Origin of the sequence: Mesorhizobium sp. B2-4-2 (assembly GCF_006442845.1) — a bacterium.
Classification (GTDB): domain Bacteria; phylum Pseudomonadota; class Alphaproteobacteria; order Rhizobiales; family Rhizobiaceae; genus Mesorhizobium.
In genome coordinates this window covers 109,827-164,511 of sequence record NZ_VFVM01000004.1, presented here as the reverse complement: position 1 = coordinate 164,511, position 54,685 = coordinate 109,827, and the positions used below count along the sequence as shown (strand labels likewise).

The window sequence follows — 54,685 nt, the reverse complement described above, 5'->3', positions numbered from 1 at the left end:
GCCGAGGACGCCAAGCCGGCGCAGCCCCCGGCCGCTCAATCCAAGCCGGCCGACGCCAATCCATGGGCGGTGAACTGTTCAAGCGGCGCGGCCAACAGCGAGCTTCAATGCCAGGTGTCGCAGAACCTGACCGAAGCCAAGACCGGACAGCGCGTGCTGACCGTGACCGTGCGCCGCGACAACGGCAACGGCTCCCTCGCCATGCTGCTCGCCCTGCCGCACGGGCTGTTCCTGCCCTCCGGCGCCAGCTACCAGATCGATCAAGGCCAGAAGACGACCATCGCCATCCAGACCAGCGACCAGAACGGCGCCTATGCCGCCACGCCGCTGCCGCCGGAACTGATCAAGGCGATGAAGTCGGGAACCAATCTCAACATCGGCATGGAATCGGTGACCCGCAAGCCGGTCACCATCCCGGTCTCGCTGGCCGGCTTCACCGCGGCAATCGCCAAGCTGGAATCGATCAAGTAGCGGGCTCGCCGCGCTCCCCCGCCGCCGTCGCCGGGCAATGCTCCAGGCCACGACAGGTTCCATCTTGTGGCGGAGACTACCGGCATCGTGCCGCTTGATTGTCCGCTTCCGCAATGCTCCGATGTCGCTTCAGCCATCCGGAGAGAACCATGACCGGCTTTGTCGACCGCCAGCGCGCGATGCAACTGATGCAACGCGCCGGCCTGCAGGCGCTGGTGCTCTCAGCGCCCGAGGCCTTCCACTATGCGACCGGCGTGTCGATCGGACCGGCGGGACTGTTCCGGCGTGCCGGCGCCGGCTTCGTCGTCATCCCGGCTCGGCAGGACCTGCCGATCGGCGTCGTCGTCGCGGATTTCAACGCGGCGCAGCTGCGGATCGCAGCGCCCGAAGCGGTGGTGCATTCGCACCCGATCTGGATCGAATTCGCGCCGGTCGAGACGGGAACCCGCGGCCCGTTGGCGGAGCGTATCGAGGCTGGCCTTGTCTCGCTTGGCCGCGCGCCGGATTTCGCGCGCCCCGCCACCTTCGATCTCGCCGGCTCGGTGCGCCAGCTGCAAGCCTTGCTTGCCGAATTCGGACTGGAGCGCGCAACGCTGGGCATCGATCTCGGCTTTGTTCCAGCCGCCGATTTTTCCGCCATGCAGGCGCTGCTGCCGCAGTGCCGGATGATCGACGGCTCGCCGGTGCTGGATCGGCTGCGGGCGATCAAGTCGCAACGCGAGATCGAGCTCTTGCAGCAAGGCATTATCCTGTCTGAAGCAGGGCTGGAGCGGCTGCAGGTCGATGCGATGGCAGGCATGCGCCAGGCCGATCTCGTCGCGCTCTACCGGCAAGGCGTGGCCGCGGCGGCGGCGGGCCTCTCCCATCCGGTCGCGACGGCGGAATATGTGACGCTCGGCGCCCGGGCCAAGGGTGCCGATGCCAAGGCAATGCCCGGCGATCCGCTGAAATGCGACATGGTCTGCACGGTCGGCGGGTATGCGTCCGACATGTCGCGCAACTTCACTTTCGGTCCCGCTTCCGCCGACCAGGTCGAACTGCACGCGATCGCCGAGCGCGCTTTCGAGGACGGGTTGGCGGCACTCGTGCCGGGAAATTCGATCGGCCATGTGCACCGCGTCGCCACCGACAGCCTGGCGCGGCAAGGCCTGCGCTCCTACCGCCGGGGGCATTTCGGCCACGGTGTCGGGCAGTCTGTGTTCTCGGAGCAATGGCCGTTCATTGCGGCCGACAGCGATGTCCTGGTCGAAGCCGGCATGGTGCTGGCCTTCGAGATCCCGCTCTACATCGACGGCCTCGCCAGCTTCAACCTGGAGGACCAGTTCCTGATCACGCCGGATGGGCCAGCCGCGATGAACCGGCTGCCAAGGCGGTTGGAGAGGATAGGATAGCGAGGGCGGGATCGTGACGGTGTCACTGTCAGCGCCCTACGGCGCCCCCCTCTGCCCTGCCGGGCATCTCCCCCTCAAGGGGGGAGATCGATTATCGCTCCCGCTTTCGCCAATTTTCAACGTTGCAAGAACAAGATGAGCCGGCGCCGAAACTTCCAATCTCCCCCCTTGAGGGGGAGATGTCCGGCAGGACAGAGGGGGGCGCCACAGAACTCGGCGATGGGTGCCCTGCCGCGAGCGATTAACCGCTCACCGGCGGCCGCCTGTCCCTCCACGGCATTTCCCGCTCGAGCTGCGCCGACGCGGCCAGCACCGCTGCCTCGTCGCCATAGCGGCCGACAAGCTGCACCCCGATCGGTACGCCGTCTTTCGACCAGCCGAGCGGCAGCGAGATGGCCGGCTGGCCTGAGATGTTGAAGGGGGAGGCGAACGCCGCATCCGTCCATTTGGCGTTGTAGCGGTCGATGTCGGTCTCCGACATATCGTAATAGCCGAACGGACGCGGCAGTTGCGTCAGCGTCGGGGTGATGAAGAGATCGTAGGGCGAAAGGTCGCCGACGATGTCGCGGCCGACCTGCCTGAGCTGCTCGACATCGGAAATGTGCCTGGTGCCGCTGGTCGCACGGCCGCGTTCGATGATCGCCCAGGTCACCGGTTCGACATCATCAGGCGTCACCGGCCGGCCGATCACCGTTTCATGATAGTCGAAGGTCGCCGCCGTCTGTACGCAGGTCATGTTGGTGTAGGTGGCCCACATGGCATCGGCATCGAGCGGCATGTCGTGTTCCTCGACGTCATGTCCCAGCCGCTCCAGCGCCGCCACGGTGGCCAGCACGGCCGCCTTCACTTCCGCATCGATGGCCGTGCCGTTGGGCGGGGTGACGGTGAAGCCGATGCGCAGCTTCTTCGGCGCCAGTGACGACAGGCTGAGCCAGGAGGCGTCGGGGATCGGCGGCGTATAGGGGTCGCCCGGCAAGGCGCCGGCCACCGCGTCGAGATAGGCCGCCGTGTCGCGCACGCTGCGCGAGCAGCACAGGAAGTAGGCGCCGCCATACCAATAGTCGCCGAACGGTGCCAGGCTGACGCGGCCGCGCGACGGCTTCAGCCCGACGATGCCGCAGCAGGAGGCCGGAATGCGGATCGAGCCGGCGCCGTCGCTGGCCTCGGCGATCGGCACCATGCGCGAAGCGACGGCCGCCGCCGCGCCGCCGCTCGAGCCACCTGGCGTGATGCCTTCCTTCCACGGGTTCTTCGTCGTGCCGTAGAGCTTCGGTTCCGTCGTGATCGACCAGCCGTTTTCGGGCGCGTTCGACTTGCCGACCAGCACCAGCCCGGCCGCCTTCATGCGGCGCACGACTTCGGTGTCGAAATCGGCGACGACATCTTTCAGGTAGAGGCAAGAGTTGGTGTTCGGCGCGCCGGTCCAGGACGAGGCCAGTTCCTTGAGCAGGAACGGCACGCCGGCGAAAGGTGCTGATCTGTCGACCGTCTGCGCCTGGGCGCGCGCCATGTCGTAGAGGCGATGGATGACCGCGTTCAGCGCCGGGTTGAGCTGCTCGACCAGCGTGATCGCCGCCTCGACCAGTTCCGCAGGTGAAATCTCGCCCCGATGCACCAAGTCAGCAAGATCCAGCGCATCGGAGTTCGCATAGGTTTTCAGCAGGCTGTCGGTGACCATGTCTCTCCTCCCAATCTTTGCCTCGCGCCGCGCCCGAGCTATCGCTTCGGGCCGACGTTGGCGCCGCCTCTCATCCGCCTGCCGGCACCTTCTCCCCGTGAGTGACGGGAGGATCTTCTCGGGGGCGCTGCGTGAGGGGCGGCGCCGATCTGAAGCTGTTGCCCCCGGCAGCGCGCTCTCACGCCAGCTCGACGGTGCGCCCCAATTCGATGCTCTGTTCGCCGGCGAGCACGATGCGCAGGCTGTTGACGGCGGCGTCCATCTGCTCGGTCAAATCGAGATCCTCGCGGATGGCACGCAGGAAGAAGGCCTGCTCGCGGTCGCAGAGCTCCTGGTGGCCGGGCTCGTCTTCCATGCTGACGATCTCGTCGGGTTTCGCAAAGTTCTTGTCGGCGTCGACCGCCGCGTAATGGATCTTCAGCGCGTCGGTCTTGGTGTGGCGGTCGATGTCGGCCGAGTTCGACACCTCCGCCGCTTCCGCTGCGCTGCTCGCCTGCTGGCCGGCGACGATCGACACCGCGCCCTTCGGCCCCACCACGTCCTTCACGAAATAGGCCGTCTCGCTCATCATCGGGCCCCAGCCTGCCTCGTACCAGCCGACCGAACCGTCATCGAAGGTGACGTGAAGATGGCCGTAATTCTGCTTGTCGGCTTCCGCCCAGAGCTTCGCGCCGATGCCGTGCACGCGCACCGGCCTGGCGCCCGTAAGCTGGCACATGACGTCGACATAGTGCACGCCGCAATCAACGATCGGGATCAGCGAATCGATCAGGTTCTTGTGCCAGTGCCAGGCGCTGCCGCTGCTCTGCTGGTTGAGGTTGAGGCGCATCACCAGCGGCTTGCCCAGCGTCTTGCCGACCTCGATGAATTTTATCCAGGACGGGTGGACGCGCAGGATGTAGCCAAGCACCAGCTTGCGGTTCTTCGCCCGCGCTGCCGCGACGACCTTTTCGGCATCCTCGATGTTGGTGGCGAGCGGCTTTTCCATGAACACGTGGCAGTTGGCCGCTATCGCCTTCAGCGCGTATTCGGCATGGGTGTTGGGCCAGCTGTTGATCGACACGGCGTCCGGCCTGGTCTCCGCAAGCGCCCGGTCGAAATCCTCGTAGAGCGGATAGCCGGCAAGTTCGGCGGGGATTTTCTTGTTGCTCTTGATCGAGCGGCTCATGATGCCGACGATCTCGAAGCCGTCCGAGCGGTGATAGGCGCTGGCATGCGGGGCGCCCATATTGCCGAGACCCACCACCAGCACTTTTATTTTGTCGGCCAATTCAGCCTCCCAATTTTTTGATAGGACCTGGCGAGCTGCTGCCGCGCCTGGGCATCCAGAACAATCACTTCAGGTTGGCGCCGCCCCTCATCCGCCTGCCCTTTCCTCTCCCCTGTCCGGAGGGAGAGGAAAGGAGCCAAGACAGGGCAATGAACGACCTCTTTTGCAGCCCTTACTTCACCGCCGAATCGAACAGATGCGCCTTGATCTTCTCGACATCGAGCGCGGCAAAGCCCTCCGTCAGCTTGACGCCGTCGGCATCGGCCTTGACCTTGGCCTTGTCGAAGTCGTTGGCGGCCGGGATCAGCTCGTTGGTGCAGACGTCCTCGGCCTTCACCGGATTGGTGATCTGGCCGATCTTGTGGATCTCGTCGAAGAAGCCTTGCCAGCTCGCCATGTCGTGCGAGCCCCAGCCGCCGCGCTTGTCCATGTCGCCGCGGAAAACGTTGATCTGCTGCAGGATCGAGGTGGTGCCGAGCTCGGGCCCAAGGTTCTTGGCAAGCGTGGGGAACTGCTCGAACACCGCTTCGACCGCCGCGCGCGGGTTCTGGTAGCCGAACTCCAGCCCCATCGCCCAGCCGCGCAGATATTTTTCCAGGAACGCCTTCTTGTCGGGATCTTCGAGATCGGCGGCGCGCACGACGAAGGTGTTGGCCGGCAGCTTGGAATTCTTCACGCCGAGCCAGTATTCGAAGTCGAGCCCCTTGGCGATCCATTCGGCGCGCAGCCCCTCCCACGACAAGGCAGCGTCGCCCTGGCCGCCGGCGAGCGCGGTGCCCCACGTCGGCCAGCCGGCCTCGACATACTTGACCTTCTTGATGTCGACGCCTTGCGCGGCGAGCAGCGGATCGGTGATCGACTGCCAGGCGGCGGAGCCGAGCAGGATGGTCTTGCCTTCCAGCTTCTTCAAGTCGTTCGTACCCTCGCCCTTGCGGAAGGCGATGGAGAACGTGTCGCGCGCGCCCATGTGGAACACCGACTTCAGCTTCATGCCGTTCTGGATGGCGAAGGAGAACACGCCGGGCGAGGGAAAGCCCATATCGGCCTGGCCGACATCGACGAACTTCACCGTCGCCGTGCCGTCTGACGGGCCTGGCTGCATGTCGGTACTGAGCCCATCGAAATAGCCTGCCTTCTTGGCTGCCCAATAAGGATAGTCGTCGAGCACTTCGAGCGTGCCGCGCGGCGAGATCCAGGTGAATTTCTCATAGGCCGCCGCCCTGGCCTTCAAGCCCGATGCACCGAGCGCGGTGGCGGTCACGACGCCGGCTGCCGTCACCTGCAGGAAGGTGCGGCGGCTGATGCCCGTTCTTGTCGCCGTCTGGAATGAGTTCTGGTCGGTCATGGCATTCCCCTTTTGTTGATTGACCTTCTTGTTGATCGATGGCCTTTCGCCCGCTCCTCGCCCACTCCGGGGCGTTCATGATCTCGTGCTCAAGCCTCCCAGCTCGCCCATTTCTTGCCGATCAGGAAGAACAGCACGTAGATCAGGATGCCGAGCGTCGACAGGATCAGCACCACGGCGAAGAATTGCGGCATCTGGATCATCGACGAATAGGTGGTGAGCCGGTTGCCGAGGCCGAAGCCGCCGCCGACCATCTCCGCGCCGACTGCGGTCAGCAGGCCGAAGATGGCGCCGATCATCAGCCCGACCAGGATCATAGGCAGCGCCATCGGCGCGCGGATCTTCCAGAATATCTGCAAGGTGCTGGCGCCATAGGAGCGCGCCAGCGCGATCTTGGCGCTGTCGACGCGGCGAAAGCCGGTGGCTGCGTTGATCATCACCATCGGCCCGGCGGCCAGCGCCACCGCGATGATGCGCGGCGTGTAGCCGAAACCGAAGCGAAGGATCAAAAGCGGCACCAGCGCCAGCATCGGCGTGGTGACGAGAAGCAGGATGTAGGGCGCGACGATCTTTTCGGCGAAGGGAAACTGGGTGATGACGGCGGCCAGCACCAGGCCGACGACGGCTCCGATGGCGAAGCCGGAAACCAGCTCGACCAGCGTATAGCCGAGATGCGGCGCAATCAGCGGGAACTCGTCGAACAGCGCGTAGGCGATCGAGCTTGGCGGCGGCATGATGTAGAGCGGCACATGGAACAGGCGCAGCGCCAATTCGATGCCGCCGATTATGATTACGGCGACAGCTATGATCGCCGCCACCTCCTTGCCCGACTTGATGCCGGGGCCGCTGGCGAAGGCCGAGAGATTGGTCAGGCTGACGTCCTGCCCATCGCCGGACTTGGCACCCGATTTGGATTTGGAGAATTCCGGGATGGCGTCGCTCACGGCCTGATCCTCACGATCTCGGCGCTGGCGCGTTCCTGTTCCGGTGCCTTGGGCCTGGCGCGCTCGCCGACGATGTCCATCTTGATCCGGTTGGTGAGGTCGAAAACCTCTTTCGTCGCCATGATCTCCAGCGAGCGCGGCCGCGCGAACGGCACGCGATACTCCCTGGCGACGCGGCCGGGCCGCGCGCTCAGCACCACCACGCGGTCGGAGAGAAAGATTGCTTCCTCAATGCTGTGGGTGATGAAGACGATGGTGGTCTTGGTGTCGAGCCAGATCTCCTCGACGAGACGGTTCATCTCCTCGCGGGTAAAACTGTCGAGCGCGCCGAACGGCTCGTCCATCAAAAGCACGGAGGGTTTTGGCGCCAGCGCCCGCACGATCGCGGCGCGCTGCTGCATGCCGCCCGAAAGCTCGCGCGGGAACTTGCCGCCGAAACCGTCGAGCCCGACGCGGTGGAGCAGATGCGCGATCCATGCGCGGTCTGGTTTCTCGCCCTTGATCTCGAAGGGAAAGCGGATGTTGGCATCGAGATTGCGCCAAGGCAGCAGGTTCGCTTCCTGGAACACGATGCCGATGTCGGGATGCGGCCCGGTGATCTTGACGCCGTCGAGCCGGATCTCGCCGCCGGTCAGGTTGTGCAAGCCCGACATCGACCACAAAAGCGTGGTCTTGCCGCAGCCGGACGGGCCGACGATCGAAACGATTTCATTGGCGTGGACGTCGAGGCTGCAGCGGTCCAGCGCCAGGAGGTCGCCGGATGCGGTGTGATAGATCTTGGTCGCTGCCTGCACACCAAGCTTCGGCGCTGTTGTTTCGCCCGCGTTCATCCGCCCCTCGGAGAGTGCGTCCAATCGACTGCCAAAGTCAGTGTGTAACTATCCTACTTTGGTGTCAAGCGAAGAGCGCGATCGTTCCGTCGTTGAGAGCCGCCTATTCCTCTACATACCTGCTTTCGCTGTCTTTTCTTTATCTTGAAATGCGTGTTGCTTTCCTACATACTCGGGAAAAGTGGCATAACAAGGCGGGCGTTGCAGATGGGCAAAGCCGGGTGACATGCCGCAACGGCACGCAGCAGTTGCAGCGGGGCCGTGCACATGGAACGACAGCGTGCAAGCATGGTAAGAGGTCGACAAGGGACCAGGGAAGGCCACTTCATGACCGAAGCTGACAGCCGGGAAAACCTGATGACGGATGGCGAGGCGGACGGGGGTGAGCCTGTGCGGCGCATTCCCGACATCATCTCGCTGGTCAAGGATACCTATGCCGAGCTGCGTCCGGCCGAGCGCCGCGTCGCCGATGTCGTGCTCGACGACGTCAAATACGCGGTCGATGCCTCCAACGCCGCCCTTGCCCAGCGTGCCGGCGTCAGCGAACCGACGGTGACCCGCTTCTGCCGCGCCATCGGCTGCGAGGGCGTGCGTGATTTCAAGCTGAAGCTGGCGCAGAGCCTCGTCGTCGGCGCGCTCTATCTGGACACTTCGCCAGCCAGGGAGAACGACACCGGCATGCCGTTCTGGAACGCGGTGTTCGGCGAAGCGCGGCGGGCGCTGCAGGAGGCCGAGCGGCAGCTCGATCCGGTCCAGCTGCAGAAGGCCGCCGAGCTGATCGCCAAGGCGCGCCAGGTTACGGTGTTCGGACTGGGCGGCAGTTCCTCGGCGCTGGCGCAGGAAACGCAATACCGGCTGTTTCGCTACGGCATATCGATCAGCGCGCAATGCGACCCTTATCTCATGCGCATGACCGCCTCGACCTTGAAGCCCGGCGACCTGGTGATCGCCATTTCGGCGACGGGGCGCACGCGCGAGGTGATCGAGGCGGTCGAACTCGCCAAGCACTACCGCGCCAATGCCATCTGCGTGACGGCGCCCGACACCGAGCTCGCGCGCGTCGGCGACGTCAGGCTGACCGTAGCGGTGCCGGAATATCCCGATACGCTGAAGCCGACGGCATCGCGCTTCGCCTTTTTGGCCATGATCGACCTCATGGCGGTGGCTGCCGCCTACAAGCTCGACGGCTCGGCCCGCGAGACGGTCCGCCGCATCAAATACAATGCCCAGATCCACCGCACCGGCAACGAGATGGAGCCGCTCGGGGATTAGGACGTTTTTTCCTTCTCCCCTTGTGGGAGAAGGTGGATCGGCGCGCAGCGCCGAGACGGTTGAGGGGTGGGTGACGGAGTGCCGGCCGTGCCGAGCTGGAGCACCCCTCATCCGACCTCGCTCCGCGAGGCCACCTTCTCCCACAAGGGGAGAAGGGAACACCGGACAGCGCCAACGCGAAAAAGAGGGAAACAAATGCTCGAAATAGCACCATCGCAACAGGCAGCCGCATGGCTCGGCGCTTTCGACAAGGCGCTCGAAGCCGGTGACATAGCGGCCGCGGCCAACCTGTTCGTCGACGATTGCTACTGGCGTGACCTCCTGACCTTCACCTGGAACGTCACCACGATGGAAGGGCGCGAGGCGATCGCCGACATGCTGAAGGCGACGCTGGCAGCGACGCGGCCGGCAAGATGGCAGCTCACCGGCGAAGCCACCTCGGACGAGGGGATAATCGAGGCCTGGTTCACCTTCGAGACCGCCGTGGCCTCGGGCCAGGGCATCATGCGCCTGCGCGACGGCCGCTGCCGGACATTGTTCACGGCAATGACCGACCTGAAAGGATTCGAGGAGCGCAAGGGCGCGACGCGGCCGCTGGGCGTGCGCCACAAGGCCGACCCGGAGCGCGAGACCTGGTCGGAGGCGCGCGCGCGCGAGACCCGCGAGCTCGGCGCTTCCGAGCAGCCCTATTGCCTGGTCATCGGCGGCGGCCAGGGCGGCATCATGCTGGGCGCGCGGCTCAGGCAGCTCGGCGTGCCCTCGATCGTCATCGAGAAGAATGCCCGGCCGGGCGATTCCTGGCGCAAGCGCTACCGCACCCTCGTGCTGCACGATCCGGTCTGGTACGACCATCTGCCTTACATTCCGTTTCCCGACAATTGGCCGGTCTTCACGCCCAAGGACAAGATGGGCGACTGGCTGGAAATGTACACGCGCGTCATGGAGCTCAACTATTGGGTCGCCACCAGATGCGTCAGCGCCAGCTATGACGAGGCCGAGAAGGTCTGGACCGTGGTCGTGGACCGCGTCGGCCAGCACATCACGCTGAAGCCCAAGCACATCGTCTTCGCCACCGGCGCCTACGGTCCGGCGCGGCCGATCGACCTGCCGGGCGCCGGTGACTTTAAGGGCGAGCTGCTGCATTCCAGCCAGTATTCCAGCGGCGAGAAGCTCCGCGGCAAAAAGACCGCGGTCATCGGCGCGGCGAGCTCCGGGCACGATGTCTGCGTCGATCTCTGGGAAAGCGGCGCCGAGGTCACCATGATCCAGCGTTCGCCGACGACCGTGGTCAAATCGGACACGCTGATGGAAGTCGGTTTCGAGATCTTTTCGGAGAACGCGCTGGCGCGCGGCATCACCACCGAAAAGGCCGACATGATCGTCGCCTCGACGCCCTTCGCGCTGGTGCCCAAGGGCCAGCGGGCGCTCTACGACGTCATCCGCGCACGCGACGCGGCTTTTTACGAGCGGCTTCGCGCCGCCGGGTTCGCCCTCGACTTCGGCGACGACGAGACCGGCCTGCTGATGAAGGCCTACCGCACCGGCTCCGGCTACTACATCGATGTCGGCGCCTCGGACCTGATCATCGACGGCAAGATCGGCATCCGCAGCGGCGTGGCGATCAAGTCGCTGACCGCGAAAGGCATTCTCTTCGAGGACGGCAGCGAGCTTGAAGCCGACGTCATCATCGCCTGCACCGGCTATCAGTCGATGAACGAAACCGTGGCGCAAATCGTCTCGCGCGAGGTCGCCGACAGGGTCGGCCCGTGCTGGGGCCTCGGCTCCGGCGTCAAGGGCGACCCCGGGCCATGGCAGGGCGAACTGCGCAACATGTGGAAACCGACGGCACAGGAAGCGCTGTGGTTCCACGGCGGCAATCTGGCGCTCTCGCGCTTCTATTCGAAATATGTGGCGCTGCAGATCAAGGCGCGGATGGAGGGGATTGATACGCCGGTTTATGGGGCGGTCAGCAACGCGCGACGGTGAAGCGGAAGCGTTGCTTCAAGGGAAGGTCGCCCCCACTCCGTCGAGCTTCGCTCGACACCTCTCCCCCGATCGACGGGGGAGAGGAAGGGCGCGAGCTTATGCCGGGAGGCTCCCTTCCTCTCCCTCCGGAGGGGGGAGAGGTGGCGCTGCGGAGCAGCGACGGAGTGGGGGAAGCCATTCGCCAAACTCGCAGCCGCGGCAAGACAGGCGGCGCAGTGCTACCGAGATCAATCAATCATGCCGGTGCCCAAAATGCCTGGCCGCGACCTCGACATGCGTATGCCCCACATGCGCCTCGAAACGCTCGGTGTCGCCGACATCGTTCATCGTCTCGTTCGGCCACCAGGCGCCGCCGATGGCGATGCCTTCGCAGACCAGCCGCTGGTCGGCGACCAGCGAGGCGCCGACCGCGTCGACAAAGGTGAAGCGGCCGGAGTGCTGCCGCAGCAGCGCGACGTCGCCGGCGGTTCCGACCTTGAGCGTGCCCAGATCAGGCCGCGCGATCGCCTGCGCCGGCGCTTGGGTGGCGGCGCGCAACACCTCGACCAGCGGCATGCCGAGCGCCAGCAGCTTCGACATGCACACCAGTATGTCGAAGGCAGGACCGTCGACGCAGTAGAGATGCACGTCGCTCGAGATGACGTCGGGCGCCAGCCCTTCGGCCAGCATGGCGCGAGCGACCTCGAAGTCGAACGAGCCCATGCCGTGGCCGAGATCGAAGATGACGCCACGCTCGCGCGCCAGCCGCATGTCGGGCCGCACCGCGCCGGAGGCGAAGACCGGCGCGTTCGGAAACGGTCGGAAGCAGTGGGTGAGAATGTCGCCCCTGCGCAGGCGCGGCAGCACTTCCGAGCGCCCGGGCGGCGGTTCGTCTATGTGCGCCATCAGCGGCAGACCGGATTTGTCGGCCGCCTCCAGCGCCAGATCGACCGGCGCGATGCCGCTGGTGCCGCCGGCATGCTTGCCGGAGCGGACCTTGACGCCGACGACGACGTCCGCGTGCTCGCGCACCGCCGCCACCACTTCGCGCGGTTCGCAGAGCCTGAGATCGCTGCACTCGCCGACCGAGACGGTCTGCGAGAAGCCGAAAATGCCGGCGAAGGAGATGTTGACATAACCCAGGATGCGCACCTTCGAGCGCTCCATGACATGGCGGCGGAAGCCGAGGAAATTGCCGGCGCCGGCACTGCCGGCATCAATGAAGGTGGTGGTGCCGCTCTTGGCCGCCAGCCGGTCGGCATCGACGCCGAGCGAGGTGCCGCCCCAATAGACGTGGCTGTGCAGGTCGACGAGGCCGGGCGCCACGATGCAGCCCTTGGCATCGATGACGCTGGCCGCGCGGTCGGCGGGAATGTCGGCGTCGATGGCGGCGACGCGGCCATTGGCGATGGCAAGATCGCGCGGCGCGTCGAGCCCGGCCGCCGGATCGATCAGCCGCCCGCCCTTGAACAGAAGATCAAATTGCATCGGGCGCGCCTCCGCTTCGTTCCATCCCCGCCGACGGCCGTCAGAGCGGCCGGTAGGCGACGGCTTCCACTTCGATCTTGATGTCGATCATCAGCCGCGATTCGACCGTGGTGCGGGCCGGCGGGTTCTTCGGGAAATGCCTCGCATAGACGGTGTTGAAAGCGCCGAAGTCGCGCGCGTCCTCAAGCCAGACGGTGGTCTTGACCACATCGTCCATGGTGCAGCCGGCCAGCGCCAGCGCCGCCTTGACGTTGGAAAGCACCTGCTCCGTCTGTTCGGATATGCCGCCCCTGACCACGATGCCGTCGCCGCCGACCGGCACCTGGCCCGAGATATAGACGAAGTCGCCGGCCCGCACCGCGGGGGACAGCGGGACATGCGACGTTCCAAAACATTGCTTGGGCAAGAGCGGACCTCCTCTGATGCTATGACGGGACACGATGGGAGCGCCCGCTTCGGCCGAGATTTACCCCGATCGAGGCGATCCCGATAGAGGTCTTGTTGGAAAGCAACATTCCTGGAAATCCATGTTGCTTTATTACAGAAGCGCTTGCATCGTGCGCGCTCGCCGGCCGGGCTTGAAACGGACGGGCGCATTTCCAGAGCGGAGAACCGAGAATGACCTTCGACAAAAACCCGTTTCCATCAGGTGATGCCGACCGCCACGCCCTCTGGGAGATGCTGGTGCGGCGCGACATCGATGCCTTCATCGGTCAGGACTGGTCCATGGTCGAGGACGATTTTGTCGCCGAAAGCTTCTTCGGCATGCACGCGCATTTTCTTGCCAACGCCGACGCCTGGCGGCTGCAGTTCCCGCGGCTGGAGATCTATCGCGACGAGTGGCTGCGCCAGGCCAAGGAAACGGCGGCGACCAAATTCGCGGAGCCGCTGCGCGAGGCGCTGTTCCGCGTCACCAACCTGCGCGACATCGATGTCGACGGCGACCGCGCCGTGCTGCACAAGAAATTCGACGGCACCGTCGCCAAGGCGGATGGCGATGTCGATCGGCTGAAATGGCAGACGCTGTATTTCTGCAGGAAGGTCGGCGGCAGCTGGAAGGTCGCGGGCTTCGTCGGCTACATGCCCTACCCGCTGGGAGGCTGAGGCGGGCGCCTTCATCCAGATCGTCTGTGGGCCAAGTGCTCTAGCGATCGATGCGCGTCGACAGGATGATCGATGACGACGTCCGTTCGACGCCTTCGAGGGCGCCGATCTGGTCGAGCAGCGTGTCCAGGTCCTTGATCGACGGCGCGTCGGCGATGACGATCATGTCGAAATTGCCGCTCACCGAATGCAGCGTCCTGACCGGCGCCAGGGCGCGCAGGCTGCGCACCACCTTGTCGGCGAGCTTGGGCGTCACGGTGAGCAGCACATGCGCCCGCACCAGTCCCTGTTCATAATCGGGCGCAAGCTTGACGCCGTAGCCGGCGATGATGCCGCGCTGCTCCAGCCGTTCGATGCGGCTCTGCACCGTGGTGCGCGACACGCCGAGCCGGCGCGCCAGAGCGGCGGTCGAGGCGCGGGCGTTCTCGCGCAGCAGGGCAAGCAGGGCCTGGTCGGCATCACTGAGCATTTCGACGGACCTGGTCGGCATATCGACAAAAAGGATACTTCATTTCGTATAATTCCACGCTTCCTTTCGTCCGGCAAGCGGCGATTGTAGCGGGACAAATCAACTGTCGGGCGAGGGAACCGGGTCATGAAGAAAATTGTTGTCGTCGGCGCCGGCAAGATCGGCTCGACCATTGCCGAGATGCTGTTTTCAACCGGGGACTATCACGTCACTCTCGTCGACCGCTCGGCCGCGCAGCTTGCCGCGGCCGAACTGCCTGACGGGGTCGAGACGCTGGAACTCGACATCGCGGCCGCGGGCAGGCTGGAAGCTGCGCTCGCCGGCAAGTTCGCGGTGCTCAGCGCCGCCCCCTTCCATCTGACCACGCGCATCGCCGAAGCCGCCGCAAGCGCCGACGTGCATTATCTCGACCTCACGGAGGACGTCGTCTCGACCCGGCGCGTGAAGGAACTGGCGCGTTCGGCCAACAGCGCCTTCATTCCGCAATGCGGGCTGGCGCCAGGCTTCATCTCGATCGTCGCCAACGATCTCGCCAGCCGTTTCGACACGCTGGAGAGCGTGCGCATGCGGGTCGGCGCGCTGCCGCAATATCCTTCGAACGCGCTGAACTACAATTTGACCTGGAGCACCGACGGCGTCATCAACGAATATTGCGAGCCCTGCGAGGCGATCGTCGAGGGCGAGCTGGTCGAGGTGCCGCCGCTGGAGGAGCGTGAGGAATTCTCGCTCGACGGGGTGACCTACGAGGCCTTCAACACCTCGGGCGGGCTCGGCACGCTGGCCGAGACGCTGAAGGGCAAGGTGCGCACGCTCAACTATCGCACCATCCGCTATCCCGGCCACGCCGCCATCATGAAGGCGCTGCTCAACGATCTCGGCCTGCGTCACCGCCGCGAGGTGCTGAAGGACATATTCGAAAGCGCACTGCCAGCGACGCTGCAGGACGTGGTCATCGTCTTCGTCACCGTCTCGGGGCGCAAGAACGGCCGCCTGCTGCAGGAGACCTACGCCAACAAGATCTATTCGAAGCGGGTCGGCCAGACCGTCCGCAGCGCCATCCAGATCACCACGGCATCGGGAATCTGCGCCGTGCTCGACATGCTGGCCGACGGCACCTTGCCGGCGACCGGCTTCGTCAAGCAGGAGGACATCGCGCTCGACGCCTTCCTCGCCAACCGCTTCGGCCGTGCCTACGCCCAGCACGAGATGGTCAGCCGGCTGGCGAGCTGAGGCCCAGCCGACGATCAAGGTCATCGGGACAACGGCCAGCTCCGTCTGGCCTATGGCCGCGCGAGGCCTTTGCCCGCAAAGTGGTTGCGAACACACCCCTTTGCGAGGATGCCATGCGAAAGCTGATCTCCACCGGTTCGCCCTTCGAGAAGACCGCCGGCTATTCGCGCGCCGTGGTGCAGGGCGACTGGTGTTTCGTGTCCGGAACGACCGGCTATGACTATGCCTCGATGACGATGCCGGAAACAGTCGAGGCCCAGACGCGCAACTGCCTGGCAACCATCGCCAAGGCCTTGCTGGACGGCGGCTTCGACATGGAAGATGTGGTGCGCGCGCATTACTATATCACCGACCAGGCCTTCGTCGACGTGGTGTTCCCCATTCTCGGCGAAGCGTTCGGCGAGATCAGGCCGGCGGCAACGATGATCGTGTGCCAGCTTAACAGACCGGAGATGAAGATCGAAATCGAGGTGACGGCGCTTCGGCGCACAGACTGAGGAGGCCAATGCCATGGCAGTGCGGCGTATCGTAGCCAATATCGAAACAAAGGACGCGGCATCGGCGAGGCGCTTCTACCATGACGTGCTCGGCCTCGATGTGCTCATGGATCAAGGCTGGATCGTCACCTACGGGTCCGAGGAAAGGATGCAGGTGCAGGTCAGCTTCATGGCGCAAGGCGGGTCGGGCACGCCGGTGCCGGACCTGTCGATCGAGGTCGACGATGTTGATGCCGCACTCGACGCCATGAAGGCAGCCGGCTTCGCCATCGAATACGGGCCGGCCGACGAGCCCTGGGGCGTGCGGCGCTTCTATGTGCGCGATCCTTTCGGCCGGCTGGTCAACATTCTCTCACATCGGTGAATATCTGCAAAGCGCCGAGGCGACTGCAGACCTGGAAATGTCGGCGGGAGCGCCCCCCTCTGGCCTGCCGGCCATCTCTCCCTCAAAGGGGAGATTACGCACTTAGCCGCCTTCGGCAATTGTTCCTCCTTGCGTCGCAACCGCTTGGCGGTTAGCAAGGCCGCGGTCGCACAGCGCCGCGCGCCTCATTGGCGCGCGAAGGATGCTGTGCAAAATCGAAACGCATTCTTTCTGGGACGGCTCTCCATGGCTTCGAAACATCTCTTCCTGCTTCCCGGCGACGGCATCGGCCCCGAGGCCATGGCCGAGGTCAAGAAGCTGATAGCGGCCATGAACGAGAAGCTCGGCAGCGGCTTCGCCACCGACGAGGGGCTGGTCGGCGGCTGCGCCTACGATGCACATGGTGCCGCGATTTCCGATGCCGACATGGAAAAGGCTGTTGCCGCCGACGCCGTGCTGTTCGGGGCCGTCGGCGGTCCGAAATGGGATGCCGTGCCTTACGAGGTTCGCCCCGAGGCCGGCCTGCTGCGCCTGCGCAAGGACATGGAGCTGTTTGCCAATCTCAGGCCCGCGATCTGCTATCCGGCGCTGGCGGCGTCCTCCTCGCTGAAGCAAGAGGTGGTCGAAGGCCTCGACATATTGATCGTGCGCGAACTGACCGGCGGCGTCTATTTCGGCGAGCCCAAGCAGATCATCGATCTCGGCAACGGCCAGAAGCGCGGCATCGACACCCAGGTCTACGACACGTTCGAGATCGAGCGCATTTCGGGCGTCGCCTTCGAATTGGCGCGCACGCGCAAGAACCATGTCACCTCGATGGAAAAGCGCAACGTCATGAAGTCCGGCGTGTTGTGGAACGAGGTCGTCACCCAGACCCACAAGGCCCGATATTCCGACGTCAAGCTCGACCACATGCTGGCCGATGCCGGCGGCATGCAACTGGTGCGCTGGCCCAAGCAGTTCGACGTCATCGTCACCGATAACCTGTTCGGCGACATGCTGTCCGATATCGCCGCCATGCTGACCGGCTCGATCGGCATGCTGCCTTCCGCCTCGCTCGGCGCGCCTGATGCCAAGACCAAGAAGCGCAAGGCGCTTTACGAGCCGGTGCACGGTTCGGCGCCCGATATCGCCGGCAAGGGCATCGCCAACCCGATCGCCATGATCGCTTCCTTCGCCATGTGCCTGCGCTATTCCTTCGCCATGGTCGATGAAGCCGACAAGCTCGAAGCGGCAATCGCCGCCGTGCTCGACGACGGGCTGCGCACCAAGGACATCCTCTCGGCTGGCATGACCGAGGTCGGCACCGTCGAGATGGGCGACGCGATCATCGCCAAGTTCCTGGGCTGACCCCCATGACGGTCGACGTCCGCTGGGCGACGACCGGCGACGCGACGGCGCTCGCCACAATGCTGTGCGACATGGCGGTGCATTACCGGCAGCCGCCGCTCGACCACGAGCGCGCCTTGTCGGCGGCACGCAAATGGCTGGGCGAGGAAAGCCCGGCCTATCCGCATTTCGCGCTGGCTTTCGTCGGGGCCGAGATCAGCGGCCTGGCATCTGTGGCGATCGCGCATCCCGGCATCGACCTCGAGCGGCTATTGTTCCTCAAGGATCTGTTCGTGCGCGACAAGGCTCGCAACGCCGGCGTCGGCCGGGCGCTGGTCGGCTTTCTCGCCGACCATTGCCGGCGCCACGGCATCGGCCGCATCGACCTGACCACCGAGGACTGGAACGAAGGCGCGCTGCGCTTCTACGACCGGCTTGGCGCCGAACGCCACGGCCAGAAGATCTTTCTCAGGCTTTCGGGCGAGGCGCTGGGGGCGGTCAGACCCTGACGCCCGCCGGCACCGGTCCCCAAGGATTTTCGCCCAGCTGAGGCGGCATAAGCCCGAAGACTAGCACGGCGATGCCGCCAATGAGCGGGATGAAGCAAAGCAGGGCAAACCAGCCGCTCAGGCCGGCGTCATGCGCACGCCGTACGAGGAGCGCAATGCAAGGCAGGATCAATCCCGAAAAGAACACCAGTAGGGGTATGAACCCTATGAACCCCATCGGCGTCCTGTCCGCGTTGGTTTCGAAGCCGTTGATCGCCAGTTCAACAAGTATCCCGAAGCCGAAAAGCGCGAGCACCCCGAGGGTGTAGAATAGCCAGAAGGCCCAGAATTCCTTGCGGCGGGAGCGTCCGGTGAAATTGCCATAATCCGCGATCACCGCGCGCCAGAAATAAGCCCACAGCCCTGTGGAGTAGGCGGGCCGGCTTCGGGCAGAACGGCTGGTCTGCCGTGGCTGACTGGTGGTTGGCGATGATGCGGCCGAGGCCGTGGCGACAATGTTGTGCGCCGTGCCGTCGCCCGGCTGGAACTCGACAAGGGTACCCCTGCCGAGGGGCAGTTCCAGGCTGAAATCGATACGGGAAAAGATGTAGCGTTTGCCGTCGGTTCCGTTGATGTAACCGTAGTCCTGGCCTTCGTCATAGTGGAACACCGTCCCGCGCATGCTCTGCCCCATTTCACATTGCGTCGCGAGACGCTACTTAAAGTTGCATGTAATTGCAATACGCACGCAGGGCTACGTTCTGGCGCCCGCCGGCACCAGTCCCCACTGGTTCTCCCGGGCCTGGGTCGGGATGAGCGCGAAGACCAGGATGATCAGGCTGCCGATGGTGGGGATCAGGATCACCAGGAAAAGCCAGCCGGTCAGGCCGATATCGTGCAGGCGACGCACGGTCATGCCGAGGCCAGGCAGAAAGGTCGCAAGTAGGAAAAGGCCGAACAGGCCAATCGTCACCGCCGGCATTTCAGCGTCGTCGAGATTGCCCATCGCGGCATCGGCGAAAATGCCGATGCCGGTCACTGCCAGCAGCGCGACGAACCAGAACAGGCAATAGGCCCAGTATTCCTTGCGGCGGGCGCGGCCGGTGAAGTTGAAATAATTCTCGGTGATGCCGCGCCAGAAATAACCCCACAGGCCGGGCTCGGCCGGCCCGGTGCTGGCGGCGCGGCCAAAATGCCGCGGCTGTGCGATTTGAGCAGCGGAAGAGACGGACGCACCGGTTCGCGCATGGGCGGCGGCGGCCACGCCGGTTGGAGGCGCGGATTGGGCGCCGGCCGGGAAGATGTCGCGCGCCTGGCCGCCGCCGGGCTGGAATTCAACGGCCGTGCCTCGGGCAATTGCGATTTCGCGGCGCAGATCCTCACGCGCGAAAGTATAGCGGTCACCATCCGCCCCGGTGATGAAGCCGAAGCCCTGGGTCTCGTCATAGTGAAGAACTTCGCCGCGCATGCCCCGATCCCCCGAACGCCCGACCAGACTGTTCAAAGTTCCGGCGGATCGCAAGGGGCAGCATGAAAATGCGACGGCTGGCGCGGCAGCCATCGTGACGACATGGCCGGGAGATCTCAGCTCGGCCGCTTCTTCGCCTTCTTGGGTTTCGGCGGTCCGGCGTTGTCGAATTTCGGCTTGCCCGGCTTCTTCGCCCAGGGCTTCGCGTCCGGCGCGGCGGGGCGCTGGTCGCCAGCCGGCGCGCGCTTCTCGAATTTGCGCTTCGGCGCGTTCGGGTCGAACGGCGCCTTGCCGCGATGCGGTTTCTTGTCCGGACTTGGCGGCTGGTAGCCGGCGCGCGACAGGTCCGGCGTGCCGTCCAGCCGCTTCACCACGATGTTACCTTGCAGTTTGCGGTCGGGACCAACGGCGGCAAGGAAACGGTCGGCCCAGTCGGCGGCGATCTGCACGAACGTCTCTTCCGGCTGCATCTTGATGGCGCCGATCTCGCGCTTGGTGATGCTGCCGGTGCGGCACAGCATCGGGATCAGCCAGCGCGGCTCGGCATTCTGCCGGCGCCCGACCGACAGCGAAAACCAGACGCTGGCGCCGAAATCATCGCGACGGCTGGGCGCCTCGTCGCGGCGCGCGAAGTTTTCGCCCGCCGGTCTTTCACGCGACGGCGTGAACGGCGCGACGTCCATCAGATCCTCTGGCGCCGAGCGGCTCGAGCGGCACAGCCGCACGAAGGCGGCCGTCACCTGCTCGGCGCCGTGCTTGGCGAGAAGCGCGTCGATGAAGCCGCGTTCGTCGTCCTTCACCGGTTCGTCGAAGGCGGGATCGGCAAGGATGCGCTCGTCGTCGCGGCGGATCACGTCGTCGGCGGATGGCGGACTTGCCCATGTCGCGGTCAGCTTTGCGCTCGCCAGCAGGCGTTCGGTGCGCCTGCGGGCGCTGTTGGGCACGATCAGCGCGCTGACGCCCTTGCGACCCGCGCGTCCGGTGCGGCCGCTTCGGTGCAGCAGCGTTTCCGGGTTGGTCGGCAGGTCGGCGTGGATGACCAGCTCCAGATTGGGCAGGTCGATGCCGCGCGCCGCGACGTCGGTGGCGATGCAGACCTTGGCGCGGCCATCGCGCATCGCCTGCAGCGCGTGGCTGCGTTCGTTCTGGCTGAGCTCGCCCGAGAGCGCGACGACGGAAAAATTGCGGTTGTTGAAGCGTGCGGTGAGATGGTTGACGGCGGCACGGGTGTTGCAGAACACCAGCGCGTTTTTCGCCTCGTAGAAACGCAGCACATTGATGATGGCGTTCTCGCGATCGGCCTGGGCGACGCTGAGCGCCCGGTATTCGATGTCGAGATGCTGCTTCTCCTCGCCGGCGGCCGAGATGCGCACGGCGTCACGTTGATAGCCCTGGGCGAGGGTTGCGATGGAGCGCGGCACGGTGGCCGAAAACATCAGCGTGCGGCGCTCGGCGGGGGCGGCGTCGAGGATGAATTCCAGGTCCTCGCGAAAACCGAGATCGAGCATCTCGTCGGCTTCGTCCAGCACCACCGCCTTCAGCGCCGACATGTCGAGCGAGTTTCGCGTGATGTGGTCGCGCAGCCGCCCGGGCGTGCCGACGACGATATGGGCGCCGCGCTCCAGCGCACGCCGTTCGGTACGCATGTCCATGCCGCCGACGCAGGAGGCTACCGTGGCGCCGGTCAGCTCGTAGAGCCATTCCAGTTCCCGCGTCACCTGCAGCGCCAGCTCGCGCGTCGGCGCCACCGCCAGCGCCAGCGGGGCCGCGGCACCGGCAAAGCGTTCGGCGCCGCCCAGGAGCGTCGGCGCCATGGCAAGACCGAAGGCCACCGTCTTGCCGGAACCGGTCTGCGCCGACACCAGCGCGTCGGCCTGGCCAAGTTCCAGGACCGCCTTCTGCACCGGTGTCAGTTCGGCATAGCCGCGTTTTTCCAGCGCCTTTGCCAGCGCAGGAACAAGTGCTTCGAAGTTGGACATCTCGCTCTTTCGGAATTCAGGGCTTGCGCTCATCATGGAGCACATACAGGACTGGCGCAGCGCCAGCCAGACGATCTCGCCCGTTCGTACTTGCTGGCGCCGCTCTTGTACAGGGCAGGCGGCACCGCCTTCCCTTCTCCGGCAAGAAGGGAAGGAAGAAACACCACTGATTGACTCCTGCCGCAAACCGCGTAAAAGCCCGCTTCGAACGGGATCGTTTTTCGATGCGCGGCCTTTTGATGGCTCTTCTTGCATTCGATGCCCCCAGCCGCAATGAGCATCATTGCGTCGGGCGTTTCGGCGCGTCCCCCCGTTCCAGCAAAGTAACGGCCAAAACCACCACCAAAACGGTGTGATTCCCTTGGCCTGACCACCCTCTCCCGGGTTCGGCCCGGGGGACGGAACCCGCACCTGGCCGGCGGGTTTTCTCCAACAACCAAGCGGAGAGGGATAGGAGATCTTTATGAGTTTCAAGGTTGCGGTAGTTGGCGCCACGGGCAATGTGGGCCGCGAAATGCTCAACATACTGGAAGAGCGCGGTTTTCCGGTCAGCGAAGTGGTGGCGCTTGCCTCGCGCCGCAGCCAGGGCACGGAAGTGTCGTTCGGCGACCGCACGCTGAAGGTCCGCGCACTCGACACCTACGACTTTTCCGACACCGACATCTGTATCATGTCGGCAGGCGGCAATGTCTCGAAGGAATGGTCACCCAAGATCGGCAAGCAGGGCTGCGTCGTCATCGACAATTCCTCGGCCTTCCGCTACGACGCCGACGTGCCGCTGATCGTCCCGGAAGTGAACCCGGATGCGATCTCGCTGTTCACCCGCAAGAACATCATCGCCAACCCGAACTGCTCGACGGCGCAGCTCGTCGTGGCGCTGAAGCCGCTGCATGACGCGGCCACCATCAAGCGCATCGTCGTGGCCACCTACCAGTCGGTGTCGGGCGCGGGCAAGGAAGGCATGGACGAGCTGTTCACGCAGACCCGCGCCGTGTTCGTCGCCGACCAGGTCGACGTCAAGAAGTTCACCAAGCGTATCGCCTTCAACGTGATCCCGCATATCGACGTTTTCCTCGATGACGGCTTCACCAAGGAAGAGTGGAAGATGGTCGCCGAGACCAAGAAGATGCTCGATCCCAAGATCAAGCTGACGGCGACCTGCGTGCGCGTGCCGGTGTTCATCGGCCATTCGGAAGCGGTCAACATCGAGTTCGAAAACCCGATCACCGCCGACGAGGCGCGTGACATCCTGCGTGAGGCGCCGGGCTGTCAGGTCTTGGACAAGCGCGAGGACGGCGGCTACATCACGCCGCTGGAATCGGCCGGCGAGGACGCCACCTTCATCTCGCGCATCCGCGAGGATTCGACCATCGACAACGGCCTGTCGATGTGGATCGTTTCCGACAATCTGCGCAAGGGCGCCGCCCTCAACGCGGTGCAGATCGCCGAGCTGCTGGTCGAGCGCGGCCTGATCCAGCCGAAGAAGAAGGCGGCCTGACGGCTGTTTGGCTTTCGCTCGCGGGCCGCACCGCCGCTGCCGGGGCTGGCCCTCCGCGAGGGCGCCGGACGACCGGCGGCCCGCAGTCGCGGGCTCGGCCTTCGGCCGTTAGCTCACCTTCCCCCCGTCCTTATACGGGGAGAAGGTGCCGGCAGGCGGATGAGGGGGCGCTGGCCTATGTCCGATTTTCCGCCGCCAGTTCCCGCAGCAACCTCATCGCTTCCTCGGCCCGGTCGACCGGCACGAACAGATGGTCATGATAGAAGGCGGAGACGGGATTGACGCCCATGCCGGCGGCGGCGAGGCGTGCGGTGATGGCGGCGAGGAAGCCGACGGCTTCCAGCGACGAATGGATGTTCAGCGTTATCATGCGGCAGCGGAAAACGGCTTCCAGTCCGGCTGCCTGCGCCTCGTCTTCGAGCAGAATCAATGTCGTGCCTTCGCGTTCGCGAAACAGCATGACCGCTTCGAGTCCTTCCGGAACCGATACACCCGCCGGCAGCGTGGCGAAGACATGGATGCCGGCAATCAATTGCGGCGTCATCGACGCCAGCAATGTCTTCAGATCTGTCTCTCCGGCCATATTGCCTGCTCTTGGTCTGAGGGGCCACGCCCGCCGGCTCTTCATATACGCGACCGAAGCGCGCCGATAGCCACGCCGGCGCGCTGCACGGACAACCCGGCGAGAGAACTGCGCTGCGGCGTGAGAACATCAACGATTTCAAACGCTTGCCGGAGATCGGCATGGCCTTGGCAGGCGCGGCGAAGCACCGGCCTTCAATGTCTAGGGATCAAATCGGCCGCCTGGGAGTTAGGAACATGGCGGCGAGGACGGCGATCCCGTGAGAGAGGAACGACAATGAAGAAAATCATGACCATTCTGGTGCTGACGGCAGCGCTTGGCGCCTGTTCGCAGACGGAAAAAGGCGCGGCCGTCGGCGGCCTGGGCGGAGCAGCGGTCGGCGCGGCGGTGGCGGGCGATCCCGTCCAGGGCGCCGTGGTCGGCGGCGCGGTCGGTGCCGTGGCCGGCGCGCTGATCGGGCGGGCCAGCGAACCGGGCCGCTGCCGTTATCGCGACAGCCGCGGCCATGTCTATGTCGATCGTTGCCCGAGCGGCTATTGAGCGGCAGCATCCGCACAATGAATTCGAAATAGAAAACGGCGGGCTAAGGGTCCGCCGTTTCGAAAAAGACGATCGGTGATCGATTACTCGGCCGTGGCGGGCTCCGCCTCGGCCGGCGCGGCCGCAGCCGCCGCGACGGCGGCAGCGGCGTCGTCCTGCGCCTTCTTCAGAAGCGCGGCGCGCTCCTGTGCCTTCTTGCCGGGCTCGGCCTTTTTCGGATTGGAACGGGCGTCGCGCTTGGCGAGGCCGGCCTCGTCGAGGAAGCGCAGCACGCGGTCGGTCGGCTGGGCGCCGTGCGACAGCCAGTGCTTGACGCGCTCGGCGTCAACCTTGACGCGCTCGCCGTCCTTCGGCAGCAGCGGGTTCCACGAGCCGAGCGACTCGATGAAACGGCCGTCGCGCGGCGAGCGCGCGTCGGCGACGACGACGTGGTAGTAGGGACGCTTCTTCGAGCCCGCGCGGGCCAATCTGATCTTCAGTGCCATTTCTTATCTCCTAAAAGCTCTGATTTCGTTGGTGGGGTTGCGGCTAAATCTTTGTCTTCAGCCGGTTTTCGTCACGCCGTTGGCAGCGGCGATCTGTTCGTGGTGGCGGATCACTTCGCGGACGACGAAATTGAGGAATTTCTCCGCGAAATCCGGGTCGAGATGCGCATCGTCCGCCAGCTGGCGAAGACGGGCGATCTGCTGCTGTTCGCGCGCCGGGTCAGCCGGCGGCAAGCCATGCTCGGCCTTGAGCAGGCCGACCGCCTTGGTGCAGCGGAAGCGCTCGGCCAGCATGTGGATGAGGGCGGCATCAATGTTGTCGATCGAAGCACGGTAGCCGGCCAGGATGGTGCGGGCGTCCGCCATGTCCTTTTCCTCGTTCATCGCGTCCTCACTTCTTCTTGCCGAGGCCAGGCAGACCACCGCCGCCGAGACCGGGAAGTCCGGGAAGCTTCATGCCGCCGGGCAAGCCGGGCAGGCCACCGCCGCCGGGAAGGCCGCTGGGCAGGCCCTTCATGCCGGCGGCCTGCGCCTGCTTCTGCAAGGCTTCGAGCTGCTTGGGATCCATCTTGGAGAGGTCAGGCATGCCGCCCATGCCACCGGGCATCATGCCGCCGAGGCCCATCTTGGAGGCGAGCCCGCCCATCATGCCGCGCATCAGGCCGCCGCCTTTGCCCTTGCCGCCCATCGCCTTCATCATGTCGGCCATGCCGCGATGCATCTTCAAGAGCTTGTTGATCTCGGCCGCGTCGGTGCCGGAGCCGGCGGCGATGCGCTTCTTGCGCGAGTGCTTGAGAATGTCGGGGTTGGCGCGCTCGGCCTTGGTCATCGAAGAGATGATGGCGAGCTGGCGGCCGAACATCTTGTCGTCGAGACCGGCGGCGGCCATCTGGTCCTTCATCTTGCCCATGCCGGGCATCATGCCCATGATGCCGCCCATGCCGCCCATTTTCGACATCTGCTGAAGCTGCTGGGCGAGGTCGTTCAGGTCGAACTTGCCCGACTGCATTTTTTTGGCCATCGCCGCCGCCTGCTCGGCGTCGATGTTCTCGGCGGCTTTTTCGACAAGCGAAACGATGTCGCCCATGCCGAGAATGCGGTCGGCGATGCGCTTGGGATGAAATTCCTCCAGCCCGTCCATCTTCTCGCCGGTGCCGATCAGCTTGATCGGCTTGCCGGTGACGGCGCGCATCGAGAGCGCGGCGCCGCCACGGCCGTCGCCGTCCATGCGGGTCAGTACCAGCCCGGTGATGCCGACGCGCTCGTCGAAGCTCTTGGCGAGGTTGACGGCGTCCTGGCCGGTCAAGGAGTCGGCGACCAGCAGGATCTCGTGCGGGCCCGACACCTTCTTGATGTCGGCCATCTCGACCATCAGCGGCTCGTCGATATGGGTGCGGCCGGCAGTGTCGAGGATGACCACATCGTGACCGCCGAGCCTGGCCGCCTGCACGGCGCGCTTGGCGATATCGACCGGGTTCTGGCCGGCGACGACAGGCAGCGTCGCCACCTTGACCTGCTCGCCGAGCTGGCGCAACTGCTCCTGCGCGGCGGGGCGCCGCGTGTCGAGCGAGGCCATCAGGACCTTCTTGTTCTGACGCTCGGTGAGCCGCTTGGCGATCTTGGCCGAGGTCGTCGTCTTGCCGGAACCCTGCAGGCCGACCATCATGACGACGACAGGCGCCGGTGCGTTGAGGTCGACGGCGACGCCTTCGGCGCCGAGCATGTCGACCAGCTCGTCATGCACGATCTTGACGACCATCTGGCCGGGCTTGATCGACTTCAGCACCGCCGCGCCGACCGCCTTCTCGCGCACCTTGTCGGTGAAGGAGCGCACCACTTCCAGCGCCACGTCGGCCTCGAGCAGCGCACGGCGCACCTCGCGGAGCGCCGCCGAGACATCCGCCTCCGACAGCGCGCCGCGGCCGGTCAGGCCGTTCAGGATGGAGCCAAGGCGCTCCTGAAGTGATTCAAACATTCTGTTTCCTTTTCCCTGGCAACCGGATGGTGCCCGAGAGGTAATGCGTTCGCGCCAGGTGTCCAAGTCTCGTGGCAAGCAAAAGCCAAAACCAAAAAGCACCCGGGGGCGCACAGCGCTGCCGGGTGTTGGCCTCCAGGATCTGTTTACAGCACTTGGCCTCAAAGAGGCTTCGGCGTCCTGGTCGGCTTGCTCGGAGGGATACTCGTCGCGGAATTCGGGGCTGTAGACAGGAAAACGGCCGCGGAGTCAAGACAAGGGACCGTTCCGCCGGTCTCCCTGCGCAGCAATCAGGTCGCCTTCGTTCCGTCTGCAGGTTCGGCCGAGACGCTCAGCGGCGAGCGCGGGTGTAAGAGCAGCAGTATCGTCAGCAGGCTGCAGGCGATGCCGATCGTGGCGATGAGGACCGCGTCCGACGTCGCCCAGCCCGGCCCTTCGAGTGGTCTGGCGGTAAACAGGGCGAAGGAATTGTAGCTCTCCTGATGCGAGATCAGCAGGAAGCCGGTCAGATTGTTGCCGAGATGGGCGCCGAGGGCCGCGCCGAGATTGCCGGTGGCATAGACGACAAGTGTCAAAAGCAGTGCAAAAGCGGCGATCGAGACCAGCACGCAGGCATTGATGGCGGCCGAGGCGCTCGCGCTCCAGTGCAGCGAGGTGAACAGCAGGCCCGGCAGCAGCGCCCAGACGAACGGGCTCCTGAACCGGTAGGCAAGACCGCGCAGCAGGTAGCCTCGGAACAGTACCTCTTCCGATGATGTCTGCAGAAAAGTGAGCGCGAGGATCGGGATCAGGAACAGCAGCCAGGACGACAGGGCAATCGAGCCGCGCGCGATCTCGGGCTGCATCAGGTAGAGCAGGACCTCGGACACGAGCGAAGTGACCAACACCGCGACCAGCCCCTTGACGAAGCCCGAGCGCGAAATGCGACGGCTGTTGCCGAGGAGCGCCGACAGCTTCTCGCCATGCACCCAGCGCATGGCGATCCACAAGCCGATCCAGATGCCGGCGAAAGACGCGAGCGCGGTGAGAATGCCGATTGGCGACGCAAGGAAACCCTGCATGCCGCCGGCGGGCGCAGCCGCGCCTTGCGCTGTCCGCCAGGCGAAAAAGGCATAGGTGCCGCCCAGCAGCACGACCCCCGTCGACGCGGCCCAGAACAGGACGACGATCCCGGTCCCGAGAAGCAGGCGCGGCAGAGTCGTCTTTTCGTTGGCTGTGTTTCGATAGTGCTCGAAGGCGGCAGGGTCCGATATCACGCTCTCTCGCAAGCTGGTGCTTCGCGTCGCATGATCTATGGGATCGGGCGGTTCTGCGCAATCATTCCTGTTCGATACGCCCCGCCAGCCTTCGGCGCATTCGCGCCGCCCTCGCCTGCCTGCCGGCAGGCGAAAGGCATGCTCCGATGATTAACCCCGTGTCCTATCCGCCTCAACGCACCACATACACGATGCGCCGCGTCTGCGGGTCGATCAGCGCCGGCTGGCCGTTCACATAGACGTAGCGGTAATCGTAATCGGGGATCTCGCGCAGTTCGACACTCTCGGGCAAAACGGCCCCGGTGACCACCTCGCCCTCAAGATAGACAGGGTCGACGCGATGCGTGTCGACATAGGTCCTGACTTCGGCGGGAGGCTGCGGGATGGCGTCCTCGACCGGTTCGCCGGCGATGATCGAGCCGGTGTAGTCGGTGGAATAGCCCTCGGGCGGCGACACGACGGCGACGCTGGAGCCGAGCGGACGTCGCGTCAACACGACCCGGTTGCCGCCGAAATCAGCCGTCACATAGTCCGAATAGACCCAGCCCTGGCCACCGGCTTCGGCGATGGTGCACCATTTGCTGTTTTCGATACAGCCATTGAGCGTCGCCGACTGGCCGGCGGCGAGCACGCCGATGACAGGATATTGCGGGCCTGGGCCAGCGCGGACGTTGAGATCGGTGATCGCGGAGACGGGGGTGTCGGCCATGGCGGCGCCCGAGAAGAGCGCGAGCATTCCGGCGACCGCGGGAAACAATACGGATTTCATGGTTTCTCTCCGTTTCATGGTCCCTCGGCAGCGAAAACGGGAGAGCGGCGCATGCGTTCCAGCTAAAATGTTGAAGCCAACTCACGATTTGTTCCCGTTTCTTGCGGCAGGCCGGTCAGAAGGTCGTGAACGAAGGCCAGTTTGCGCGCCGCGACATCCGAGATGACGAAGGGGTAAAGGTCGGGCAGACCCATGCAGCGATTGATGGAATTGGAGGCTTCCGACAGCACCAGCCAGCGCGACAGGATCTTTTCGAACGGTTCGGGAGCGGGTGTCGGTTCGGACGGCGCTGGTTGCAGCATGCCCCCGGTGTCGCCCTGGGGCAATTCGTTGGCTTCCACCGTCTCCAGCCGGCCGAGCGGGAAGTTCAGCGCATGGACCATTTCCAGCGTGTCGGTGATGTGCAGGTGGTGGGCCCAGCTTTCGGCCCAATCCTCCCAGGGATGGGAGGTGGCATAGGACGAGATGTGGCGTTGCTGCCAGTCGGGTGGTGCACCATTGGCATAGTGGTTCTTCAATGCCTGCTCGTAACCGGTGCGCTCGTCGCCGAACAGCGCGCGGAAGGCGTCAAGCCTTTGCGGATCGTCGCGGATCAGCCGGTCCCAGTAGTAGTGGCCGAGCTCGTGGCGGAAATGGCCGAGCAAGGTGCGATAGTTCTCGCCCATCTCAACGCGCCGCCTTTCGCGCTCGGCGGAGTCGGCTTCGGCGACGTTGAGGGTGATCAGGCCATTGTCGTGGCCGGTCAGGATGCGCTCGCCGCCCGGGCCGCCGCCGATCGGATCGGCAAGGAAGTCGAAGGCAAGGCCGGCCTCGTCGGCGGGGTTCTGCTTGGGCGTCACCGGCAGTCCGAAAGCCAGCAGCGAATAGACCGCGCGCTTCTTCGCGGCCTCGACCCGTATCCAGCGGCGGCGGTTGCCGTCGACGGAGAGGTCCGGGATCAGCTGGTTGAGCGCGCAGGCGCGGCAGAAGGGCTGTCCCGGCTCGGCCATCCAGTTGCAGGCGCATTCGTCGGCGTTGGCGCATGGGGAGCCGCCGTCGGCACCGGACAGGGCAAAGCAGGCGCGCTGCGGATCATAGAGCACGGCACTGGAGCAGTTCAGGCACCGGGCGTTCTCGAAATAGAGACGATGGCCGCAATGAGGACAGTCGAAGAGTTTCATCTCGGTCTCGGACCAGGGAACAGGGGAAGGCGCGTCGTGCAAAACGCCGGCCGACAGACGTCGTTCCCGACTGTGACGTCATTGAGCAACATGGCGCAAGGATCGTCAGGCCATGGGTGGTTCTTGCCACAATATTTGCTTGATCGTAGGCAAATTCCCTTCCATTGGCCAGCTTGCGCGCGCGACAGTGACAAGTGCGCGTTTCACTGGCAAATTCCGGCCGGGACGTGATTCAGGCAACCAGGAGAGAACAACATGGCATTTCTTGCCAAAGGTAAGATGTTTGCAGCGGCCACTGTGGTGGCGATGCTTGCGCTGGCGACGGGCGCACAGGCGGCGGCCAGCTGTGGCAAGACCGGAGCCGGCTTCGATGCCTGGAAGCAGGACTTCGCAGCGGAGGCCAGGGCCGAGGGCGTGGGTTCGAGAGGACTGGCGGCCCTGGCGGGCGCGACCTACGCGACCAGGACCATTTCCGCGGACCGCGCCATCCACAAGGCTTTCAGCGGCTCGGTGGAAGCCTTCATGAAGCGCCGCGGCGGGGCGGCGATCATTTCCAAGGGCCGGGCGCTGAAGAAATCGAATGCGGCGCTGTTCGACAAGATCGAACGGACCTACGGCGTCTCGCCGGGCGTGCTGCTTGCCATCTGGGGCATGGAGACGGGCTTCGGCGCCTCTATGGGCAACCAGAACACGGTGTCCGCCATTTTGACGCTTGCCTATGACTGCCGCCGTCCGGATTACTTTCAGCCGCATGCCATTGCGGCGCTGAAGCTGGTCGATCGCGGAACGTTGACCGCCTCGTCGGTCGGGGCCATGCATGGCGAGATCGGCCACACGCAGTTCCTGCCCGGAAATGTCCTGAAATATGGAGTGGGCAGCGGAAACCTGCGCGACAAGAGCACCGCGCTGGCTTCCACGGCCAACTTCCTCAAGGCGCATGGTTGGCAGGCCGGCGCGAGCGCTCAGTCGAATATGGGTGCAATTGCCGGCTGGAACTCCGCGAGTGTCTATCAACAGGCCATCGCCCGTATCGCCACGGCGATCGATGGCGAGTAATCGTTAGGGCAGTTCACCGTTTCACTGAGACGGCGAACCGCTCTATGTCTTTGTTTTTGCGCAATTCCCAAGGGAAAGCGCTACGCGCTTTTCCCGGGAAAACGGACACACTTTTCCTGGAATTGCTTTTCAGCAGAAAGCCCGGCCGCGTTGCCGGGTTTCCTGTTCGCTGACCGGTAAAGCGGTCAGTCCCGGCGGTTGCGCGCCGCCAAGGTCCGCAGCCTCAGCGCATTGAGGCGGATGAAGCCGGCGGCGTCCTTCTGGTCATAGGCGCCGCGGTCGTCCTCGAAGGTCACCAGCGCGTCGGAATAGAGCGTCTTCTTCGACTTGCGGCCGGTAACGATGACATTGCCCTTGTAGAGCTTCAGACGCACCGTACCTTCGACATCCTCCTGGCTCTTGTCGATCATCGTCTGCAGCATCAGCCGCTCGGGCGCGAACCAGAAGCCGTTGTAGATGAGTTCGGCGTAGCGCGGCATGAACTCGTCCTTGAGGTGGGCAGCTCCCCTGTCGAGCGTGATCGATTCGATGGCTCGGTGGGCAGCGATAAGGATGGTGCCGCCGGGGGTCTCGTAGACGCCGCGCGACTTCATGCCGACGAAGCGGTTCTCGACGAGGTCGAGCCGGCCGATGCCGTTGTCGCGGCCGAGATCGTTGAGGGCGGCGAGCATGGTTGCCGGCGACAGCTTCTTGCCGTCGAGCGCGACCGGATCGCCCTTCAGGAACTCGATCTCGATCTCGGTGACCTTGTCCGGCGCGTCCATGGGCGAGACGGTGCGCTGATGGACGAATTCCGGCGGCTCGCTCCACGGGTCCTCAAGCACCTTGCCCTCGGAAGAGGAATGCAGGAGATTGGCGTCGACCGAGAACGGCGCGTCACCCTTCTTGTCCTTCGGCACCGGAATCTGGTGCTGCTCGGCGAAGTTGATGAGGTCGGTGCGCGACTTGAACGACCAGTCGCGCCAGGGCGCGATGACCTTGATATCGGGATTGAGCGCATAGGCCGAAAGCTCGAAGCGCACCTGGTCATTGCCCTTGCCGGTGGCGCCGTGGGCGATCGCGTCGGCGCCGGTCTCCTTTGCGATCTCGACGAGGTGTTTCGAGATCAGCGGCCGGGCGATCGAGGTGCCGAGCAGATAGGTCCCTTCGTAGACGGCGTTGGCGCGGAACATCGGGAAGACGAAGTCGGCAACGAATTCCTCGCGCACGTCGACGATGCGGATGTCCTTGATGCCCATCATCTCGGCCTTGCGGCGCGCCGGCTCCAATTCGCCGCCTTGGCCGAGGTCGGCGGTGAAGGTGACGACCTCGGCGCCGAGCTCGGTCTGCAGCCATTTCAGGATGATTGATGTGTCGAGGCCGCCGGAATAGGCGAGCACGACCTTCTTGACGTCTTTTGTTTTCGACATTTGCTGTTTCCGCGACAAGAGTTCTCGGCCGGCGAGGTATCACGCCGTTTCCGGTCACCGCAAGGGATGAACGGGGCAAGGCGCGGAGAAACAGGCATACGGGACAGCTGGATCATCCTTTCCGTCGCACAGCCGCTGGCAACGGCAGGCCCCGTTCATTATAGCTGCGTATCGAAAGTCAACGGGCCTACCATGTCCTTCATTCCCGACACCGCAACGCTGATCCAGTTCGCCATCGCCACGTTCATCCTGGCGATCACGCCCGGACCGGACATGACGCTGTTCGTCTCGCGCACACTGAGCCAGGGCCGCGCCGCCGGCTTCGCCTCGATGGCGGGGGCGCTGTGCGGCACGCTGATCCACACCACCTTGGTGGTGGTCGGTGTCTCGGCGCTGATCGTCGCCTCGCCGATGGCCTTCTTCGTGCTGAAGATCTTCGGCGCCGGCTATCTCGTCTTCCTGGCCTGGCAGGCGATCACCAAGGGTTCGGCCTTCTCGCCGGAGAAGAAGACGGGCCCGCAAATCTCGCTGTTCCGGAGCTGGATGGTGGGGCTGGGCGTCAACCTGCTCAACCCGAAGATCATCCTGTTCTTCATGACCTTCCTGCCGCAATTCGTCTCCGCGCATGATCCGCACGCGCCGGGAAAGCTGTTCTTCCTCGGCGCCATGTTCGTCGTGCTCTCGACCCCGGTGACGACCCCGATGGTGCTGGCGGCGGAGAAATTCTCGGCGGCGATGAAGGCCAGCCCGCGCGTGACGCGGGTGGTCGACTATCTCTTCGCCGGCGTGTTTTCCGCGTTCGCGCTCAAAATCCTGACTGCCCAGGCGAAGTAGGATTTTGCTGTTCGCTGCTGATCTCTTCCGAACCGGAGGTCAGCAAAGCTCCCTGCTTACGTGGGCGCTCGGTTCGAGGTCAGGGTTCGGCTTTCCACCAGGTTCCGGCCCAGCGCCCGGCGCTGAGCCAATAGAAGATGCCCCCGACCATGCCGCCGCCGATGACGGCGGCCATGGCGCGCGGCTCGGTGACGGCGAATGGCGTGTCGCCCATCTGGTCGGCGAAGCCGACGAAGACGGCGGCGACGATCGCACCGGCCAGCGCATAGAACAGCCAATCGCGCCGGCCGAGAATCTCGGCGATCAGAATCACGAGGGCCGCCGGCATGAAGGCGAAATAGGCGGCAAACAGCGCGACGAAGGGGATCGAGAAATAGAGCGAGGCGGTCGCCGCCGGCTCCGCATGCGCCGGCGTGTAGCCGAGGGAGGCCAGGAACAGGACATTGAGGAACGCGCTGGCCGCCAGCGCGGCGACGGCATAGCCGAACAGGATGACGGCAAGGCGCACGATATAGGCGACGAGACGGGTCATTGCGAATCCCGGCGTAAGGGATGGCCGGACTTGCGCCCGGCCAGAAACCAGTAGACCGAACCGGCGGCAATGCCGGCGGTGGCCAGGAACCCGAGAAAGCCCGGGTTGAAAACAAACCCTCCGGCCGAGCCCGGGACAAGAACCCCGAATGCGATGGACGTGATCGCGCCCGTGGCCGCGAAGTAGAACCAGCCCCGAAGCGACAAGCGTTCGGCCATGAAGATCGCGGGGCCGACGATCAACAGCGCGCAGACCGCCACCGTCGCTACCGCGAGCGGGAAGGAAACCAGCCAGTCGAATGCGAAAACGATGGACCAGTTGCCATATTCGAGCCCTTCCAGAAGAGCGATCAGCAGCACAGGCACCAGGATCGAGGTCAGCACGGCGGCGATATAGCCGACTGCTATGAAGACGAAGCGCTTGAGCCCGGCGACGAGACGCCTCACGCCTCGCCGTGCCCCGCGATCATCATGGCTTCCAGCGCCAGCCGGTCGACTTTGCGCATGCGCTCCGATTCCGATTTGAGCTGGCCGCAGGCGGCGAGGATGTCGCGGCCGCGCGGCGTGCGGATCGGCGAGGCATAGCCGGCGTTATTTATGTAGTCGGCGAATTTCTCGATCGTCTCCCAGTCCGAGCACTGGTAGTTGGTGCCGGGCCAGGGGTTGAACGGGATCAGGTTGATCTTGGCCGGAATGCCCCTGAGCAGCTTGACCAGCGCCTTGGCGTCGTCGAGGGAATCGTTGACGTCCTTCAGCATCACATATTCGAAGGTGATGCGCCTGGCGTTCGACAGGCCGGGATAGGCGCGGCAGGCGGCGATCAGCTCCTTGAGCGGATATTTCTTGTTGATCGGCACCAGAAGGTCGCGCAGATCGTCATTGGTGGCGTGCAGCGAGATGGCGAGCATGACGCCGATCTCCTCGCCGGTGCGGAAAATCTCCGGCACCACGCCTGAGGTCGACAGCGTGATGCGGCGCTTCGACAGCGAAAGGCCGTCGCCGTCGGAAGCAATCAGCAGCGCCTTCTTGACCGCCTCGAAATTGTAGAGCGGCTCGCCCATACCCATCATGACGATGTTGGACACTTTGCGGCCCTCGGCCGGCACGATGGCGCCGTCGGGCGTGTCGCGGTCGGGGAAATCGCCGAGCCGGTCGCGCGCGGTGAGCAACTGGGCGAGGATTTCCTCGGCAGTCAAGTTGCGCACCAGCTTCTGCGTGCCCGTGTGGCAGAAGGAGCAGGTCAGCGTGCAGCCGACCTGCGAGGAGATGCAGAGCGTGCCGCGGCCTTCCTCGGGGATGTAGACAGTCTCGATCTCGACCGGGCGACCGGCGCCGCGCGGCGGGAAGCGGAACAGCCATTTGCGCGTGCCGTCGGCGGAGACCTGCTCCTCGACGATCTCGGGCCGCGCCACGGTGAAATGCCTGTCGAGTTCGGCGCGCAGATCCTTGGAAATGTTGAACATGCCGGCGAAATCGGAGACGCCGCGCACATACATCCAGTGCCAGAGCTGCTGTGCACGCATTTTTGCCTGGCGCTCCGGCACGATGCCGGACGCGACGAGCGCCTCGCCCAGTTCGGCGCGCGTCAGGCCGATCAGCGACGGCTTTTCCGGCTGTATCGCGCGGGCGCGCAACGCGTCGCGGGCGCCTTCGGCGGTGAGGTCGAATGAAAGGGTCATGGTTGCACTGATATAAGCGGTTTGCGGCCGATTTCATCCATCGGCCCGATATGAAGCGCGGCCCATAGCACAGCTTGGCGGCGGAGTCATGCGATGGCGAGGCGATCCGTGCGCCGACCGATTGACAGATGCGCCGGCCGGTCAGACCTGCGGTCCCTGCTTTTCGCCCGAAAACGGATCACTTGATCGTGTTGAAGTAACGGTTCTCACCGCGCGTTCGAACCCTGAATGGGGCAACCATGCCCCGACAAATGGGAGTATGCACGATGAACTCTATCAAGCTCGCCGTCATTGCCAGTTTCGTCGGCCTTTCCGCCTCGCAGGCATTTGCCGAAGACGCGATGGGCACAATGACAATGATGAAGGCAGGGCAAGTCACGGCAATCATGCCGGACGGGCATATGGGCACCATGACGCCGGACGCGAAAATGAGTGCCGAGATGATGAAGATGGCAAAGCCGATCAAGCACTGCATGATGATGATGACCGACGCCAAGGGCAAAGCCTTCATGATCGACACGTCGACCAAGAAGGCTCAGGCGGAATGCGAAAAAATGGCCATGTGAGGCCTGCCGTCGATCGATATTCCCGCCGGCTCGAAGGTCGGCGGGAGCCGTGCATGAAGCCGATCACATAATCAATGCGAAAACGACGATTATGTCTGCCGCCCCATAACAGGTGTTTATAATCGATTATTACGCTTCGGCCAGCTGGGCCTTGAGAAGCTGTTGCAGGTAGTCAGCAAGCACAGACACATCAAAGTGTCCATTTGCCCAATGCTTATCAGCTTCCTTCAGGGCCTCATAGTAAGGCTGACGATTCTCGCGTATGCGCTCCGGGACAATCTTGGTGCCAGGTAAGAGCGCGCCATAGCGCATACAGATGAGATAGTAGCAAGCGGCGCGCGCAGTGCGGCCATTCCCTTCGACGAACGGGTGGATCCAGTTCATGCGCCATAGTGCATAGGCCGCTAGGGTCGTCGGATGCTCGTTGATCGTCCAGTTTTCATGGACGACTGACAAGAACTGGTCCATCAAATTCGCGACTTTATCGAAATGCGGCGGTAGATGCTTGCCTACATAAATGGGCTGTTCCCGGTATCTTCCACCGAACTGTGCGATGTTCGTGACGGCGGCATGGTTGAGGGACCAAAGCGTATATTTGTCGAACGCTTCGATCCCTTTTCGCAAGCCGATTTCGATGCAGTTCGTCAGTAGGTCATACTGACGAAGCAAATTCTGCTCTTGGATACGAGCAAAAAACTCCGGGTCGTCCTTTTCGCGGACGGACAATCGAGGCTCTTACGACGCCAGTAGGATCGAATGAGAAGCCTTACGGACCGATTCTTTCGTGATGAATTCGGAGTCCGGCGAATTACCGAACGCAAAGCTAATTCTCTGCTCCGAAAGCTGGGCCTCGGTGACAGGAGTTTTCCGGGCCTTCTCCAGCAGAGTGGCCAGCTCTGGGTCAACGGCGGTATCGCTCAGAAACTGCTTGCGGTTTGCCATCGATCAATCTCCCAAAATGACTCTGTCGATTCGTTTTTGCTGCTGTCGGTGCAGCGGGAACGATCAACGATTGTGATTAAGGAACAGTTCCAACGGGTTGTTCACGGCTTGTTCCTTCTTGAGCAAATAGGCTGATTTGCGCGGACCGTCAAATCACAACTATGATTACAACGCAAAAGCAAACGATAAACGACAGGCTCACGCAAGTTTCGTCGCATTAGCGTCAAATTTGCAAACTGGTTTGCCTGGCGCCGACCCATCCATGCACATCATGAAGAATGCGGCGATAAAGCTGTCCCGACTTATCTTGATCGAGGCCATGCCTGTGTTAGGGCTGGGGTTCCGTCGAGAGGACAGACATGGCCGGTACAGTGCGAAAATACCCCTTGCTGCGGCGTTCGCGCGCGATGTGGGGCTCTCGCCGGGTGTGGCAGCCGCGGCTGGTGTTCTGGGCCGGCGCGATCTGCATCGGCGTGATCAGCGTGCTGTTCGCGGTGCTCGCCGACAAGGCGCAGGCGCTGTTCCATGCCATGACCGGCGATGACGGCGGCTGGCGCTTCTACCTACCTTTGGCGATCACGCCGCTCGGCTTCGTGCTGTGCGCCTGGCTGGCGCAAGCCTTCTTTCCGGGCTCGCAAGGCAGCGGCATTCCGCAGGCGATCGCCGCGCGGCATCTGCGCGACGATGACGACCGCGGCCATATCCTGTCGCTGAAGCTGGTCGCGGGCAAGATCGCGCTCACCCTGGTCGGCCTGTTCTGCGGCGCTTCGATCGGCCGTGAGGGACCGACCGTGCAGGTCGGCGCGTCGTTGATGCTGCAGGCGGCACGCTGGGGCGGCATGGCGCAGGCGCGCGGCCTGATCCTGGCCGGCTCGGCCGCCGGCATCGCGGCCGCCTTCAACACGCCGCTGGCCGGCATCGTCTTCGCCATCGAGGAAATGGGCCGCACCTACGAAGCGCGGACCAACGGGCTGGTGCTGACGGCGGTGATCCTGGCCGGCATCGCCTCGCTCGGCCTGCTTGGCAACTACACCTATTTCGGTGTCTCGAAGGAGACGATCTCGTTTGCCGCCGAGTGGCCGCTTGTGATTGCCTGCGGCGTCATCGGCGGCGGCCTCGGCGCGCTGTTCTCGCTCCTGGCGCTGAAGGCGACGCGCCGGATCCGGCGCTGGAACACGGGGCAGCCCTTGCGGCGCGTCCTGCTGGTCGCCGCCATCTGTGGGCTCGGCGTCGCGGCGATCGGCATCGCCTCGGGCGGCCTGACCTTCGGCACCGGCTACGCGCAGGCGCGCGGCGCCGTTGAAGGCACGCCGCTGCCCTGGTTCTTCTTCGCCGAGAAGTTCCTTGCCGGGCTGCTGTCGATGGTCTCGGGCATTCCGGGCGGCATCTTTGCGCCTTCGCTTTCGGTCGGCGCCGGCATCGGCAGCTCGCTCGGCCTCGTCTTCGGCGCCAGCACGGGTGCGGCCGCGTTGCTCGGCATGGCCGGTTATTTCGCCGGCGTCGTGCAGGCGCCGATGACGGCCTTCGTCATCATCCTGGAGATGACCGGCAATCACGACAATGTCATCGCGCTGATGCTGGCCTCGATGCTGGGCTACGGCACGGCGCGCATGATCTCGCGCGAGCCGCTCTATCATGCGCTGTCGCGCGTCTTCATCGCGGAAGCGATCCGCCGGCGCAGGGCGGAGGCGGCGCCGGAACCAGGTCCGGCGTGAAAAACAAAGGCCGGACCCAGCGGTCCGGCCTCTCTGTTCAAAGCGAAATTTCGACTATTTGCAGTTGGCGATCGACGACAGCGCCGCCGAGATGCCTTTCAGCGAGAAGACGTAGGAGGTGGTGTTGCCGCGGCCGGACTTGGCCTGCACCTTCATGTCGGTGCCGGATTTCATGGCGGCGATCAGCACCGGCTCCTCGGCGGCGTTCTCGACCCAGGCCGACTTGCCGCGCGTGAACATCGAAAACGTCTTCTTGTCGATTGTGACGGTGGCCTTGGAGTTTTCCTGGAAAGTGTAGCCGGCGATGAATTGCGGCTCGTAGGATACCTGCTGGCCGGGCCGCTGGCTGACGAAGAAGAACATGTCGCCATGGTCGAGCGTCGGCGGCTGCTTGTCGGTCGGCACGGTGAGGACATAGCAGACCTTGCCGCCCGATGCCTGGTAGCTGTAGGTGCCCCAGGCATTGTGCTGGCCGATCTTGGTCGCCTGCTGCGCCATCGCCGGCGCTGCGAAGGCCACCAGGACCAGGCTCGAAACTGTAGCAATCAATCCGCGCATCGTTTTTCCCGTATTCCAAATGGTGCGGAGGCGGGCCGCGTGGCGTCCTGCCGTCGCTTCATTTTGATTTAATCTGGGTTACCAAACGGTGAATTACCTCTGAGAAAAGGACGCTCACCCCAGGAAACCGCCGCCGTCTTCGCGCCGCCGCCTTTCAAGCGGCTGGCGCGATGTCCCTTCGGCGACTTGGAGGGCATGAAAGCGGCAAGAGTTTGACTTTTCCACAAGCCCTCTGAACGCTGGTGTCCAGCGCGCGCGAAGGCCGGTTCCAGGGCTCAGCCCTTGTCCGATATGGCGTCCTTGGCGGCCTGCCGGTGCGCCGGCGTGATATGGGCGCTGACGGCGGTGATCGCGGCGGTGAGCACGGCGATATCGTCGGTGAAGCCGAGGCCGAGGATGAAGTCGGGGACCATATCCACCGGCAGGACGAAATAACCGAGTGCCGCCACCAGGATGCCTTTTGCGCGCAGCGGCGTGTTCTTGTCCAAGGCGCAGTAATAGGCCGCGACGACATCTTCCATGAACGGGATCTGCCGCGCGGCCTTCTTGGCCGTGCGCCAGAATTTCTCGCGCACCTCGCCCTCACCGCCCAGCCTGTCGCCAAAGCCGAAGAAATCAAAACCGAATTTTTGCGCCATCAATTTCTCCTTGCGGGCTCATGCGCTTGCCTGCGCATGGCCGCGGGGCAAAATGTGGTGAAACCCGACGCTTGCTGCAAGAGCTTGGGAGATCGCTGGCCTGAAAATCGGAATCAGTTTTTACCGCGTCGAGCTACAGTTGAGGGATGTTGCGCCGCCTCCTCCAACCATCCTAGCCAACAAAGCGGTTCATTTTTTTCGCCAACTCGATGTCAAGCGCCGTGACTCCGCCGGCATCGTGCGTGTTCAGCGTCACGTCGACGGTTTTGTAGACATTCGACCAGTCGGGATGATGGTCCATCTTCTCGGCCGCAAGCGCGACGCGGGTCATGAAGGCGAAGGCTTCGGAGAAATTCCTGAAGGTGAACGTCCGTTTGATGGAAGCGCCATCCGCAGCCAGCGACCAGCCTTCGAGGTCTGTCAGCGCCGCGACGATGGCTTCCTTGCCAAGTTTCTCTCTCGTCATGTCCGGTTCCTGTGCTATTTCGAAGATGACTTTCACCATAGCGCCGGATCGATGAGCACGAAGCCCATAAAATCCATTCTGTTCGTCTGCCTGGGCAACATCTGCCGTTCGCCGCTGGCGGAAGGCGTGCTTCGTTCCGTGCTGACGGAACGTGGACTGGGCCGCGACATAGTGCTCGATTCAGCCGCAACCAGCGACTGGGAGGCGGGCTCCGCCCCCGATCGGCGTTCGATCGCCATCGCGTCGCGCCACGGCATCGACATATCGGAACTGCGGGCACGCAAGATCGCGCCCGAGGATTTCTCGCGTTTCGACCTGATCTTCGGCATGGACAGGTCGAACGTCGCCGACCTGAAGACGCTGGCGCCCGCCGGCGTGCGCGACCGCATCCACCTGTTCCTGGAATTTGCGCAGGGAAAGGCGCGAGACGTGCCGGATCCCTATCACGACGGCGAGGAAGCCTTCGCCGAGGTCTACCGCATGATCCGCGAAGCGTCGGAGGCGCTGGCGACGCGGCTTGCCGCGCGCGTATCGGCGCCCGACAGCGGCCAGGCTTCCTCGACGATGTAGGGGCCGCCGCCGACCGAATCGCGCGACGACATCAAGACGAACCGGCTGATGCGGAACGGCAATGTCGAAAAATTGCCGCGCGCCGAAAGATATTGGGCGACGTCCAGCGGGCTCGAATTGCGCAGGCGGGCCAGTGTGACATGCGGCATGAACTTGCGCGGATCGGCCGGAATGCCGAGCCGCTGGCAGATGCGCTCGATTTCAGCCTGAAGCGCCGAGAGATCCGGCGAGGCAGAGACCCCGGCCCATACGGCATGCGGTTTCTTCTGGCCGAAAGCGCCGACGCCCGACAGCGTCAGCGGGAAGGAGGGGCGGTGGACGCGGTCGAGCGCGTTGGCGATCTCGTCGGCGACATGGCCTTCGACATCGCCGATGAAGCGCAGCGTCAGATGATAGTTCTCGACGTCGATCCAGCGGGCCCCGGGCAGGCCGCCCCTGAGCAGGGACAGCGAAAGGGCGGCGTCACGCGGAATTTCGAGGGCGGTGAAAAGACGCGGCATGAAGAGCCTCCCTTCCTCGAATCGAACTGTGCCCCCAGCGAATCATCGATAATCAAACGGGGCAAGAGGTTTGTTGGTCACAGGTCTCGTCAAAAAGATTTCCCCAACGGAAAGGGCCTATCCCGTCTCACGATCCTCCCGGCACCGCCGCGATGGCCTTCTCGACCGCAGGCAGGATGCGCTCGACCATCTGGGCGACCCCCTTGGCGTTCGGATGCAAGCCATCCTCAAGCTGCAGGGCGGACCGGCCGGCTACGCCGTCGAGAAAGAACGGGTACAAGGTAACGCCGTATTTTGCGGCCAGTTCCGGAAAGATGGCGTCGAAGGCGTTCTGATAATCGGCGCCGAGATTGGGCGCTGCGCGCATGCCGGCCAGCAGAACGGCGATCTTGCGCTGTTTCAGCTTGGCCAGCATCGTATCCAGGTTCTTGCGGGTGATGTCGGGGGAAACGCCGCGCAGCATGTCGTTGGCGCCGAGTTCGAGGATGACAAGCTGTGTGCCGTCCGGCACCGACCAGTCGAGCCGCGCCAGCCCGCCGCTGGAGGTGTCGCCGGAAACGCCGGCATTGGCGACGGTCACATCCCTGCCCCTGGCGCGCAGCGCCGCCTGCAGCCTGTCGGTAAAACCTTCGTCGGGTCCGAGGCCGAAGCCGGCCATCAGGCTGTCGCCGAAACCGACGATCTTGAAAGGCTCGGCGCGTGCCGACGAAATGGCGCCGCAAATGGCGAGGAAAACGATCAGGCCTGCGGCAATTCTGCGTTGGAAAGACATGCGGCAGGTCCCATATGACAGAGAATTCTTCCGGCGACGGCCCGGCAGGCGAAGCCCTCATCTCCATATAGGACGCTTTCATTTTGACAGAAGCCGTCATCGAGCTGAAAGACGTATCGCTGACATTGGGCGAAGGCGCCTCGTCCGTCCATGTGCTGAAGGGCGTCAGCCTCGATGTGGCGCGCGGCGAGGCGACCGGCATCGTCGGGCCGTCGGGGTCGGGCAAGTCGACGCTGCTCATGGTTCTCGCCGGTCTGGAAAGGGTCGATTCGGGCACGGTACGAATCGCCGGCGAGCTGCTCAACGGCAAGAGCGAGGATCAGATCGCATCGTTTCGGGGGCGAAACATCGGCATCGTGTTCCAGTCCTTCCATCTCATCCCCAATATGACGGCGCTCGAAAATGTCGCCGTGCCGCTGGAGCTGGCCGGCCATGCCGATCCGTTCTCGGTGGCGGAACGCGAGCTGGCGGCCGTGGGTTTGAGCGACCGCGTCACGCACTATCCCGGCGAACTTTCGGGCGGCGAGCAGCAGCGCGTCGCGATGGCCCGGGCGCTGGCGCCGTCGCCGCGCATCCTCATCGCCGACGAGCCGACCGGCAATCTCGACCAGGCGACCGGCAAGCAGGTCGCCGACCTTTTGTTCGCCAAGGCGGCCGAGCGCGGCATGACGCTGGTGCTGGTCACGCATGATCAGGCGCTCGCGGCGCGCTGTTCGCGCCAGGTCTCCATGCGCTCCGGCAGGATCGAGGCACCGGCGCCGACCAAGGCCATCGCCTGATGTCACCGGCGCGGACGTTGAAGCTCGCCGTCCGCTTCTCCTTGCGCGAGATGCGCGGCGGCCTGTCCGGTTTTCTGATTTTTCTTGCCTGCATCGCGCTCGGCGTCGCGGCGATCGGCGGCGTGAATTCCGTGGCCCGCTCGATCAGTGGCGGCGTTGCCAACCAGGGCCAGACGCTGCTTGGCGGCGATCTGCGCTTCCAGCTTAACCAGCGCGACGCAAGCGAAGCCGAACGCGGCTTCCTCGATGGGCTGGGCACGGTGTCGAGAACCGCCAGCATGCGCTCGATGGCGCGGCTTGCCGACGGCTCCGATCAGGCGCTGGTCGAGGCCAAGGCCGTCGACGAGGCCTATCCGCTTTACGGTGCGCTGGAAACCGAGCCGGCGCTGACGAAGCAGGAACTGTTCGGCGAGCAGTTCGGTGTTTTCGGCGCGGCCGCGCCCGACTTGCTGTTTGAGCGGCTGCATGTGAAGCTCGGCGATCGGCTGAAGCTCGGAACCGCCACCTTCGAACTGCGCGCCAGGCTGGTCACCGAGCCCGATGCCGTGTCCGAAGGTTTCGGTTTCGCGCCGCGCCTGATGATCTCGACCGAGGGCCTGGTCGCGACAGGGCTGGTTCAGCCGGGCAGCCTCGTCGAGAATTCCTACAAGATCCGGCTGGCCCCCGACGCCGACGAGGCGCGGCTCAAGGCCATCCAGGACAAGGCTGCCAAGGATTTCCCGGAGTCCGGCTGGTCGATCCGCACGCGCAGCAATGCGGCCCCGGCGCTCTCTTCCAACATCGAACGCTTTTCGCAATTCCTGACTTTGGTCGGGCTGACGGCGCTGGTGGTCGGCGGCGTCGGCGTCGCCAACGCGGTGCGCGCCTATCTCGACGGCAAGCGCGGCGTCATCGCCACCTTCAAGAGCCTGGGCGCATCGGGCGGCTTCGTCTTTGCCGTTTACCTCGTGCAGATCCTGATGATCGCGGCCCTCGGCATCGCCGCCGGTCTGGTGCTCGGTGCGCTGATGCCCTTCGCCGCGAGCGCCGCGCTTCAGTCGGTCATTCCGGTGCCGGCGCAAGGCGGCTTTTATCCCGGCGCGCTCGGCATGGCGGCGCTGTTCGGATTGCTGGTGACGCTGGCCTTCGCGCTGCTGCCGCTCGGTCGCGCCCGCGATGTGCCGGCGACCGCGCTGTTCCGCGAGATGGGACTGGAAGGCCGCGGTTTTCCACGCGCTATCTATGTCGTTTCGGCGCTCGGCATCGCAGTGCTTCTTGCAGCGCTCGCCATCCTGTTTTCGGGCGACCAGCGCATCGCTTCGATCTTCGTCGGGGCCACCATCTTCGCCTTCCTGGTGCTGCGCCTGGTCGGTGCGCTGGTGCAATGGGCGGCAAGGAAGAGCCCGCGCGTGCGCTTCGTGGCGCTCAGGCTCGCCGTCGGCAACATCCATCGGCCAGGCGCGCTGACGCCGTCGGTGGTGCTGTCGCTGGGGCTTGGCCTGACGCTGCTGGTGACGCTGGCGCTGATCGACGGCAATCTGCGGCGGCAGATCTCCGGCAGCCTGCCTGAGCGGGCGCCGAACTTCTTCTTCGTCGATATCCAGAGCAGCGATGTCGACGGCTTCTCCAGTCTGATCAGCAAGGAGGCCCCGCAGGGGACGCTGGCCAAGGTGCCGATGCTGCGCGGCCGGGTGATGGCGCTCAACGGCGTCGCCGTCGACAAGGTCAAGGTGCCGGCGGAGGGCGCCTGGGTGCTGCGCGGCGACCGCGGCCTGACTTATGAGGCCAAGCAGCCGGACAACGCGACGCTGACCGAGGGGAACTGGTGGCCGGCCGATTATACCGGCGAGCCGCTCGTCTCGTTTTCCGACAAGGAAGGCAAGGAAATCGGGCTGAAGCTCGGCGATACCGTCACCGTCAACGTGCTCGGCCGCAATGTCACGGCCAGGATTGCCAATTTCCGCCAGGTCGAATGGGAGACGATGGGCATCAACTTCGTCATGGTGTTCTCGCCCAACACATTTGCCGGCGCGCCGCATGGCTGGGTGGCGACGCTGACCGAAAAGAGCGCCACCGTGGCTGATGACGCCCGCATCCTCAATGCCGTCACCCGCGCCTTCCCGGCAGTCACTACGGTCCGCGTCAAGGACGCGCTCGACATCGTCAACCGTTTGGTCGGACAGCTCGGCGCGGCGATCAGGGCGGCGGCCGGCGTGGCACTGATCGCGTCGGTGCTGGTGCTGGCCGGCGCGCTCGCCGCCGGCAACCGGGCGCGCATCCATGACGCGGTGGTGCTGAAGACGCTCGGTGCGACGCGGCTGACGCTGATATCGGCCTTCTCGCTCGAATACATGCTGATCGGCCTCGCCACGGCGGTCTTCGCGCTCGCCGCCGGCAGTGCCGCCGCATGGTTCGTCGTCGCCCGCATCATGACATTGCCGTCGCATTTCATGCCGGAAGTGGCGGTGGCGACCATTCTCTTTGCGCTGGTCATCACCGTCGGCATCGGTCTCGCCGGCACCTGGCGGGTGCTCGGCCACAAGGCAGCGCCCGTGCTGCGAAACCTCTGAGTCCGCATCGCTTCCACCCCGCCGACGGCCGGCATTTGGTTAAATCGACGTAATGTTTCGCGGCCAAAGGGCTGGAAAACCGCGCCATGCGTGCCTCACGAAGCATTACACCCGGTTACGGTCTTGTTCTTGACGCGAATAACCATCATATTTCGCCGCAGGCATGCTGGAGTCCCGCCAGCGGCGCCTGGGTCCGGGTGGACCCGACACCGGACGGGGCAGAAGCAATAGAGGACCACAATGGCTGAACCCATTCGCAACTATCAGACGCGCGCCGTGCCCGGCGCCGCCGTCGACATCGATCAGGGCCTGCGCGCCTATATGATCAAGGTCTACAATTTGATGGGGCTTGGTCTCCTCATCACTGGTCTTGCCGCCGTCGGCACGATCATGCTGGCCACAACCACCGATCCGGCCTCGGCTGTCGCGACGCTGCCGAGCGGCGAGATGCTGACCTCGTTCGGCTACGCGATCTTCGGCTCGCCGCTGCGCTGGCTGGTGATGCTGGCCCCGCTGGCCGCCGTTCTGTTCCTGTCGTTCCGCGTCCAGTCGATGAGCGTGTCGGCGGCGCAGACGACGTTCTGGGTCTATGCGGGCCTGGTCGGCCTGTCGCTGTCGTCGATCTTCCTGGTCTACACCACCGCCAGCATCTCGCAGACCTTCTTCGCCACCGCCGCGGCCTTCGGCGCGCTGTCGCTGTTCGGTTACACGACCAAGCGCGACCTGACGGCGATGGGCTCGTTCCTGATCATGGGCGTGTTCGGCATCATCATCGCGATGGTGATCAACATCTTCCTGCAGTCGTCGGCGCTGTCCTTCGCCGTCTCGGCGATCGGCGTGCTGGTCTTCGCCGGCCTCACCGCCTACGACACGCAGAAGATCAAGGAGATGTATTTCGAGGGCGACGCCTCCGACGTCGCTGGCCGCAAGGCCATCATGGGCGCGCTGACGCTCTATCTCGACTTCATCAACCTGTTCATGTTCCTGCTCCAGTTCATGGGCGACCGCCGCTAAGGGCTGGTCCGCGTCATGGTCTGACTGGACCATCGGGTTTGGAAGGGGCGGCCCAACGGCCGCCCTTTTCTTTTGCGCCGACCTTTGCTGTTATTGCAGGCAGACAAAGAGGCCTGCATAAAGAATGAGCACTATCGTTATACGGGCCGCACGCGCGGCCGACCTCGACACCATTACGCAAATCTATGCCGACGCTGTGACCCGCGGCACGGGGAGCTACGAGCTGGAGCCGCCAGGTCGCGCCGAAATGGGCACGCGATTCGACACGCTCCAGGCCGGCGGCTTCCCTTACCTTGTGGCGGAAAAGGATGGCGCCGTGCTCGGCTATGCCTATGCCGGTCCCTTCCGGCCGCGCCCGGCCTATCGCTTTGTCGTCGAGGACTCCGTCTATGTCGCGCCTGATGCCAAGGGCCAGGGTGTCGGCCTCAAACTGATGCAAAGCCTGATCGCGGCCGCCGAGGCTGCGGGCTTTCGCCAGATCGTCGCGGTGATCGGCGATGGCCATCCCGACAGCGCTTCCGTCAAGCTGCACGAAAAGCTCGGCTTTCGTCATTCCGGCCGCCTCGAAGGCTCCGGCTACAAGCACGGCCGCTGGCTGGACACGGTGTTCATGCAACTGGCGCTGAACGGCGGGGCATCCGCCCCGCCAGATCCGGAATCATTGCCGGAACGGAAATTCCACCAAGAAAAACAAGGACTTAGATGAGCGCCAAGGCTGAGGTCAACCGAGCAATTGCGCCGCGGTTCAGGCCTCGACCAGCTTCAGCTTGCTGTCGAAGACGCCGAGCACGCGGCCAAGCTCCTGCCCGCGCTTGAGGATACGGCCGCCCGCGGCGATGACGGCGAAGGCGCCTTGCTTGCGTGCCAGCTTCGGGTCCTTGACGATTTGGAACAGCGGCACCTCGCTGGCCCGGCGGAACACCGAAAACACGGCCCTGTCGGTGAGATGATCGATAGCGTAGTCGCGCCATTCATTGGCGGCGACCATGCGCCCGTAGAGTTTCAGGATCTGGTCCAGTTCGCGCCGCTCGAAGCGCACCGGCTGGTCGAGGCGCGCGCCGCGTGCCTCGTGGAGCGGGATCAGTATCGCGGATGCGTCGCCATCCTCCGTCCCGCCGCCGTGATCGGTCATGCCTCGATCCTTCAGAAATGAATCTTTGCCAACCAAAGTTGGCGCTTTCGCTATCGAATTGCAAGTGCCGGCGAAGCGGTGCGGACCCGCGCCATTTCCGTCGCGTCCAGTCACGTTTGCAAACGACATGTTGGAATTGGTGATGCTCCGCCACATTCTGGCCATTTTTTATCCGCGCTCATGCCCCAATGTCCGACGAATTTACCGGCGTTGCCTGAGACGGTTCGGTCCGGCACCGGCTCGTAAACCCCAAGCCCCCCGCCCACGGGTCTGCGTCGGATCGAACCAACCTCGGTTTTTCCTCGGAAAGACCGGGTGCGACGATCCCAAAACCTAAATGACCGACGTCAGAAGCAAGCTGACGTCGGTTTTTTCATGCCTGGATCGCCGCTAAGGTGGATTTCCCGCCATATGGACGGTTTCAGCCCGATCCGGTGCGACCGGCAGGATCGATGCGGCCGAAGTCTTGGCATGCCGTCCGCGCTTGCCAACGCCATCGCCACTTAATAAGGTGTTAAGTGAAACGGGAGCGGCAATGCCACGCGTATCGGACTCCACGGCGAAAGAGGTGAATGGCACGGTCGCGGCCACCCCTGAGGCCGGCGGCGTCGGTCCCCGCATCAAGGCGCTGCGCATGGCAAGGCGCGTCTCGCTGCGCCGGTTGGCCGATATGACCGGCACGACGGCGAGCTTCATCAGCCAGCTCGAGCGCAATCTGTGCGGCGCCAACACAGGCACGCTGCTCAGGATCGCCGCCGCTCTCGATCTCGGCATCAACGACCTGTTCGAGGGCAGCAGCCGTCCGTTGCACAAGGTGCTGAGGCGCGAGGAACGGCCTGTCGTTCCCGTCGGCGTGCGAGGCCGCAAGATGCTTTTGTCGCGGCGGCCGATCCATCAGTTCGAGGTTTATGCGGGGCATTTCGAGGTCGGCGGCTCGACCGGCGACGACGCCTATGTGCATGGCGGCGAGCATGAGATGTTCATGGTGCTCAAGGGAACCGTCGAACTGACGCTTGCCGACGAGCGCCATCTGATGCGCGAAGGCGACAGCGTCGAATACGCGACTTCGGTGCCGCACCGCACGGTCAATGTCGGCGACACACCGGCGGAGGTGCTCTGGATCATCGCGCCGCCGACCGCCGGCGCGCTGGAACTCGATCAGTACAGGCCCGGAAACCGCTCGCATCCGGGTGAATGAGAACAAATGCGAGCTCTGGAATGGGAGAGTTGAACATGAGAGTGAAATTTGCACATGCGGCGTGCCTGGGCGTGCTTCTGGCGGCGACGGCCGCGCTCGCGCAATCGAAGCCGGTTGCCGGAGAGGTGGCCGAAGGCTCGCTGAAGGGCAAGACCCTGACTTTCGTGTCCTATGGCGGCATCTACCAGGACGGCCAGGCGGCAGCGCTCAAGGAGTTCGTGGACAAGTCGGGCGTCAAGCTGCTCAATGACGGCCCGACCGAGATCGCCAAGCTGCAGGCGCAGGTCGAGTCCGGCAATGTGACATGGGACGTTGTCGATACCGACGATCTGCCGCCTTTTGTCTATTGCGGCAAACTGTTCCAGAAGCTGGACTTCACCAAACTCGACGTCTCGAAAATTCCCGAGGGCCAGGTCGGCGAGTGCTCGGTGCCGGCGATGAACTACGGCGTCGTGCTGATGTACAACACCGAAAAGTACAAGGACAATCCGCCCAAGAGCTGGGCCGACTTCTTCGACACGCAGAAATTCCCCGGCGTGCGCGGAATCGACGGCTCCGGCAGCCCGACCGGTGGCTTGCTGGAACAGGCGTTCAAGGTTGCCGGCGGGGACCCCAAGGCGATGACGGTGGCCGATATCGACAAGGCCATCGATGTGGTTCGCAAGCTCGGCCCCGATACCATCTTCTGGAAGACGGGTGCAGAATCGCAGCAACTCGCCGAATCCGGCGAGGCCGACATGCTGATGATGTGGACAGGCCGCGCCATGACCGCGGTCAAGAACGGCGCCAAATACGCACCGGCCTGGCAGGACTGGCTGGTGGTGATGGATCAGATGACGATCCCCGTCGGCGCCAAGGACACGGAGGCATCCTACGCGCTGCTCAACGCCTATCTTGGCAAGCACGCGCAGGAGGTGTTGACGGAGCAAACGTCTTACACGCCGATCAACAGTGAAGCGCAGCCCAAGGTCGACGCTTCCGTCTCCGCTTTCCTGACCAACACGCCCGAACGCCAGAAGCAGGGCTACAAGCAGAACTTCAAGTTCTGGGTCCCGAACTTCGCGGTGGCGCAGGAGAAGTGGTCCGCGCTGATGTCCGGCAACTGACCGGCTGAGGGAGACCAAAAGCCGTGAGCGCGTCCCAGCCAACCATTCCGGCCGCCGAAAGGCGCCGGGCGTGGCGGCCGTTCGCGCTCGCGCTGCCGGCGCTGGTCCTGCTTTTCGCGGTGATTGGCTATCCGCTGCTCACCATCGTCGTGCGCAGCCTGTCGGAGCCGCAGTGGGGCCTGCAGAACTATATCTGGTTCTTCGGCGCGCCCATCAACCTTGCCGTGCTCCGGCGGACCTTCCTCATTTCAGCATGGGTCACGCTGGTCTGCGTGGTTTGCGCCTATCCCTATGCCTATCTGATGACCGCGGTCCGACCACGCGTGCGCTTGGTGCTGCTGCTCTGTGTGTTGATCCCGTTTTGGGTGAGCGGCGTGGTACGCACTTTGTCCTGGGTGATACTGCTGCAGGATTCGGGGGTCATCAACTCGATCCTGCGGGCGCTCGGGTTCGGTGGGATCAGGCTGATCCGCACCCAGACGGGCGTGGTCATCGGCATGGCGCAGGTGCTTTTGCCTTTCATGATCCTGCCGCTCTATTCGGTCATGAAAGGCATCGATCTCAGGCTGATGCAAGCCGCGCGGAGCCTCGGGGCGAGACCCTCGCGCGCGTTCCTCACGGTGTATCTGCCGCTGTCGCTGCCTGGCGTCTATGCCGGTGCGATCATCGTCTTCATCCTGGCGCTCGGCTTCTACATCACGCCGGCCCTGCTCGGCGGACCGCGCTCGACGATGCTGTCGACGCTGGTGCAGACACAGGTGCTCAGCCTCCTGCAATGGGGCAGGGGCGGGGCCATGGGCGTGGTGCTGCTCGTCACGACCTTCGTGCTGCTGGCGCTTGCCGCGCCCGTGATGCGGTCCAGCCATCGGCAAGCGGGGCGGCCCTGATGGAGATGAAGCCGCTTACCCGCCTCATGCTGGGCCTTGTCTGCCTGCTGGTAGCCATATGGTTGGTGGCACCGACGCTCGTCGTGGTGCCGATGTCATTCAACGAGAACAAATCGCTGGCATTTCCACCCCAGGGCTTCTCCTGGCAATGGTACGAAAATTTTGTCACCAATCCGGATTGGTCGACCAGCTTCCTCAACTCACTGAAGGTCGCATCGATCGTTGCGGTTCTGGCAACGGTGCTCGGCACCCTTGCCGCCTTCGGCCTCGACCGCATGCAGGCGCGGCCGGCAAACCTCCTGCGCATGCTGATGCTGACGCCGATGGTGGTGCCGGGCGTGGTCCTGGCCATCGGCATCTACGCCGTCTATCTCGACACGCGGCTTGTCGGCACACTGCTCGGCTTCGTTCTGGCCCACACCATCCTTGCGCTGCCTTTCGTGTTGATCGCCGTTTCGGCCAATCTCGAAGTGTTCGACAAGCGGCTGGAGACAGCCGCGGCGAGCCTGGGCGCAGGTTCGCTCACCACGTTCCGCACGGTGACGCTGCCGCTGATTGCCCCCGGGGTACTGTCAGGCCTGCTGTTCGCCTTCGCCACCTCCTTCGACGAGATCGTCGTGTCGCTGTTCATCACCAATCCCTATCTCAAGACGTTGCCGGTGCAGATCTTCGCTTCCATCACGCGCGACGCCGACCCGACGGTCGCGGCCGTCGGCACGATCCTCTTATGCGCAACGACACTGCTGATCGGCGGCGGCATGCTGCTTCTTGGCCGTGAGCGGAAGGGAGGCTTATGAATCAGAAAGCGGAAAATCGCGGTGCGGCGATCGACCTGGAGTCGGTAAGCAAGGCCTATGGTTCCTTCAAGGCGCTCGACGGCGTGTCGCTGCGAATCGAGCCGGGTGAATTCATGACGCTGCTCGGCCCGAGCGGCTCAGGCAAGACGACGACGCTGAACGTGATCGCCGGCTTTACCGACCTGACCAGCGGCAAGCTGCTGGTCGGGGAAAAGAGCGTGGTCGGCGTGCCGGCGCACAAGCGCAACATCGGCGTGGTGTTCCAGCACTATGCACTGTTCCCGCACATGACGGTCGGCCGCAATGTCGCCTATCCGCTGAAGCTGCGCGGCGTCACCGGGGCAGAACGCGAACGCCGCGTCCGCCACGCGCTCGACATGGTCAAGATGGCCGATTTCGGCCATCGCTTTCCAAGCGAGCTTTCGGGCGGCCAGCAGCAGCGCGTGGCGCTGGCCCGCGCCATCGTCTTCGATCCGCCGCTGCTGCTGATGGACGAGCCGCTCGGCGCGCTGGACAAGAAACTGCGCGAATGGCTGCAGCTCGAGATCAAGCGCATCCACCGCGAACTCGGCACCACCTTCGTCTATGTGACGCACGACCAGGAGGAGGCGTTGGTGCTCTCCGACCGCATCGCCGTGTTCAACCGCGGCGGCATCGAGCAGATCGGCACCGGCCGCGAACTCTACGACGAGCCGGCGACGCTTTTCGTCGGCAAGTTCATCGGCGATTCTACCGTGCTGCGCGGCCCCGCCGCCACTTCCGGCAAGGAGACGGCGATCGAGATATCAGGCCAGAGAGTGGCGACCGCCAAGCGTCTCGCCGATGGCGGCAAGCCGGTGATGCTGCTGCGCCCCGAAAAGCTGGCGCTTGCGCGTCGCGGCGGCGGCGGGGATGGCCGCAACCGGCTCGCCGGGCGTATCGGCGAGGCCATCTATCTCGGCTCCGGTTCCAAATACGAGGTGGAGCTCGCCGACGGCTCGAAAGCCATCGTGCGCTCGACGCTCGAGGCGGACACCTTTGCCATTGGAGACGAGGTCGACGTGCTCTTCGCCGGCGGCGACGTGAAACTGCTCGCCGATGACGACAAGGCCGACCTGACGCTTACCTGAAACAAAGCGGCCTCGCCTTTCCATGGAAAACGACGGGCCGCCTCCTCTCTTGGTTTTGAACGCAGTTCCGGACGGGAAACCGCTCCACACTTTCCTGGAATCGCACGGAGAACGGATCACAAGATGCAAGCCCAGCGCAATGGCGACGTGTCGTTCTGGTATGCCGACATAGGCGGTCCACCGGCCAGCCGCCCACCCCTGCCCGGCGACATCGAGGCCGATGTCTGCATCGTCGGCGCCGGCTATACCGGACTTTGGACGGCCTACTATCTGAAGAAGGCAGAGCCCGCGCTGCGCATCGCCATCGTCGAAAAGGAGTTCGCCGGCTTCGGTGCCTCGGGCCGCAATGGCGGATGGCTGTCCGGCGGCTTCAGCTGGTCGCGCGAGAAATATGCAAAAACCTCCTCGCGCGGGGCGGTGATCGACATGCAGCGCGCCATGTCCGGCACGGTCGACGAGGTGATCGCGATTGCCGCTGCCGAAGGGATCGACGCCGACATCCGCCGCGTCGACAACATCACCGTCGCCACCAACGCCGCGCAGCTTGAGCGCGCCAAAGCCGAGTACGAAGAGGCCCGGCACTGGGAAATGCCGCCGGAGCGGTTGGCCTTCCTCGGTGCGCAGGAAGCGCGCGAGCGCATCGCCATCGACAATGTATTGGGCGCCTTCGTCGTGCGCGACGTCGCGCGCGTGCAGCCGGCCAAGCTGGTGCAGGGTCTGGCGGCGGCGGTCGCGCGGCTCGGCGTTCCGATCTACGAGCAGACGCAGGTGCTGGCGCTCGAGAAGGGCAAGGTCACCACCGACCGCGGCGTCGTGCGCGCCGAAAAGATCGTGCGCGCCACCGAGGGCTTCACCGCCGGCATTGCCGGCTACGAGCGTCTCTGGCTGCCGCTGAACAGCGCCATCGTGGTGACCGAGAAGCTGCCGCAGAAGCTCTGGGACGAAATCGGCTGGAGCGGCTACGAGGTGCTGGGCGATGCCGCGCATACCTACTGCTATGCGCAGCGCACGCGGGAAGGCCGGATCGCCATGGGCGGCCGGGGCGTGCCCTACCGCTTCGGATCGCGCACCGACAGGCGCGGCAAGACACAACAGGCGACCATCGACCAGCTGCACGAGATCCTGACCAGGCTGCTGCCGCAGACCAAAGGCGTGCGGCTCGACCATGCCTGGTGCGGCACGCTCGGCGTGCCGCGCGACTGGTGCACGACGTGCGGCTTCGATCGCGAAAGCGGCATCGGGTGGGCCGGCGGCTATGTCGGGCTCGGCGTTTCCAGTTCGAACCTGTCCGGCCGCACCTTGCGCGACCTGGTGCTCGGACACGACACGGAGCTGACCCGGTTGCCTTGGGTCAACCGCACGGTGAAGAAATGGGAGCCGGAGCCGCTGCGCTGGCTCGGCGTCCACGCCATGTACCAGCTCTACCGCATCGCCGACCGGCGGGAGGCAAATGGCCTGGGGCGGACGTCGCGCCTCGCCGCTTTCGCTGATCGCCTGACCGGCCATTGAGGCAGGTCACTCAAACGCGATTCCGTTTGGTCGACAGGCATGAATGGAGACCGACAGCGCGTCGCATCATTTCCGTTTTCGGCGGCGCGCCTCAGAGCCTTCGATCGAACGGCGCATCGGAACCGGGGCGGTGAATGAAGGCGGCGCCCAGGATGGGCCCTGGCAGGCCGTCCTTGCCGACGGACTGCAAAAGCACGGCGCAGCCGCCCTTCTTGGAAATCTCACTCATCGGCAATTCGTAGCGCTGCGCCTTGCCGTGCCAGATGCCCGCTGTCTGGATGCCGGTCACCGCGTTCCAATAGGTCATCTTGCGGCCCGTGTTCTCGCCCTGGCCGATCGTGACCGTCTGCGGCGGCTCGAAATAGACGATGACGACATGGGCATCGCTGGGACCGGTCCCGCCATCGCCGGTATCGATCATGACGCGGTCGCTGGTCCGGCTGACCTTGATGGCGACCCGCATGTCTTCGCCGATCCTTGCCATGCGGGCGAGTTGGCCATCGACCTCGCCGCGATTGGCG

At 64.4% G+C, this 54,685-nt stretch carries 58 protein-coding genes (2 of these 58 only partly in view); 27 read left to right on the top strand and 31 right to left on the bottom strand.

Annotation, left to right across the window (positions count from 1 at the left end; translation table 11 throughout):
* A protein-coding gene (locus FJ942_RS11045; protein WP_224618147.1) for an invasion associated locus B family protein crosses the window boundary here: on the top strand, positions 1–471 show its 3' portion. The gene continues 93 nt to the left of window position 1, outside the view; only the last 471 of its 564 coding nucleotides appear in the window; its start codon lies off the left edge, out of view; its stop codon occupies positions 469–471.
* A gap of 149 nt (positions 472–620) precedes the next feature.
* Complete coding sequence (locus FJ942_RS11040; RefSeq protein ID WP_140897728.1) at positions 621–1,862, top strand: Xaa-Pro peptidase family protein; 1,242 nt, start codon at positions 621–623, stop codon at positions 1,860–1,862.
* A 241-nt stretch (positions 1,863–2,103) separates the two neighbouring features.
* On the opposite strand, the gene FJ942_RS11030 is transcribed toward FJ942_RS11040, so the two are convergent.
* From FJ942_RS11030 to FJ942_RS11010, 5 genes are all read right to left on the bottom strand, one after another.
* Positions 2,104–3,540 (bottom strand): amidase, encoded by a 1,437-nt coding sequence (locus FJ942_RS11030; RefSeq protein WP_140897726.1) that lies wholly within the window; start codon positions 3,538–3,540, stop codon positions 2,104–2,106.
* A 178-nt stretch (positions 3,541–3,718) separates the two neighbouring features.
* Positions 3,719–4,810, bottom strand: coding sequence for a Gfo/Idh/MocA family oxidoreductase (locus FJ942_RS11025; protein WP_140897724.1), 1,092 nt, complete (start codon positions 4,808–4,810; stop codon positions 3,719–3,721).
* A gap of 172 nt (positions 4,811–4,982) precedes the next feature.
* Positions 4,983–6,155 (bottom strand): ABC transporter substrate-binding protein, encoded by a 1,173-nt coding sequence (locus tag FJ942_RS11020; RefSeq protein WP_140554766.1) that lies wholly within the window; start codon positions 6,153–6,155, stop codon positions 4,983–4,985.
* 89 nt (positions 6,156–6,244) lie between these two features.
* On the bottom strand, positions 6,245–7,099 hold the full coding sequence (locus FJ942_RS11015; RefSeq protein WP_140492076.1) for an ABC transporter permease: 855 nt from the start codon (positions 7,097–7,099) through the stop codon (positions 6,245–6,247).
* Positions 7,096–7,929, bottom strand: a complete 834-nt coding sequence (locus FJ942_RS11010) for an ABC transporter ATP-binding protein (protein WP_140897722.1) — start codon at positions 7,927–7,929, stop codon at positions 7,096–7,098. The genes FJ942_RS11015 and FJ942_RS11010 overlap by 4 nt, the downstream gene beginning before the upstream one ends.
* A gap of 327 nt (positions 7,930–8,256) precedes the next feature.
* Here FJ942_RS11010 and FJ942_RS11005 point away from each other — a divergent pair, with 327 nt between their 5' ends.
* Together FJ942_RS11005 and FJ942_RS11000 are read left to right on the top strand one after the other, a co-directional pair.
* Positions 8,257–9,201 carry a MurR/RpiR family transcriptional regulator gene (locus FJ942_RS11005; RefSeq protein WP_140563895.1) on the top strand — a complete coding sequence of 315 codons (945 nt, stop codon included), beginning with the start codon at positions 8,257–8,259 and terminating at the stop codon, positions 9,199–9,201.
* A gap of 195 nt (positions 9,202–9,396) precedes the next feature.
* The gene (locus FJ942_RS11000; protein ID WP_140897720.1) at positions 9,397–11,187 is read left to right on the top strand and encodes an NAD(P)/FAD-dependent oxidoreductase; all 1,791 of its coding nucleotides are present in this window, start codon (positions 9,397–9,399) and stop codon (positions 11,185–11,187) included.
* A gap of 231 nt (positions 11,188–11,418) precedes the next feature.
* On the opposite strand, the gene FJ942_RS10990 is transcribed toward FJ942_RS11000, so the two are convergent.
* Positions 11,419–12,654: an amidohydrolase/deacetylase family metallohydrolase gene (locus FJ942_RS10990; RefSeq protein WP_140897718.1), complete on the bottom strand. Its 1,236-nt coding sequence runs from the start codon at positions 12,652–12,654 to the stop codon at positions 11,419–11,421.
* A 40-nt stretch (positions 12,655–12,694) separates the two neighbouring features.
* Positions 12,695–13,060, bottom strand: a complete 366-nt coding sequence (locus tag FJ942_RS10985) for a RidA family protein (RefSeq protein ID WP_140559204.1) — start codon at positions 13,058–13,060, stop codon at positions 12,695–12,697.
* 212 nt (positions 13,061–13,272) lie between these two features.
* On the opposite strand from FJ942_RS10985, the gene FJ942_RS10980 reads away from it, so the two are divergent.
* Positions 13,273–13,758 carry a hypothetical protein gene (locus tag FJ942_RS10980; RefSeq protein WP_140897716.1) on the top strand — a complete coding sequence of 162 codons (486 nt, stop codon included), beginning with the start codon at positions 13,273–13,275 and terminating at the stop codon, positions 13,756–13,758.
* 40 nt (positions 13,759–13,798) lie between these two features.
* On the opposite strand, the gene FJ942_RS10975 is transcribed toward FJ942_RS10980, so the two are convergent.
* A complete protein-coding gene (locus FJ942_RS10975) occupies positions 13,799–14,227 on the bottom strand; it encodes an Lrp/AsnC family transcriptional regulator (protein ID WP_140492118.1) in 429 nt (142 codons plus the stop codon).
* Between the two features lie 126 nt (positions 14,228–14,353).
* On the opposite strand from FJ942_RS10975, the gene FJ942_RS10970 reads away from it, so the two are divergent.
* The 5 genes from FJ942_RS10970 to FJ942_RS10950 all read left to right on the top strand — a co-directional run bounded on the left by FJ942_RS10970 (position 14,354) and on the right by FJ942_RS10950 (position 18,156).
* Entirely contained in the window at positions 14,354–15,457 is a 1,104-nt protein-coding gene (locus tag FJ942_RS10970) for a saccharopine dehydrogenase family protein (protein ID WP_140625360.1), read from the top strand.
* 113 nt (positions 15,458–15,570) lie between these two features.
* Positions 15,571–15,954 (top strand): RidA family protein, encoded by a 384-nt coding sequence (locus FJ942_RS10965; protein ID WP_140625361.1) that lies wholly within the window; start codon positions 15,571–15,573, stop codon positions 15,952–15,954.
* A gap of 13 nt (positions 15,955–15,967) precedes the next feature.
* The gene (locus FJ942_RS10960; protein ID WP_140554775.1) at positions 15,968–16,318 is read left to right on the top strand and encodes a VOC family protein; all 351 of its coding nucleotides are present in this window, start codon (positions 15,968–15,970) and stop codon (positions 16,316–16,318) included.
* A gap of 246 nt (positions 16,319–16,564) precedes the next feature.
* Positions 16,565–17,668 carry a 3-isopropylmalate dehydrogenase gene (gene leuB, locus FJ942_RS10955; RefSeq protein WP_140492129.1) on the top strand — a complete coding sequence of 368 codons (1,104 nt, stop codon included), beginning with the start codon at positions 16,565–16,567 and terminating at the stop codon, positions 17,666–17,668.
* A gap of 5 nt (positions 17,669–17,673) precedes the next feature.
* Complete coding sequence (locus tag FJ942_RS10950; RefSeq protein WP_140524560.1) at positions 17,674–18,156, top strand: GNAT family N-acetyltransferase; 483 nt, start codon at positions 17,674–17,676, stop codon at positions 18,154–18,156.
* Here FJ942_RS10950 and FJ942_RS10945 read toward each other — a convergent pair.
* From FJ942_RS10945 to FJ942_RS10935, 3 genes are all read right to left on the bottom strand, one after another.
* Complete coding sequence (locus tag FJ942_RS10945; RefSeq protein WP_140897714.1) at positions 18,146–18,817, bottom strand: DUF805 domain-containing protein; 672 nt, start codon at positions 18,815–18,817, stop codon at positions 18,146–18,148. The genes FJ942_RS10950 and FJ942_RS10945 overlap by 11 nt on opposite strands.
* 72 nt (positions 18,818–18,889) lie before the next feature.
* Positions 18,890–19,603 carry a DUF805 domain-containing protein gene (locus tag FJ942_RS10940; RefSeq protein WP_140897712.1) on the bottom strand — a complete coding sequence of 238 codons (714 nt, stop codon included), beginning with the start codon at positions 19,601–19,603 and terminating at the stop codon, positions 18,890–18,892.
* A gap of 116 nt (positions 19,604–19,719) precedes the next feature.
* Positions 19,720–21,582, bottom strand: a complete 1,863-nt coding sequence (locus FJ942_RS10935; protein ID WP_140897710.1) for a DEAD/DEAH box helicase — start codon at positions 21,580–21,582, stop codon at positions 19,720–19,722.
* A 463-nt stretch (positions 21,583–22,045) separates the two neighbouring features.
* Between FJ942_RS10935 and FJ942_RS10925 the strand changes: the two genes are divergently transcribed.
* Positions 22,046–23,080, top strand: coding sequence for an aspartate-semialdehyde dehydrogenase (locus FJ942_RS10925; protein ID WP_140492147.1), 1,035 nt, complete (start codon positions 22,046–22,048; stop codon positions 23,078–23,080).
* Between the two features lie 175 nt (positions 23,081–23,255).
* Here the strand turns inward: FJ942_RS10925 and FJ942_RS10920 are convergent, their stop codons facing one another.
* Positions 23,256–23,663, bottom strand: coding sequence for an ACT domain-containing protein (locus FJ942_RS10920; protein ID WP_140514037.1), 408 nt, complete (start codon positions 23,661–23,663; stop codon positions 23,256–23,258).
* Between the two features lie 276 nt (positions 23,664–23,939).
* Here FJ942_RS10920 and FJ942_RS10915 point away from each other — a divergent pair, with 276 nt between their 5' ends.
* Positions 23,940–24,203: a glycine zipper domain-containing protein gene (locus FJ942_RS10915; RefSeq protein WP_140492153.1), complete on the top strand. Its 264-nt coding sequence runs from the start codon at positions 23,940–23,942 to the stop codon at positions 24,201–24,203.
* An 83-nt stretch (positions 24,204–24,286) separates the two neighbouring features.
* On the opposite strand, the gene rpsP is transcribed toward FJ942_RS10915, so the two are convergent.
* The 6 genes from rpsP to FJ942_RS10885 all read right to left on the bottom strand — a co-directional run bounded on the left by rpsP (position 24,287) and on the right by FJ942_RS10885 (position 29,848).
* Positions 24,287–24,688, bottom strand: a complete 402-nt coding sequence (gene rpsP / locus FJ942_RS10910; protein ID WP_140492156.1) for a 30S ribosomal protein S16 — start codon at positions 24,686–24,688, stop codon at positions 24,287–24,289.
* A 57-nt stretch (positions 24,689–24,745) separates the two neighbouring features.
* Positions 24,746–25,072 (bottom strand): chorismate mutase, encoded by a 327-nt coding sequence (locus tag FJ942_RS10905; protein WP_140492160.1) that lies wholly within the window; start codon positions 25,070–25,072, stop codon positions 24,746–24,748.
* A gap of 7 nt (positions 25,073–25,079) precedes the next feature.
* The gene (ffh, locus tag FJ942_RS10900) at positions 25,080–26,663 is read right to left on the bottom strand and encodes a signal recognition particle protein (RefSeq protein ID WP_140492163.1); all 1,584 of its coding nucleotides are present in this window, start codon (positions 26,661–26,663) and stop codon (positions 25,080–25,082) included.
* A gap of 290 nt (positions 26,664–26,953) precedes the next feature.
* Positions 26,954–27,919, bottom strand: coding sequence for a type II CAAX endopeptidase family protein (locus FJ942_RS10895; protein ID WP_140897706.1), 966 nt, complete (start codon positions 27,917–27,919; stop codon positions 26,954–26,956).
* 172 nt (positions 27,920–28,091) lie between these two features.
* Positions 28,092–28,688 (bottom strand): DUF1236 domain-containing protein, encoded by a 597-nt coding sequence (locus tag FJ942_RS10890; protein ID WP_140492169.1) that lies wholly within the window; start codon positions 28,686–28,688, stop codon positions 28,092–28,094.
* A 62-nt stretch (positions 28,689–28,750) separates the two neighbouring features.
* Positions 28,751–29,848, bottom strand: a complete 1,098-nt coding sequence (locus tag FJ942_RS10885; RefSeq protein ID WP_140897704.1) for a putative zinc-binding metallopeptidase — start codon at positions 29,846–29,848, stop codon at positions 28,751–28,753.
* Between the two features lie 255 nt (positions 29,849–30,103).
* Here FJ942_RS10885 and FJ942_RS10880 point away from each other — a divergent pair, with 255 nt between their 5' ends.
* Positions 30,104–30,904, top strand: a complete 801-nt coding sequence (locus FJ942_RS10880) for a lytic transglycosylase domain-containing protein (RefSeq protein ID WP_140559214.1) — start codon at positions 30,104–30,106, stop codon at positions 30,902–30,904.
* Between the two features lie 185 nt (positions 30,905–31,089).
* Here the strand turns inward: FJ942_RS10880 and FJ942_RS10875 are convergent, their stop codons facing one another.
* Positions 31,090–32,313, bottom strand: a complete 1,224-nt coding sequence (locus FJ942_RS10875) for an argininosuccinate synthase (RefSeq protein WP_140492178.1) — start codon at positions 32,311–32,313, stop codon at positions 31,090–31,092.
* A 192-nt stretch (positions 32,314–32,505) separates the two neighbouring features.
* Here FJ942_RS10875 and FJ942_RS10870 point away from each other — a divergent pair, with 192 nt between their 5' ends.
* Positions 32,506–33,147: a LysE family translocator gene (locus tag FJ942_RS10870; RefSeq protein WP_140550602.1), complete on the top strand. Its 642-nt coding sequence runs from the start codon at positions 32,506–32,508 to the stop codon at positions 33,145–33,147.
* 79 nt (positions 33,148–33,226) lie between these two features.
* On the opposite strand, the gene FJ942_RS10865 is transcribed toward FJ942_RS10870, so the two are convergent.
* Genes FJ942_RS10865 through rlmN form a run of 3 tightly spaced genes read right to left on the bottom strand, consistent with a single transcriptional unit; the run spans position 33,227 to position 35,357 of the window.
* On the bottom strand, positions 33,227–33,679 hold the full coding sequence (locus tag FJ942_RS10865) for a hypothetical protein (RefSeq protein WP_140580217.1): 453 nt from the start codon (positions 33,677–33,679) through the stop codon (positions 33,227–33,229).
* Positions 33,676–34,125: a hypothetical protein gene (locus FJ942_RS10860; protein ID WP_140580216.1), complete on the bottom strand. Its 450-nt coding sequence runs from the start codon at positions 34,123–34,125 to the stop codon at positions 33,676–33,678. Before FJ942_RS10860 ends, FJ942_RS10865 begins: the two co-directional genes overlap by 4 nt.
* Positions 34,122–35,357 carry a 23S rRNA (adenine(2503)-C(2))-methyltransferase RlmN gene (gene rlmN, locus FJ942_RS10855; protein ID WP_140580215.1) on the bottom strand — a complete coding sequence of 412 codons (1,236 nt, stop codon included), beginning with the start codon at positions 35,355–35,357 and terminating at the stop codon, positions 34,122–34,124. The genes FJ942_RS10860 and rlmN overlap by 4 nt, the downstream gene beginning before the upstream one ends.
* Before the next feature lie 266 nt (positions 35,358–35,623).
* Between rlmN and FJ942_RS10850 the strand changes: the two genes are divergently transcribed.
* Positions 35,624–35,923: a hypothetical protein gene (locus tag FJ942_RS10850; RefSeq protein ID WP_140554786.1), complete on the top strand. Its 300-nt coding sequence runs from the start codon at positions 35,624–35,626 to the stop codon at positions 35,921–35,923.
* Between the two features lie 129 nt (positions 35,924–36,052).
* On the opposite strand, the gene FJ942_RS10845 is transcribed toward FJ942_RS10850, so the two are convergent.
* The gene (locus FJ942_RS10845) at positions 36,053–36,649 is read right to left on the bottom strand and encodes a Fic family protein (protein WP_181169883.1); all 597 of its coding nucleotides are present in this window, start codon (positions 36,647–36,649) and stop codon (positions 36,053–36,055) included.
* Positions 36,650–36,658: 9 nt separating this feature from the next.
* The gene (locus FJ942_RS10840; protein WP_140897702.1) at positions 36,659–36,865 is read right to left on the bottom strand and encodes a hypothetical protein; all 207 of its coding nucleotides are present in this window, start codon (positions 36,863–36,865) and stop codon (positions 36,659–36,661) included.
* A 359-nt stretch (positions 36,866–37,224) separates the two neighbouring features.
* Between FJ942_RS10840 and FJ942_RS10835 the strand changes: the two genes are divergently transcribed.
* Positions 37,225–38,580 carry a chloride channel protein gene (locus FJ942_RS10835; RefSeq protein ID WP_140563906.1) on the top strand — a complete coding sequence of 452 codons (1,356 nt, stop codon included), beginning with the start codon at positions 37,225–37,227 and terminating at the stop codon, positions 38,578–38,580.
* 54 nt (positions 38,581–38,634) lie between these two features.
* On the opposite strand, the gene FJ942_RS10830 is transcribed toward FJ942_RS10835, so the two are convergent.
* The 3 genes from FJ942_RS10830 to FJ942_RS10820 form a co-directional block, all read right to left on the bottom strand.
* Positions 38,635–39,138: an invasion associated locus B family protein gene (locus FJ942_RS10830; RefSeq protein ID WP_140492199.1), complete on the bottom strand. Its 504-nt coding sequence runs from the start codon at positions 39,136–39,138 to the stop codon at positions 38,635–38,637.
* 275 nt (positions 39,139–39,413) lie between these two features.
* On the bottom strand, positions 39,414–39,776 hold the full coding sequence (locus FJ942_RS10825; protein WP_140897700.1) for a YkvA family protein: 363 nt from the start codon (positions 39,774–39,776) through the stop codon (positions 39,414–39,416).
* A gap of 172 nt (positions 39,777–39,948) precedes the next feature.
* A complete protein-coding gene (locus FJ942_RS10820) occupies positions 39,949–40,242 on the bottom strand; it encodes a 4a-hydroxytetrahydrobiopterin dehydratase (protein WP_140897698.1) in 294 nt (97 codons plus the stop codon).
* A gap of 51 nt (positions 40,243–40,293) precedes the next feature.
* Between FJ942_RS10820 and FJ942_RS10815 the strand changes: the two genes are divergently transcribed.
* Complete coding sequence (locus tag FJ942_RS10815) at positions 40,294–40,812, top strand: low molecular weight protein-tyrosine-phosphatase (protein WP_140492208.1); 519 nt, start codon at positions 40,294–40,296, stop codon at positions 40,810–40,812.
* Here the strand turns inward: FJ942_RS10815 and thpR are convergent.
* Positions 40,716–41,312: an RNA 2',3'-cyclic phosphodiesterase gene (thpR, locus tag FJ942_RS10810; RefSeq protein ID WP_140524588.1), complete on the bottom strand. Its 597-nt coding sequence runs from the start codon at positions 41,310–41,312 to the stop codon at positions 40,716–40,718. The genes FJ942_RS10815 and thpR overlap by 97 nt on opposite strands.
* A gap of 127 nt (positions 41,313–41,439) precedes the next feature.
* Complete coding sequence (locus tag FJ942_RS10805; protein WP_140897696.1) at positions 41,440–42,084, bottom strand: arylesterase; 645 nt, start codon at positions 42,082–42,084, stop codon at positions 41,440–41,442.
* Positions 42,085–42,167: 83 nt separating this feature from the next.
* Between FJ942_RS10805 and FJ942_RS10800 the strand changes: the two genes are divergently transcribed.
* From FJ942_RS10800 to FJ942_RS10785, 4 genes are all read left to right on the top strand, one after another.
* Positions 42,168–42,863 (top strand): ABC transporter ATP-binding protein, encoded by a 696-nt coding sequence (locus tag FJ942_RS10800; protein WP_140655007.1) that lies wholly within the window; start codon positions 42,168–42,170, stop codon positions 42,861–42,863.
* Positions 42,863–45,412, top strand: coding sequence for an ABC transporter permease (locus FJ942_RS10795; protein WP_140897694.1), 2,550 nt, complete (start codon positions 42,863–42,865; stop codon positions 45,410–45,412). Before FJ942_RS10800 ends, FJ942_RS10795 begins: the two co-directional genes overlap by 1 nt.
* A gap of 240 nt (positions 45,413–45,652) precedes the next feature.
* Positions 45,653–46,426, top strand: a complete 774-nt coding sequence (locus tag FJ942_RS10790) for a Bax inhibitor-1/YccA family protein (protein WP_140492223.1) — start codon at positions 45,653–45,655, stop codon at positions 46,424–46,426.
* A gap of 124 nt (positions 46,427–46,550) precedes the next feature.
* The gene (locus FJ942_RS10785) at positions 46,551–47,132 is read left to right on the top strand and encodes a GNAT family N-acetyltransferase (RefSeq protein WP_140897692.1); all 582 of its coding nucleotides are present in this window, start codon (positions 46,551–46,553) and stop codon (positions 47,130–47,132) included.
* Between the two features lie 39 nt (positions 47,133–47,171).
* Here the strand turns inward: FJ942_RS10785 and FJ942_RS10780 are convergent, their stop codons facing one another.
* Positions 47,172–47,558, bottom strand: coding sequence for a DUF2794 domain-containing protein (locus tag FJ942_RS10780; protein WP_140492230.1), 387 nt, complete (start codon positions 47,556–47,558; stop codon positions 47,172–47,174).
* 535 nt (positions 47,559–48,093) lie between these two features.
* On the opposite strand from FJ942_RS10780, the gene FJ942_RS10775 reads away from it, so the two are divergent.
* The 6 genes from FJ942_RS10775 to FJ942_RS10750 all read left to right on the top strand — a co-directional run bounded on the left by FJ942_RS10775 (position 48,094) and on the right by FJ942_RS10750 (position 54,164).
* Positions 48,094–48,756, top strand: coding sequence for an XRE family transcriptional regulator (locus tag FJ942_RS10775; protein ID WP_140492232.1), 663 nt, complete (start codon positions 48,094–48,096; stop codon positions 48,754–48,756).
* A gap of 35 nt (positions 48,757–48,791) precedes the next feature.
* Positions 48,792–49,862 carry an extracellular solute-binding protein gene (locus FJ942_RS10770; protein ID WP_181169881.1) on the top strand — a complete coding sequence of 357 codons (1,071 nt, stop codon included), beginning with the start codon at positions 48,792–48,794 and terminating at the stop codon, positions 49,860–49,862.
* A gap of 23 nt (positions 49,863–49,885) precedes the next feature.
* The gene (locus FJ942_RS10765) at positions 49,886–50,749 is read left to right on the top strand and encodes an ABC transporter permease (protein ID WP_140514018.1); all 864 of its coding nucleotides are present in this window, start codon (positions 49,886–49,888) and stop codon (positions 50,747–50,749) included.
* Complete coding sequence (locus FJ942_RS10760; protein ID WP_140559228.1) at positions 50,749–51,546, top strand: ABC transporter permease; 798 nt, start codon at positions 50,749–50,751, stop codon at positions 51,544–51,546. The genes FJ942_RS10765 and FJ942_RS10760 overlap by 1 nt, the downstream gene beginning before the upstream one ends.
* Complete coding sequence (locus tag FJ942_RS10755; RefSeq protein ID WP_140563913.1) at positions 51,543–52,655, top strand: ABC transporter ATP-binding protein; 1,113 nt, start codon at positions 51,543–51,545, stop codon at positions 52,653–52,655. Before FJ942_RS10760 ends, FJ942_RS10755 begins: the two co-directional genes overlap by 4 nt.
* A gap of 123 nt (positions 52,656–52,778) precedes the next feature.
* The gene (locus FJ942_RS10750) at positions 52,779–54,164 is read left to right on the top strand and encodes an FAD-binding oxidoreductase (protein WP_140670664.1); all 1,386 of its coding nucleotides are present in this window, start codon (positions 52,779–52,781) and stop codon (positions 54,162–54,164) included.
* Positions 54,165–54,255: 91 nt separating this feature from the next.
* Here the strand turns inward: FJ942_RS10750 and FJ942_RS10745 are convergent, their stop codons facing one another.
* A protein-coding gene (locus FJ942_RS10745; RefSeq protein WP_140492249.1) for a thioredoxin family protein crosses the window boundary here: on the bottom strand, positions 54,256–54,685 show its 3' portion. It continues 386 nt past the right edge of the window; 430 of the gene's 816 nt are visible here — the last part of the coding sequence; its start codon lies off the right edge, out of view; it ends in the stop codon at positions 54,256–54,258.

Bases quoted from the DNA above. Each gene is read 5' to 3' on its own strand.
- FJ942_RS10850 (WP_140554786.1), top strand. From the start codon at position 35,624: ATGAACTCTATCAAGCTCGCCGTCATTGCCAGTTTCGTCGGCCTTTCC.
- FJ942_RS10970 (WP_140625360.1), top strand. From the start codon at position 14,354: ATGAAGAAAATTGTTGTCGTCGGCGCCGGCAAGATCGGCTCGACCATT.
- FJ942_RS10865 (WP_140580217.1), bottom strand. From the start codon at position 33,679: ATGACCCGTCTCGTCGCCTATATCGTGCGCCTTGCCGTCATCCTGTTC.
- FJ942_RS10990 (WP_140897718.1), bottom strand. From the start codon at position 12,654: ATGCAATTTGATCTTCTGTTCAAGGGCGGGCGGCTGATCGATCCGGCG.
- FJ942_RS10830 (WP_140492199.1), bottom strand. From the start codon at position 39,138: ATGCGCGGATTGATTGCTACAGTTTCGAGCCTGGTCCTGGTGGCCTTC.
- FJ942_RS10940 (WP_140897712.1), bottom strand. From the start codon at position 19,603: ATGCGCGGCGAAGTTCTTCACTATGACGAGACCCAGGGCTTCGGCTTC.
- ffh (WP_140492163.1), bottom strand. From the start codon at position 26,663: ATGTTTGAATCACTTCAGGAGCGCCTTGGCTCCATCCTGAACGGCCTG.
- FJ942_RS10815 (WP_140492208.1), top strand. From the start codon at position 40,294: ATGAGCACGAAGCCCATAAAATCCATTCTGTTCGTCTGCCTGGGCAAC.
- FJ942_RS10825 (WP_140897700.1), bottom strand. From the start codon at position 39,776: ATGGCGCAAAAATTCGGTTTTGATTTCTTCGGCTTTGGCGACAGGCTG.
- FJ942_RS10770 (WP_181169881.1), top strand. From the start codon at position 48,792: ATGAGAGTGAAATTTGCACATGCGGCGTGCCTGGGCGTGCTTCTGGCG.
- FJ942_RS10890 (WP_140492169.1), bottom strand. From the start codon at position 28,688: ATGAAATCCGTATTGTTTCCCGCGGTCGCCGGAATGCTCGCGCTCTTC.
- FJ942_RS10885 (WP_140897704.1), bottom strand. From the start codon at position 29,848: ATGAAACTCTTCGACTGTCCTCATTGCGGCCATCGTCTCTATTTCGAG.
- FJ942_RS10935 (WP_140897710.1), bottom strand. From the start codon at position 21,582: ATGTCCAACTTCGAAGCACTTGTTCCTGCGCTGGCAAAGGCGCTGGAA.
- FJ942_RS11020 (WP_140554766.1), bottom strand. From the start codon at position 6,155: ATGACCGACCAGAACTCATTCCAGACGGCGACAAGAACGGGCATCAGC.
- FJ942_RS10960 (WP_140554775.1), top strand. From the start codon at position 15,968: ATGGCAGTGCGGCGTATCGTAGCCAATATCGAAACAAAGGACGCGGCA.
- FJ942_RS10950 (WP_140524560.1), top strand. From the start codon at position 17,674: ATGACGGTCGACGTCCGCTGGGCGACGACCGGCGACGCGACGGCGCTC.
- FJ942_RS11040 (WP_140897728.1), top strand. From the start codon at position 621: ATGACCGGCTTTGTCGACCGCCAGCGCGCGATGCAACTGATGCAACGC.
- FJ942_RS10945 (WP_140897714.1), bottom strand. From the start codon at position 18,817: ATGCGCGGGACGGTGTTCCACTATGACGAAGGCCAGGACTACGGTTAC.
- FJ942_RS10905 (WP_140492160.1), bottom strand. From the start codon at position 25,072: ATGAACGAGGAAAAGGACATGGCGGACGCCCGCACCATCCTGGCCGGC.
- FJ942_RS10760 (WP_140559228.1), top strand. From the start codon at position 50,749: ATGGAGATGAAGCCGCTTACCCGCCTCATGCTGGGCCTTGTCTGCCTG.
- FJ942_RS10790 (WP_140492223.1), top strand. From the start codon at position 45,653: ATGGCTGAACCCATTCGCAACTATCAGACGCGCGCCGTGCCCGGCGCC.
- rpsP (WP_140492156.1), bottom strand. From the start codon at position 24,688: ATGGCACTGAAGATCAGATTGGCCCGCGCGGGCTCGAAGAAGCGTCCC.
- FJ942_RS11010 (WP_140897722.1), bottom strand. From the start codon at position 7,929: ATGAACGCGGGCGAAACAACAGCGCCGAAGCTTGGTGTGCAGGCAGCG.
- FJ942_RS10965 (WP_140625361.1), top strand. From the start codon at position 15,571: ATGCGAAAGCTGATCTCCACCGGTTCGCCCTTCGAGAAGACCGCCGGC.
- thpR (WP_140524588.1), bottom strand. From the start codon at position 41,312: ATGCCGCGTCTTTTCACCGCCCTCGAAATTCCGCGTGACGCCGCCCTT.
- FJ942_RS10880 (WP_140559214.1), top strand. From the start codon at position 30,104: ATGGCATTTCTTGCCAAAGGTAAGATGTTTGCAGCGGCCACTGTGGTG.
- FJ942_RS11000 (WP_140897720.1), top strand. From the start codon at position 9,397: ATGCTCGAAATAGCACCATCGCAACAGGCAGCCGCATGGCTCGGCGCT.
- FJ942_RS10780 (WP_140492230.1), bottom strand. From the start codon at position 47,558: ATGACCGATCACGGCGGCGGGACGGAGGATGGCGACGCATCCGCGATA.
- FJ942_RS10915 (WP_140492153.1), top strand. From the start codon at position 23,940: ATGAAGAAAATCATGACCATTCTGGTGCTGACGGCAGCGCTTGGCGCC.
- FJ942_RS10835 (WP_140563906.1), top strand. From the start codon at position 37,225: ATGGCCGGTACAGTGCGAAAATACCCCTTGCTGCGGCGTTCGCGCGCG.
- FJ942_RS10820 (WP_140897698.1), bottom strand. From the start codon at position 40,242: ATGACGAGAGAGAAACTTGGCAAGGAAGCCATCGTCGCGGCGCTGACA.
- FJ942_RS10795 (WP_140897694.1), top strand. From the start codon at position 42,863: ATGTCACCGGCGCGGACGTTGAAGCTCGCCGTCCGCTTCTCCTTGCGC.
- FJ942_RS10755 (WP_140563913.1), top strand. From the start codon at position 51,543: ATGAATCAGAAAGCGGAAAATCGCGGTGCGGCGATCGACCTGGAGTCG.
- rlmN (WP_140580215.1), bottom strand. From the start codon at position 35,357: ATGACCCTTTCATTCGACCTCACCGCCGAAGGCGCCCGCGACGCGTTG.
- FJ942_RS10975 (WP_140492118.1), bottom strand. From the start codon at position 14,227: ATGCTCAGTGATGCCGACCAGGCCCTGCTTGCCCTGCTGCGCGAGAAC.
- FJ942_RS10840 (WP_140897702.1), bottom strand. From the start codon at position 36,865: ATGGCAAACCGCAAGCAGTTTCTGAGCGATACCGCCGTTGACCCAGAG.
- FJ942_RS10750 (WP_140670664.1), top strand. From the start codon at position 52,779: ATGCAAGCCCAGCGCAATGGCGACGTGTCGTTCTGGTATGCCGACATA.
- FJ942_RS10875 (WP_140492178.1), bottom strand. From the start codon at position 32,313: ATGTCGAAAACAAAAGACGTCAAGAAGGTCGTGCTCGCCTATTCCGGC.
- FJ942_RS11030 (WP_140897726.1), bottom strand. From the start codon at position 3,540: ATGGTCACCGACAGCCTGCTGAAAACCTATGCGAACTCCGATGCGCTG.
- FJ942_RS10775 (WP_140492232.1), top strand. From the start codon at position 48,094: ATGCCACGCGTATCGGACTCCACGGCGAAAGAGGTGAATGGCACGGTC.
- FJ942_RS11005 (WP_140563895.1), top strand. From the start codon at position 8,257: ATGACCGAAGCTGACAGCCGGGAAAACCTGATGACGGATGGCGAGGCG.
- FJ942_RS10785 (WP_140897692.1), top strand. From the start codon at position 46,551: ATGAGCACTATCGTTATACGGGCCGCACGCGCGGCCGACCTCGACACC.
- FJ942_RS10920 (WP_140514037.1), bottom strand. From the start codon at position 23,663: ATGGCCGGAGAGACAGATCTGAAGACATTGCTGGCGTCGATGACGCCG.
- FJ942_RS10925 (WP_140492147.1), top strand. From the start codon at position 22,046: ATGAGTTTCAAGGTTGCGGTAGTTGGCGCCACGGGCAATGTGGGCCGC.
- FJ942_RS10980 (WP_140897716.1), top strand. From the start codon at position 13,273: ATGACCTTCGACAAAAACCCGTTTCCATCAGGTGATGCCGACCGCCAC.
- FJ942_RS10805 (WP_140897696.1), bottom strand. From the start codon at position 42,084: ATGTCTTTCCAACGCAGAATTGCCGCAGGCCTGATCGTTTTCCTCGCC.
- FJ942_RS10870 (WP_140550602.1), top strand. From the start codon at position 32,506: ATGTCCTTCATTCCCGACACCGCAACGCTGATCCAGTTCGCCATCGCC.
- leuB (WP_140492129.1), top strand. From the start codon at position 16,565: ATGGCTTCGAAACATCTCTTCCTGCTTCCCGGCGACGGCATCGGCCCC.